This is a genomic window from Arthrobacter antibioticus, from assembly GCF_030063205.1.
Classification (GTDB): Bacteria; Actinomycetota; Actinomycetes; order Actinomycetales; family Micrococcaceae; genus Specibacter.
Genome location: NZ_JASISQ010000001.1, coordinates 173,015 through 230,685, shown reverse-complemented (window position 1 = coordinate 230,685; position 57,671 = coordinate 173,015). Strand labels below are relative to the sequence as shown.

51 protein-coding genes, 1 tRNA gene and 1 pseudogene (2 of these 53 running past the window's edge) are annotated in these 57,671 nt (G+C 55.8%); 21 read left to right on the top strand and 32 right to left on the bottom strand.

The features are described from left to right. Nucleotides 1-1,069 carry the 5' portion of an NAD(P)/FAD-dependent oxidoreductase gene (locus QMG40_RS01020; protein WP_349361579.1) on the bottom strand. Its footprint begins 74 nt before the window's first position, so the window shows 1,069 of its 1,143 coding nt (coding positions 1-1,069); it begins with the start codon at nucleotides 1,067-1,069; the stop codon falls past the left edge of the window. 270 nt (nucleotides 1,070-1,339) lie between these two features. Continuing rightward, a complete protein-coding gene (locus QMG40_RS01015) occupies nucleotides 1,340-1,903 on the bottom strand; it encodes a helicase associated domain-containing protein (protein WP_283527017.1) in 564 nt (187 codons plus the stop codon). Between the two features lie 273 nt (nucleotides 1,904-2,176). Here QMG40_RS01015 and QMG40_RS01010 point away from each other — a divergent pair, with 273 nt between their 5' ends. The 8 genes and pseudogenes from QMG40_RS01010 (at nucleotide 2,177) to QMG40_RS00975 (ending at nucleotide 8,219) form a co-directional block, all read left to right on the top strand. Continuing rightward, nucleotides 2,177-2,611 carry a LexA family protein gene (locus QMG40_RS01010; RefSeq protein WP_283527015.1) on the top strand — a complete coding sequence of 145 codons (435 nt, stop codon included), beginning with the start codon at nucleotides 2,177-2,179 and terminating at the stop codon, nucleotides 2,609-2,611. Between the two features lie 18 nt (nucleotides 2,612-2,629). Further along, nucleotides 2,630-3,901, top strand: a complete 1,272-nt coding sequence (locus QMG40_RS01005) for a Y-family DNA polymerase (protein ID WP_283528556.1) — start codon at nucleotides 2,630-2,632, stop codon at nucleotides 3,899-3,901. 1,430 nt (nucleotides 3,902-5,331) lie between these two features. After that, the gene (locus tag QMG40_RS01000; RefSeq protein WP_283527013.1) at nucleotides 5,332-5,568 is read left to right on the top strand and encodes a hypothetical protein; all 237 of its coding nucleotides are present in this window, start codon (nucleotides 5,332-5,334) and stop codon (nucleotides 5,566-5,568) included. A gap of 367 nt (nucleotides 5,569-5,935) precedes the next feature. Beyond that, entirely contained in the window at nucleotides 5,936-6,154 is a 219-nt protein-coding gene (locus QMG40_RS00995; RefSeq protein WP_283527011.1) for a hypothetical protein, read from the top strand. Between the two features lie 244 nt (nucleotides 6,155-6,398). After that, nucleotides 6,399-6,657: pseudogene (locus QMG40_RS00990) on the top strand (glutaredoxin domain-containing protein). A gap of 288 nt (nucleotides 6,658-6,945) precedes the next feature. Beyond that, complete coding sequence (locus tag QMG40_RS00985; protein WP_283527008.1) at nucleotides 6,946-7,326, top strand: hypothetical protein; 381 nt, start codon at nucleotides 6,946-6,948, stop codon at nucleotides 7,324-7,326. Nucleotides 7,327-7,701: 375 nt separating this feature from the next. Continuing rightward, on the top strand, nucleotides 7,702-7,842 hold the full coding sequence (locus QMG40_RS00980) for an antitoxin VbhA family protein (RefSeq protein WP_283527006.1): 141 nt from the start codon (nucleotides 7,702-7,704) through the stop codon (nucleotides 7,840-7,842). Next, nucleotides 7,839-8,219 (top strand): Fic family protein, encoded by a 381-nt coding sequence (locus QMG40_RS00975; RefSeq protein WP_283527004.1) that lies wholly within the window; start codon nucleotides 7,839-7,841, stop codon nucleotides 8,217-8,219. Before QMG40_RS00980 ends, QMG40_RS00975 begins: the two co-directional genes overlap by 4 nt. 183 nt (nucleotides 8,220-8,402) lie before the next feature. On the opposite strand, the gene QMG40_RS00970 is transcribed toward QMG40_RS00975, so the two are convergent. The 3 genes from QMG40_RS00970 to acnA form a co-directional block, all read right to left on the bottom strand. Beyond that, nucleotides 8,403-10,787 (bottom strand): excinuclease ABC subunit UvrA, encoded by a 2,385-nt coding sequence (locus QMG40_RS00970; RefSeq protein WP_283527002.1) that lies wholly within the window; start codon nucleotides 10,785-10,787, stop codon nucleotides 8,403-8,405. An 89-nt stretch (nucleotides 10,788-10,876) separates the two neighbouring features. Beyond that, on the bottom strand, nucleotides 10,877-11,422 hold the full coding sequence (locus tag QMG40_RS00965) for a GNAT family N-acetyltransferase (RefSeq protein ID WP_283526999.1): 546 nt from the start codon (nucleotides 11,420-11,422) through the stop codon (nucleotides 10,877-10,879). 169 nt (nucleotides 11,423-11,591) lie between these two features. Continuing rightward, complete coding sequence (acnA, locus tag QMG40_RS00960; protein WP_283526997.1) at nucleotides 11,592-14,393, bottom strand: aconitate hydratase; 2,802 nt, start codon at nucleotides 14,391-14,393, stop codon at nucleotides 11,592-11,594. A gap of 174 nt (nucleotides 14,394-14,567) precedes the next feature. Here acnA and QMG40_RS00955 point away from each other — a divergent pair, with 174 nt between their 5' ends. Beyond that, a complete protein-coding gene (locus QMG40_RS00955) occupies nucleotides 14,568-15,230 on the top strand; it encodes a peptide deformylase (protein ID WP_283526995.1) in 663 nt (220 codons plus the stop codon). Nucleotides 15,231-15,280: 50 nt separating this feature from the next. Next, nucleotides 15,281-16,240 carry a putative RNA methyltransferase gene (locus QMG40_RS00950; RefSeq protein WP_283526971.1) on the top strand — a complete coding sequence of 320 codons (960 nt, stop codon included), beginning with the start codon at nucleotides 15,281-15,283 and terminating at the stop codon, nucleotides 16,238-16,240. Between the two features lie 34 nt (nucleotides 16,241-16,274). Here QMG40_RS00950 and yczE read toward each other — a convergent pair whose 3' ends face one another. Beyond that, entirely contained in the window at nucleotides 16,275-16,946 is a 672-nt protein-coding gene (gene yczE / locus QMG40_RS00945; RefSeq protein ID WP_283526969.1) for a membrane protein YczE, read from the bottom strand. Nucleotides 16,947-17,005: 59 nt separating this feature from the next. Here yczE and yczR point away from each other — a divergent pair, with 59 nt between their 5' ends. The 4 genes from yczR (at nucleotide 17,006) to QMG40_RS00925 (ending at nucleotide 20,594) form a co-directional block, all read left to right on the top strand. Further along, the gene (gene yczR, locus QMG40_RS00940) at nucleotides 17,006-18,415 is read left to right on the top strand and encodes a MocR-like transcription factor YczR (RefSeq protein WP_283526967.1); all 1,410 of its coding nucleotides are present in this window, start codon (nucleotides 17,006-17,008) and stop codon (nucleotides 18,413-18,415) included. 65 nt (nucleotides 18,416-18,480) lie between these two features. After that, on the top strand, nucleotides 18,481-18,966 hold the full coding sequence (locus QMG40_RS00935) for an NfeD family protein (protein ID WP_283526965.1): 486 nt from the start codon (nucleotides 18,481-18,483) through the stop codon (nucleotides 18,964-18,966). Nucleotides 18,967-19,050: 84 nt separating this feature from the next. After that, a complete protein-coding gene (locus QMG40_RS00930) occupies nucleotides 19,051-19,986 on the top strand; it encodes an SPFH domain-containing protein (protein WP_283526963.1) in 936 nt (311 codons plus the stop codon). A 266-nt stretch (nucleotides 19,987-20,252) separates the two neighbouring features. Continuing rightward, nucleotides 20,253-20,594 carry an RNA polymerase-binding protein RbpA gene (locus tag QMG40_RS00925; RefSeq protein ID WP_283526961.1) on the top strand — a complete coding sequence of 114 codons (342 nt, stop codon included), beginning with the start codon at nucleotides 20,253-20,255 and terminating at the stop codon, nucleotides 20,592-20,594. Between the two features lie 143 nt (nucleotides 20,595-20,737). Here QMG40_RS00925 and QMG40_RS00920 read toward each other — a convergent pair whose 3' ends face one another. From QMG40_RS00920 to QMG40_RS00835, 18 genes are all read right to left on the bottom strand, one after another. Then, the gene (locus tag QMG40_RS00920; RefSeq protein ID WP_283526959.1) at nucleotides 20,738-21,469 is read right to left on the bottom strand and encodes a polyprenol monophosphomannose synthase; all 732 of its coding nucleotides are present in this window, start codon (nucleotides 21,467-21,469) and stop codon (nucleotides 20,738-20,740) included. A gap of 507 nt (nucleotides 21,470-21,976) precedes the next feature. Continuing rightward, complete coding sequence (locus QMG40_RS00915; protein ID WP_283526957.1) at nucleotides 21,977-23,698, bottom strand: amidohydrolase; 1,722 nt, start codon at nucleotides 23,696-23,698, stop codon at nucleotides 21,977-21,979. Nucleotides 23,699-23,760: 62 nt separating this feature from the next. After that, nucleotides 23,761-26,607 (bottom strand): DEAD/DEAH box helicase, encoded by a 2,847-nt coding sequence (locus QMG40_RS00910; protein ID WP_283526955.1) that lies wholly within the window; start codon nucleotides 26,605-26,607, stop codon nucleotides 23,761-23,763. A gap of 19 nt (nucleotides 26,608-26,626) precedes the next feature. Then, nucleotides 26,627-27,427, bottom strand: coding sequence for a twin-arginine translocase subunit TatC (gene tatC, locus QMG40_RS00905; protein WP_283526953.1), 801 nt, complete (start codon nucleotides 27,425-27,427; stop codon nucleotides 26,627-26,629). Between the two features lie 59 nt (nucleotides 27,428-27,486). Next, the gene (gene tatA / locus QMG40_RS00900; protein ID WP_283526952.1) at nucleotides 27,487-27,813 is read right to left on the bottom strand and encodes a Sec-independent protein translocase subunit TatA; all 327 of its coding nucleotides are present in this window, start codon (nucleotides 27,811-27,813) and stop codon (nucleotides 27,487-27,489) included. A 21-nt stretch (nucleotides 27,814-27,834) separates the two neighbouring features. Next, nucleotides 27,835-28,206, bottom strand: coding sequence for a hypothetical protein (locus QMG40_RS00895; RefSeq protein WP_283526950.1), 372 nt, complete (start codon nucleotides 28,204-28,206; stop codon nucleotides 27,835-27,837). Nucleotides 28,207-28,215: 9 nt separating this feature from the next. Beyond that, nucleotides 28,216-30,306, bottom strand: coding sequence for a helix-turn-helix transcriptional regulator (locus tag QMG40_RS00890; protein ID WP_283526947.1), 2,091 nt, complete (start codon nucleotides 30,304-30,306; stop codon nucleotides 28,216-28,218). A 203-nt stretch (nucleotides 30,307-30,509) separates the two neighbouring features. Continuing rightward, nucleotides 30,510-30,905 carry an FKBP-type peptidyl-prolyl cis-trans isomerase gene (locus tag QMG40_RS00885; RefSeq protein WP_283526945.1) on the bottom strand — a complete coding sequence of 132 codons (396 nt, stop codon included), beginning with the start codon at nucleotides 30,903-30,905 and terminating at the stop codon, nucleotides 30,510-30,512. A 30-nt stretch (nucleotides 30,906-30,935) separates the two neighbouring features. Next, the gene (locus QMG40_RS00880) at nucleotides 30,936-31,892 is read right to left on the bottom strand and encodes an FKBP-type peptidyl-prolyl cis-trans isomerase (protein WP_283526943.1); all 957 of its coding nucleotides are present in this window, start codon (nucleotides 31,890-31,892) and stop codon (nucleotides 30,936-30,938) included. Nucleotides 31,893-32,086: 194 nt separating this feature from the next. Then, complete coding sequence (pafA, locus tag QMG40_RS00875) at nucleotides 32,087-33,460, bottom strand: Pup--protein ligase (RefSeq protein ID WP_283526941.1); 1,374 nt, start codon at nucleotides 33,458-33,460, stop codon at nucleotides 32,087-32,089. 87 nt (nucleotides 33,461-33,547) lie between these two features. Continuing rightward, on the bottom strand, nucleotides 33,548-34,288 hold the full coding sequence (gene prcA / locus QMG40_RS00870; protein WP_283526939.1) for a proteasome subunit alpha: 741 nt from the start codon (nucleotides 34,286-34,288) through the stop codon (nucleotides 33,548-33,550). Between the two features lies 1 nt (nucleotide 34,289). Then, nucleotides 34,290-35,111 (bottom strand): proteasome subunit beta, encoded by an 822-nt coding sequence (gene prcB / locus QMG40_RS00865; protein ID WP_283526936.1) that lies wholly within the window; start codon nucleotides 35,109-35,111, stop codon nucleotides 34,290-34,292. A 6-nt stretch (nucleotides 35,112-35,117) separates the two neighbouring features. After that, complete coding sequence (locus tag QMG40_RS00860; RefSeq protein WP_283526934.1) at nucleotides 35,118-35,324, bottom strand: ubiquitin-like protein Pup; 207 nt, start codon at nucleotides 35,322-35,324, stop codon at nucleotides 35,118-35,120. Nucleotides 35,325-35,465: 141 nt separating this feature from the next. Then, entirely contained in the window at nucleotides 35,466-37,043 is a 1,578-nt protein-coding gene (gene dop, locus QMG40_RS00855; RefSeq protein ID WP_283528554.1) for a depupylase/deamidase Dop, read from the bottom strand. 14 nt (nucleotides 37,044-37,057) lie between these two features. After that, entirely contained in the window at nucleotides 37,058-38,854 is a 1,797-nt protein-coding gene (arc, locus tag QMG40_RS00850; RefSeq protein WP_283526931.1) for a proteasome ATPase, read from the bottom strand. A 54-nt stretch (nucleotides 38,855-38,908) separates the two neighbouring features. Then, nucleotides 38,909-39,991: a tRNA (adenine-N1)-methyltransferase gene (locus tag QMG40_RS00845; RefSeq protein WP_283526929.1), complete on the bottom strand. Its 1,083-nt coding sequence runs from the start codon at nucleotides 39,989-39,991 to the stop codon at nucleotides 38,909-38,911. 80 nt (nucleotides 39,992-40,071) lie between these two features. Continuing rightward, nucleotides 40,072-41,247: a site-2 protease family protein gene (locus QMG40_RS00840; protein ID WP_283526927.1), complete on the bottom strand. Its 1,176-nt coding sequence runs from the start codon at nucleotides 41,245-41,247 to the stop codon at nucleotides 40,072-40,074. Next, nucleotides 41,244-41,981, bottom strand: a complete 738-nt coding sequence (locus QMG40_RS00835) for an HAD family hydrolase (RefSeq protein WP_283526925.1) — start codon at nucleotides 41,979-41,981, stop codon at nucleotides 41,244-41,246. The genes QMG40_RS00840 and QMG40_RS00835 overlap by 4 nt, the downstream gene beginning before the upstream one ends. A gap of 106 nt (nucleotides 41,982-42,087) precedes the next feature. On the opposite strand from QMG40_RS00835, the gene QMG40_RS00830 reads away from it, so the two are divergent. Next, complete coding sequence (locus tag QMG40_RS00830) at nucleotides 42,088-42,969, top strand: PAC2 family protein (protein WP_283528552.1); 882 nt, start codon at nucleotides 42,088-42,090, stop codon at nucleotides 42,967-42,969. A 130-nt stretch (nucleotides 42,970-43,099) separates the two neighbouring features. Here the strand turns inward: QMG40_RS00830 and mshC are convergent, their stop codons facing one another. Both mshC and QMG40_RS00820 read right to left on the bottom strand, forming a co-directional pair. Beyond that, entirely contained in the window at nucleotides 43,100-44,392 is a 1,293-nt protein-coding gene (mshC, locus tag QMG40_RS00825) for a cysteine--1-D-myo-inosityl 2-amino-2-deoxy-alpha-D-glucopyranoside ligase (RefSeq protein WP_283526923.1), read from the bottom strand. Between the two features lie 177 nt (nucleotides 44,393-44,569). Then, entirely contained in the window at nucleotides 44,570-45,406 is an 837-nt protein-coding gene (locus tag QMG40_RS00820; RefSeq protein ID WP_283526920.1) for an undecaprenyl-diphosphate phosphatase, read from the bottom strand. A gap of 92 nt (nucleotides 45,407-45,498) precedes the next feature. Here QMG40_RS00820 and QMG40_RS00815 point away from each other — a divergent pair, with 92 nt between their 5' ends. Next, nucleotides 45,499-46,437, top strand: a complete 939-nt coding sequence (locus tag QMG40_RS00815) for an aldo/keto reductase (protein WP_283526918.1) — start codon at nucleotides 45,499-45,501, stop codon at nucleotides 46,435-46,437. Nucleotides 46,438-46,588: 151 nt separating this feature from the next. Here QMG40_RS00815 and QMG40_RS00810 read toward each other — a convergent pair whose 3' ends face one another. Beyond that, the gene (locus tag QMG40_RS00810) at nucleotides 46,589-46,888 is read right to left on the bottom strand and encodes a hypothetical protein (RefSeq protein WP_283526916.1); all 300 of its coding nucleotides are present in this window, start codon (nucleotides 46,886-46,888) and stop codon (nucleotides 46,589-46,591) included. 130 nt (nucleotides 46,889-47,018) lie between these two features. Between QMG40_RS00810 and QMG40_RS00805 the strand changes: the two genes are divergently transcribed. After that, on the top strand, nucleotides 47,019-47,258 hold the full coding sequence (locus QMG40_RS00805; RefSeq protein ID WP_283526913.1) for a DUF5703 family protein: 240 nt from the start codon (nucleotides 47,019-47,021) through the stop codon (nucleotides 47,256-47,258). A 94-nt stretch (nucleotides 47,259-47,352) separates the two neighbouring features. Here the strand turns inward: QMG40_RS00805 and QMG40_RS00800 are convergent, their stop codons facing one another. Continuing rightward, complete coding sequence (locus QMG40_RS00800) at nucleotides 47,353-48,474, bottom strand: acyl-CoA dehydrogenase family protein (protein ID WP_349361593.1); 1,122 nt, start codon at nucleotides 48,472-48,474, stop codon at nucleotides 47,353-47,355. Between the two features lie 89 nt (nucleotides 48,475-48,563). Continuing rightward, a complete protein-coding gene (locus tag QMG40_RS00795; RefSeq protein WP_283526908.1) occupies nucleotides 48,564-49,868 on the bottom strand; it encodes a M20/M25/M40 family metallo-hydrolase in 1,305 nt (434 codons plus the stop codon). Between the two features lie 202 nt (nucleotides 49,869-50,070). On the opposite strand from QMG40_RS00795, the gene QMG40_RS00790 reads away from it, so the two are divergent. Both QMG40_RS00790 and QMG40_RS00785 read left to right on the top strand, forming a co-directional pair. Further along, a tRNA-Leu gene (locus QMG40_RS00790) sits at nucleotides 50,071-50,153 on the top strand. A 150-nt stretch (nucleotides 50,154-50,303) separates the two neighbouring features. After that, a complete protein-coding gene (locus QMG40_RS00785) occupies nucleotides 50,304-51,080 on the top strand; it encodes a DUF2786 domain-containing protein (RefSeq protein WP_283526906.1) in 777 nt (258 codons plus the stop codon). A gap of 111 nt (nucleotides 51,081-51,191) precedes the next feature. Here the strand turns inward: QMG40_RS00785 and QMG40_RS00780 are convergent, their stop codons facing one another. The 3 genes from QMG40_RS00780 to QMG40_RS00770 are packed head-to-tail and all read right to left on the bottom strand — an operon-like array spanning nucleotide 51,192 to nucleotide 54,863. Next, complete coding sequence (locus QMG40_RS00780; RefSeq protein ID WP_283526904.1) at nucleotides 51,192-52,103, bottom strand: MaoC/PaaZ C-terminal domain-containing protein; 912 nt, start codon at nucleotides 52,101-52,103, stop codon at nucleotides 51,192-51,194. Beyond that, entirely contained in the window at nucleotides 52,100-53,476 is a 1,377-nt protein-coding gene (locus QMG40_RS00775) for a 3-oxoacyl-ACP reductase (RefSeq protein ID WP_283526902.1), read from the bottom strand. The genes QMG40_RS00780 and QMG40_RS00775 overlap by 4 nt, the downstream gene beginning before the upstream one ends. Nucleotides 53,477-53,480: 4 nt before the next feature. Next, nucleotides 53,481-54,863: an acetyl-CoA C-acetyltransferase gene (locus QMG40_RS00770; protein ID WP_283526900.1), complete on the bottom strand. Its 1,383-nt coding sequence runs from the start codon at nucleotides 54,861-54,863 to the stop codon at nucleotides 53,481-53,483. Between the two features lie 71 nt (nucleotides 54,864-54,934). On the opposite strand from QMG40_RS00770, the gene QMG40_RS00765 reads away from it, so the two are divergent. Continuing rightward, entirely contained in the window at nucleotides 54,935-55,786 is an 852-nt protein-coding gene (locus QMG40_RS00765) for a TetR/AcrR family transcriptional regulator (protein ID WP_283528550.1), read from the top strand. Beyond that, nucleotides 55,783-57,671, top strand: the 5' portion of a protein-coding gene (locus QMG40_RS00760; protein ID WP_283526898.1) for an acyl-CoA dehydrogenase family protein. It continues 187 nt past the right edge of the window; only the first 1,889 of its 2,076 coding nucleotides appear in the window; it begins with the start codon at nucleotides 55,783-55,785; its stop codon lies beyond the right edge, outside the window. The genes QMG40_RS00765 and QMG40_RS00760 overlap by 4 nt, the downstream gene beginning before the upstream one ends.

Sequence of the window (57,671 nt, the reverse complement as noted above, 5' to 3'; positions counted from 1 at the left end):
TGAGGTTTTTGGCGAGCACCAGACATTGCTTCCGCAGTGAGGCTCCAGATTTGTAGTTTTTCGTACCGGCGACATCCCCGAGTGACCAGATGTTGGTGTACCAGGAGTGCTGTAGCGTTTCAGGATTCACATCGATAAACCCTCCCGGGTCGCCAAGACGTGTTAATCCGCTGGGGAGCAACCAGTCTGGCGCGACTTGTGGCGGTACCGCGTGCAGCAGATCGTAATGAAGTACTTGGTCCTGAGTGGTTCCGGCCCCAGCCGGATCGGATGGATTTTTTACTGGGGAGATGGTTACCGTTTGAGCGTCACCCTCTACGCTGGTAACTTCGCTGTTGCAGTAGAGCTGTACCCCGTATTCGTTGATTTTACGGTTCAGTTCTTGATCCACGACGTCTACTCCGTAGACGGTAGGTGAGTGAACCACCATGACGACTCTAATGTCGTCGAGAACTCCCTGTTCTCGCCAGTAGTCACAAGCGAGATACATGATTTTCTGGCTCGCACCATCGCATTTAACCGCCCCAGACGGCATGGTGAACACTGCGGTTCCACTCCGTAGTTCGCGGATGAGTTCCCACGTTTTCGAGGCCAGTTTATACACGTAATTGCTGGAGACAGACGGTGTGTTCATTGCATCTTTAAGTCCTGGTACAGCATCCCAGTTCAATCGCATACCGGGGCAGATGACTAGGTGGCGGTAAGTAACAACCGTCCCTGTTACCAGTTGGACCGTTTGGTTATCCGGGTTGATGGTGACTGCTGCGTCGTGAATCCACCGTACTCCGGTAGGCATTACCTCAGCTTGCGGTTTCATGGCCTCCGCAGGCTGCGCTGTGCCCCCTCCGATGTGCGAGAACAACGGCTGGTAAAGGTGTTTATTGTTGGGTTCCACGATCGCGAGGTTATGAAAGCCACAACGTTTCAGACGCGATGCTAGTGAGATGCCCGCATTTCCCCCTCCGATGACGAGAACATCAAAGTGGTCCCTTGCGGCATCACTTCGGGCGCCTATGGGGGCAATCGTGGGATCTACATCAAGTGTGCTCGACCAAAGACCCGAAACCATTCCTATTTCCTTTTGCAGTTAGATACTGAATTTATGTAGAGCCTACGCGAGCATCCACTGGAGCAAAAGCATGGCTAGGTCCGCCTTTAGATGACATGTAACGAGGGATTGACTAGGTCCTCATTTCTTGTCGTGGAAGATGCCCGCAGTTATTCCAGTCATGGTCGGATCTAGTAATGTATGGGGGCTAAACGCTGAGAACTATTTTCACTGATGAGGCTATTTCTCCCGTTCAAAGTCGAAATTTTTGCGATTATCAATTTTATGGCTTTATGTGTGGCTGCGCCAATGGGGAATGGCCGTATTTAGGGTGTTGAGGCGAGATTTCTCAAGTGTTTTCTCAGTCCTTTTTTGGCGCTGGATGTGGAGCCAGACACCCAGTGTGTGTTCTTCTTCTGTTGCGTAGGCCCGATATCTGGGTAGCTGCCCAGTGGCACTGATGTGCTCCTTGATCTGGTTGAACCGGGATTGCCAGTGCTGCTCAAGTTCCAGTGGTCGAATGGGAACGTCCCAGTTCGGTAGGCTCCCCATGAGTACTATTTTTGGGGCTGATAGCTCGCCGCGGTGGTAGGCGCGTTGTTGTTCACTGACCCAGGTGTGGAGGGATTTTTCGGTCTGGTTTCCGTCGTAGTGGGGGAGCCAGTCAGAGCCTCGCAGAGCGAGCGCTGTCTCATGTTGGGCGCGCAGTCCAAGCTGGTGTTTCTCGCGGGTCTGGAGGTGAAGGTGGACGGTGTTGCGTTTCTTCTGGCATCGATCGGATATTTCACGCACCGTCAGCCCGGCGGCGTACATCATGTCCCATTCAGGGTGTCTGGACACTTCCCAACCTGCCATGAGCGAAACACTAGCCCACCATCGCTGCTAAGAGCCAGACTTTCGTTTCCTTGTGGATAACTTCAGCGAGTTGTGGCCCTACATCGTTGCCCTGAGCATGATGCACACAGTGGTGCAGTTGTCCGGCTTTCTGGTACTTGCCGCTTCGGGAGCGTCTGGATGCCGCTGCAATTGTCGGGGTTGTTACGGTCCCCTTCGCTGGTGATCGGGGTTGTTGTCAGTGGTGGGTTCTACACTCGGTTGTAGAATATTATTCCTAGTAGTTGGTGTGTTATGGCTTATGTATCGAATGTTTGTCTTGTGGATTTGGCGGTACCTATCGTCCATCCACTGGTTTCTTCTGTGTTGGTCGCGGCGGGTTATCCTTCCCCGGCCCAGGACTATTTTGATGGCCGCATTAATTTGAATGACCACCTAATCAAGGACGTCACGAGTACCTACATCATTCGGGTCTCTGGTCATTCCATGGAAGGCGCCGGGATTAGCGACGGTGACGAGCTCATCGTCAACCGGGCGCTGCGCCCTAAAGACGGTTCTATCGTCGTAGCGGTCCTTGATGGAGAGTTAACCGTTAAACGCCTGCGCATCACAGCAGCCGGTGTTCTTTTGCAAGCAGAGAACCCGGACTATCCGGACATTGTGGTCGCTGAGCTGAGTTCCTTAGAAATTTGGGGCGTCGCTTCCGTAGCTCTTCATCATTTGTTGTAGGTGCTTGTTGTGGAACGGATGCAGGCTATCGCTCATGTAGACGTCAATAGCTTCTATGCCAGTGCTGAACGGGCGTTTGATCCTTCTTTGGAGGGCAAACCGGTGATCGTGTTATCCAATAATGATGGGTGCGCGGTCACTCGTAGCGCTGAGGCCAAGGCGTTAGGGATCGCCATGGGAGAGCCGTGGTTCAAACTCGCTCCCCGAGCGAAAGAATGGGGTTTGATCGCTAAATCAAGTAACTATGAACTCTACGGAGACGTCAGTGCCCGGGTCATGGAGCTGTTAGGACGATTCAGCCATGAAATTGAGATCTACAGCATTGACGAAGCGTTCTGCACCGTGAAAGGAACTCCAGAAGAACTCAGAGCACTGGGGAAGGCAATGAAAGATGCTGTGCGTCGAAACTGCGGTGTACCGGTCTGTGTTGGTATTGCTTCCTCAAAAACGTTAGCCAAATTGAGTAATAAATACGCCAAGAACAATCCAGACTTCCACGGGGTGTGCCACTGGGACTCCGTACCCCTGGCACAGCGCGAACACCTCATGGCAGGGCTTTCAGTGATTGAAATCTGGGGAGTTGCCACCCGGCTCACTCAACGCCTGAACGCTCTAGGTATCCGCTCAATCCTTGATTTGAGAAACGCGAACCCGGTGATGATCCGGGATCGGTTCTCTATCGTGATGATGCGCACCGTCCTAGAGTTACAAGGCACCCCTTGCATCCCTATGGAAGAGGAACGATTGGGCCGTGACCAACTGATCTTCTCTCGATCCTTTTCGACCCCAATCACCACCCAAGCCGGAATGCGTCAAGTATTGAGTTTGTACGCGCAACGGGCCAGCGCCCGCCTAGCCAAACACCACCTCCAGGCCAAAGTCATGACAGCATTCGCGGCGACGTCCTATTACAACCCAGGAGATACTTCCTACCCTTCGGTGTGCGTTCCCTTACCGATGCCGACCGCGGATCCTGTCCTATTGGGACGGGCAGCATTCGCCCTGATCCCCAGAATCGTAGACGGCGTCAAATATGTGCGCGCCGGGATCCTCCTCACTGATCTACGGCCCACCGGGAATCAGCCACCCTTAGAACTCTTTGAGAACCCGCACGAAGAACACCACATCGGGGAACTCCTGGAAAACGTCACCAAAAAATATGGCCGTGGCAGTATCGGCCTGGGCGCCGGCGGGGTCAAGGGTGGCCCGGACTGGTCCATGAAACGCGACATGCTCTCACCGAGATACACCACTCACTGGGATGAACTACCCATAGCGAAAGCGTCATAACGGGCAACTTTTTACGTGGCACGGGCCTGATCGGCCAGGCCATCGGGCCATATCATCGTGTGCATACCAAAACCAAGGATCATATCTAAGCAGTGAGGGCTACTTTTGGTATAGCTTTTGGCACAGGCAGGTTACGCAGAGTCCCGGCAGATGACTTTTAGCGGAGTATCAAACGGGGGAGTGTCCCAGTTCTAAGGAAGTGGAACGGTCTCTGTGGACCGGAGTTTTCTTAGATGGCGAGGATCGGGTCATGGGGTGGCCTATTGTGCAATTGCGTTCTATGACTTCCAAGACCTCCAGCCCGTCCGCGAGGGGAAGGAAGTTGGACACTCTTTTCAGAGCGCATTTTCATCTGTGAGAACCGAGGCATGGAGCGGTCTATCGTGTAATTCCGTACCGGTTCCATTGGGACTGGTGGAGGAGCAGTTGAGGGGCGACTACTAGGTAGGGATTGCAACTCCCGCATTGTTTCGTTGCTCTCACCTATGATACCTAGAGCGCTCGGCACAACTATGGGGGATTCCATGACTGCTTCACTCGACCCTACGACGGCTGCAGTCCAGGCCGCCCAGCAGCAGCGACGGATGGCAGCTGAGGCTTCCCAAGGACGCTATCGGGATCTTTTGTAATCAGAAAGCTCTTATATGGAGGCGCATGAACAATATCTACGGGAAAGAAAAAGCTATTGATGCTGCCGTCGAGCAGCAGGTAGAGCCATGGAGGCACCATTTTTTGCTTCAAATCCCGGGCTACCCCTTCGGCCGTTTCTGATGCCTGGATTCCAATCGTTCTCTGTGCAGCAGCAACAGGCCACTCAACAGATCAACGAAAATTCGAATCGTGCTGCCCAACCCACCATTCCAGCAGCGAGTCGTGTTCTAAGTAATACTCAGTGGGCTTGGATAGTAGGAGGCGCTCCCATCCTCCTCGTAATCTCTGTGATCTTTGTAGCAAACGTGTTTGGAGGTGCTAACAGAAGCAGCAAAACACCTGTAGCGAAAACTGCCATCTCTCTCACCATTTGTGAAAAGACTATGCTCACGGCATCGCGAGAACCTGACTCCACATTGGCGGAACCATTGATTATGAAAACAACGCAATTGTGCGGTTCCAAGGAGGAGGGGATAGCAGCCGTGCAGAAATTTCCTGGGGCTATGGGAATGAGGGATTACACCAACGCTCAGGCAGTTCAGTCTTGGGAGATTGTTTCCTATAACGCTCCAGCAGCTCCAGCATGTTAGGAAAGAAATAAATTTTCAGGCCTGTCAGGAAACTCAAACATACAGCGTAGCTCCACTGCCTACTTGGGAGAGAGCTTAGAGCCGAGTATAGATAACTAGCGGCGTAGGTGGGCACCCCTGCCCATTCCTGCCTGACGCTGCGTCCGGTAGCTTCAGTTATACCCAGCAAGCCAAACAACGGAGCAGACAATGAAACATAAAATCATCGCAGCACTCGTGGGACTAAGCATCGCTGGATCAGCGCTCGTTGGAGGAGCAGTGCCGGCCCAAGCAGCCACTTTGCGCGTTTACCACTACAACGTCTTGTCACAGTGTCAGCAAGCAGCTAGCTACTATGCCCAGCGCGGAACAATCGTTCAATGGTGCACCGCCCATTCATATAGCAACGGTGTCCCAAAGCAGTGGCGCCTGATGTTTAACATGTGAACCTATGTCGCTAAGAAACCCGAATCGGCTTTGCGCTGGGTCGGGTTTCTTAGTCGTGGGTTCAGGCTCGGCTGCTAGTCATCGTCGCTTCCGCTGGAACTGATAACTTTCTCATGGGTCGGTCCTGAGCGCTGCCGGGGTACCTCTGGTGATGAGGGCAGCTAATGTGCCGGGGTGAGTGTTCAAGCGCAGAGGGATTTACGCCGGGGCACTGAGCGCCCCGCCCCATATCTACCAACCGCAGCGCACGCCAGAATAATCCGGAAAACTTATTCCATATATTGCCTAGATTCCCTATATATACATGTCTAGATAATAAAGACTAAAGACATGAGGAAGCAGGGAATCTACCGGAAGGAAGCGCGATATGGGAACGATTATTAAGACCGCTGACACCCAGGAAACCATCTCAGAGAAGAACCTCCCCAGCTCTGATGGATGGAGCGGTTATGACTATATGGAACGCGCCAATGCGCAGGGCTGGACCGCCTTAGCTTTATGGGGCAAGGACGGTTATGACTTTGGACAGTGGCCCTATGTGATCGGCTTTGTTCGCGTCGTACGCGATGGAGCCCGCCGCCTCTAGGGCTTCGGTATCTATGTTGAGGGAGATCTCACCGCGAATTAAGACCGCAGCTGGGCTGCTTGCAATGAGGCCATTGGCCGTGTTGCTTTTTGGTACTGGAACGCCGGACAGTCTGACGGTTCAAAGGATCTAGCGCCAAGCTTGGAGAGCATAAAAGCCGAATACAAAGTCCCCTGCGACTGCTAACCACCTGGTGGTCCCGCCGCACGGCGGGACCACCAGCTCCAGGGCAAGGAGAAGCGAAATGAGCGCCACCGTTACCATGTATAGCAAGCCCACTTGCGTTCAGTGCAACGCCACCTACAGGGCCCTGGACAGTACAGGGATTAGCTACGTCATCGTAAACCTCACGCAAAGTCCCCGAAGCACTGGAATGCATCACAGAAGACCGTGGGCACTCACAAGCGCCAGTAGTAATAGTCAATGATGACGATCCAGACCATTGGTCAGGATTCTGGCCAGATAAGATAGAAAAACTCGCAAATAGTTCTAATTATGTTTGAACTGTATATTCAAATCCTGTTAGAATCGTCGTGTGAAAGCGCAGAAAAAGTGGGACGTGTTGAAAATACTCAAAGCCAACGGCTGGTACCTTGTGCGCTATACCGAGGGCACGAAATATGGGAGGGGCCCAACGGTCAAAGAGAGCTAATTCCTCGACATAACGAAATCAGTGCATGCGTTCTTACCAAGCTGGCAAAGAAACTAGATACCTTCCCGAGTAACTGTAAGTAAACAACGAAGCGGGAGGCCTCTAAGGGGGGCGTCCCGCGAACGAAAGGAACACTGAGATGACTACGGTCAGGACATTGGAAGTCACCGCCTACAAAGAAGGTAAATGGTGGATGGTCAGCATCCCGGAAATCGATGGCTTGACGCAGTGTAAGACCATCGAGAAAATCCAGGAGCAGGCCGCAGATCTGGCCGCCGTCATTCTGGACATGCCCGCCGATCAGGTAGCCGTCAACGTCGCCTACACGTTGCCCGAGGACGCGAAAGCAGCCAGCGAGTCCTGGCACCAGGCACAGGGCCAACTCACGGCGGCTAAAGCCGATGTTGATGCCCGCTTGGCTGATCTTGCCCGAACCTTGAAGGGGCAGGGCTACACGCTCAAGGACATTGGCGCGTTGACCGGCTACACGTTCCAGCGCATCGCGCAGATCCTCAAGTAGGGGAGCGGCGGCACATGACAGAACGCGACCGTATCCTGGTTGAGCGTGACGAGCTGCGCAAAACGAACCGTCTGCCGAAGGGATGATTGCGTTGGGGATGGAGAAGTAAATCCTCTTTGCCGGTTCGATGAGAATTGCGAAAGCATAGTGAACAGGGAGCTACAGGCGGACGCTTCTGACGATGCACCAGGGGCGCAGGAAAAGCCCGGAAATCCGGAGGTAAAGCTTCACCGAAAGCCCTGCTCAATTGCCAAAATGATCTGTAACGATTTCTTTAAAGTTGATAGAAGTGAACTAGGAACACCCACACGGAGAGGCTCCATCATGATGAAGTAGAAACTAACGCCTGCCCAGGTTGTTGAACGACAGTCCGCGTTGGCTGATATTCGCCATTCAACGGAGATGGAAGGAGGACGTTCTTCTGATCAGGCCCGCGCGGTACAGGACCGCTGGGCCCGTGGCGAAATCGACGCTGACGAGATGGTGGAGTTGACGAAGGAACTCCGTCAGCTGTGAGCAGCTCACAATCCTGGGAGGTGGGGGACGAGCAAGAACCCTGGAACGGTTACCTGGATCCGAATACCGGGATTCTTCGCAACCTGGTTGACGCGAGCACGTGGGAGGAACTTCGGGTCATTGAAGCTGACATGGTGGAAGCCCAGGCGGTCCAACTGAGTGAAAGGACGATTGAGGGAACTTACGATCTTGTCCATGTCCAGTCAATTCATCAGCACCTGTTCCAGGATGTTTATCCGTGGGCAGGAGACATTCGCACAGTGAACATCATCAAAGGACAGCCGTTCGCCCAGACGGAGAACATCGAGCCATTCACCCAACACTTGGCCGCAGAGATAAGCCGCGCCAATCGTCTGCATGGAACTTCCAGCTATTAGTTCGCCGGCTACGATAGCCAGCTCAACGACATTCATCACGGGATTCACGGCTGATTAAAAATGTGACAGTAAAGGGTCTGTGGGATGGGCCAGATTTAGAAAGTAAGGCTCTTCGCAAAGTTAGCTTTACATAATGTAGATTATCGGCACAATATCTGATGTACCAAAATGGGGGATCGCGGCCTATGAGCTAACGTAGGCCGCTAGATATTCGCCCGTCACAGTAGCTTGTGATTGCACCAACTCAGCCGGCGTACCTTCAAATACGATCTCGCCGCCTGCGTGTCCTGCGCCTGGCCCAATATCGATGAGCCAGTCAGCATGCGCCATGACGGCTTGGTGATGTTCAATCACTATGATTGATTTGCCAGACTCAACCAGCCTGTCAAGGAGTCCCAGCAATTTCTCTACGTCAGCTAAATGCAAACCAGATGTAGGTTCATCCAGGACGTAGGTCCCGCCCTTCTCCCCCAGATGGGTGGCCAGCTTAATGCGTTGCCGCTCGCCACCGGAGAGAGTTGTCAAAGGCTGGCCCAGCGTCAGGTAGCCAAGTCCGACGTCGGATAGGCGGCTAAGGATCTTATGCCCAGCCGGAAGCTTGGCCTCCCCTGCACCGAAGAATTGCTCAGCCTGGTTTACCGACATGCTCAGGACCTCGCTGATGTTCTTTCCGCCCAACCGATATGTCAAAACCGCCTTCTGGAAGCGACGGCCCTCGCATTCCTGGCAGGTAGTGGAGATGCCGGCCATCATACCTAGATCGGTGAAAATTACCCCAGCCCCACTGCAGCTGGGGCAGGCGCCTTCGGAGTTTGCGCTGAACAAGGCGGCCTTGACTCCGTTGACTTTGGCGAACGCTTTTCGGATCGGCTCAAGCAGTCCCGTGTAAGTGGCAGGGTTACTTCTGCGAGACCCGCGGATTGCCCCTTGACCAATAGTGACAACCCCGTCCAGCCCCGACACCGAGCCGTGGATAAGGGAACTCTTGCCTGAACCGGCTACCCCCGTGATCACGGTGAGAACACCCAGAGGAATGTCCACGTCCATGTCTTTAAGGTTATTCTCGTTAGCTCCACGAACTGAAATCGCACTGGATCCCTTCCGGACCTCAGCTTTCAAACGGACCCTGTCATCTAAATGGTGGCCTGTGATTGTGCCGCTATCCCGGAGGGCGGCAACATTGCCTTCAAAAACCACTTCCCCACCCAAAACGCCAGCACGTGGTCCAAGGTCAACTACGTGATCAGCTATGGCTATGGTTTCCGGTTTGTGCTCAACCACCAGAACTGTATTGCCTTTGTCCCGCAATTGCAGAAGAAGCCTGTTCATCCGGGCAATATCGTGGGGATGCAGCCCAATGGTGGGCTCATCGAAAACGTACGTGATATCCGTCAGTGAGGAACCTAGATGGCGGATCATTTTGGTGCGCTGGGCTTCGCCACCAGAAAGCGTGCCAGATGGCCGGTCAAGGGAAAGGTAACCAAGACCTATCTCAACAAAAGAATGAAGGCTATCGCTCAAAGCATCAAGCAAGGGGCCTACCGAGGGCTCATTAAGGCCTTTGACCCAATCGGCGAGGTCACTGATTTGCATGGCGCAAGCATCGGCAATACTGACACCATGGATTGTTGAAGACCGTGCATGCTCTGCCAACCGGGTGCCTTTGCATTCCGGGCAGATGGTGAAGACAACGGCGCGGTCCACGAAAGAGCGGATATGGGGCTGCAATGAGTCCACGTCCTTGGCGAGTATCGACTTTTGCATCTTGACGATAACCCCTTCATAGGTGAGGTTAATGCCGTCAACCTTGATTTTCAGTGGTTCCTTGTACAGCAGGTCGTGCAGTTCCTGCTTGCTGAACTTTCCTATCTTCTTGTCCATGTTGAAGAGGCCCGAGCCAGCGAAGATGCGTCCATACCAGCCGTCCATACTGTATCCGGGGACCCTGAGCGCACCCTCGGACAGGGACTTATCGGCATCAAATAATGCGTTGAGGTTGAAGTCGTTAACTTTCCCCATTCCGTCACAGCGAGGGCACATGCCTCCAGTAATAGAAAAGCTGCGCCGTTCCTTGATCTCTTCCCCTGCACGCCGGGTAGTGACGGCCCCGGCGCCTGAAATGGAAGCGACGTTGAAAGAGTAGGCCTGGGGTGAGCCAACATGCGGCTGGGCCAACCGGCTAAATACGATACGAAGCATGGCGTTGGCATCGGTAACTGTGCCAACTGTAGAACGCGGATTGGCACCCATTCGCTCTTGATCCACCAGGATCGCAGTGGTCAGACCCTCCAGAACGTCGACGTCGGGACGGGCCAGAGCCGGCATGAAACCTTGTACGAATGCGCTGTACGTTTCATTGATCATCCGCTGAGATTCCGCGGCTATGGTGCCAAATACCAGCGAGCTTTTCCCGGAACCAGAAACACCCGTAAACACTGTCAGGCGGCGCTTAGGGATTTCAACGCTTATGTTCTTAAGGTTGTTCACCCTGGCGCCCTGCACACGGATCAAATCATGGGTGTCGGCTTGGTGCGCTGCCGAAATCGGCGCGTGAGCTCCTGTATCCATGGTCAGCGTGTCTCAATTCTGTTGTGCTGCGTTGCATCGAATATTCCGACTCTAGTGGCCTCTCCCCCGCAGTTGGGAAAAGTACTGGACTAGGAATCAACTCCCGGATTTAGCACCGAAAAGAGTTCACAGTCGGAATCGTAGTACTTCTTGGATAGGCCAAGGTGTTCCATTCCAATGCGGCGGCACACGCTTTGGGATGCCTCATTGGCGGGGTTGGTTACGGCCAGTACTTGAGGCAAGCCTGCGGCAAAGGCATGCTCAAGGACAGCAGCTGCGGCTTCGGAGGCGAAGCCGTTGCCCCAATGATCAGGATGAAAATGCCACCCAATTTCAATATCATCGGAAGCTTGAGGCGCCTCTGACTCCGAAACCGGAATCGGTTTCAGCAGCAGTGTCCCCACCGGCAGCCCGTCTTCTTTGCGTGTCACGGCCCACACCCCATGAACGGGATGGTCCATGGCTTTGAACCGGGCCAGCCGTTCCACCGCTTCCGAACGGCTGGCCATAACCGTTGGCTCTGTGCCGATGAAGCGCTGAACCACCCAGCGAGAATACAGGTCATAAATGAAATCGACGTCGGAATCTTCCCAAGGACGCAGCGCAAGACGCTCTGTGTTAATTACTTCAGTCATTGAATCATTATGCACGTTCCCCGCGACTCTGAATATGTGCCGCCGCTTTCCTGGACATGCCCTCCGTAACAATGTCTACCTCCCAATGATCTCCAACGAGTGAGCTGACATAAGGAACTTATGGGGGAATTGCGGTCAAAGTGCGGGAAGACGTGGCCCAGAATCCCTGTTAAGAATCTAGGAGCTGACGCAGGACATATTGCAATATCCCGCCATGGACGTAGTACGCCTCCTCGGCTGGGGTATCGATCCGCAGAGTTGTCACAATCTCGCGTGAACCGCCGTCGGACTCCACCCGGACTGTGACTTCCCTGGGTAGTGGATTTGCGCCAGCCAGACCAACGATGCAGTAGGTCTCCAGTCCGGTCAGGCCCAAGGATTGCGCACTATCTCCATCCTTGAACTGCAGTGGCAGGACTCCCATTCCAATCAAGTTGGAACGGTGGATGCGCTCAAACGACGCCGCAATGACTGCTTTTACTCCTAATAACATGGTGCCCTTGGCAGCCCAGTCACGCGAAGAACCGGATCCGTAGTCCGTGCCAGCTATAACAACCAGGGGCGTACCCTCTTCTAGGTACGCACTGGAAGCCTGGAAGATAGTTTCCACCGGGCCATCCGCAGAGCGCCTGGTGAAGCCACCCTCCACCCCCGGTACCAGGAGGTTACGCAGACGAATGTTCGCGAAAGTGCCACGGATCATGACGTTGTGGTTTCCGCGTCGAGAGCCATAGGAGTTGAAATCAACCTGATTAACGCCGTGCTCAAGTAGGTACTGTCCCGCCGGTGTTGATTTTTTGATGTTTCCTGCCGGAGAAATGTGATCTGTGGTGACGGAGTCCCCCAGCAATGCCAACACCCGCGCGCCAACAATGTCAGTGATGGGAGACGGCTCACGCTGCATACCGTCAAAGTATGGGGGCTTACACACATACGTGGAGTCATCGGACCAAGCGAACATATCGCCCTCCGGAACATCCATGCCGCGCCAGTTCTCATCCCCGTGGTAGACATCGGCGTATCCGTCGGTGAACATTTGCGCCTCGAGACTGGCATCTACCACTTCTTTGATCTCCGCCATGGTGGGCCAAATATCTTTAAGGAATACAGGGTTGCCATCTGTGGAGGTCCCCAGCGGGTCCTTAAGGAGATCAACATGCATTGACCCGGCAAGTGCATAAGCAATGACAAGCGGTGGAGAAGCTAAGAAGTTCATCTTCACTTCGGGGTGAATGCGGCCCTCAAAGTTTCTATTGCCCGAAAGGACAGCAGCCACTGTGAGGTCATTGCTGTTGACTCCGGCGCTGACTTCAGGAATAAGTGGGCCCGAGTTGCCGATGCAGGTGGTGCAGCCGTAGCCCACAAGACTGAAGCCGAGCTTCTCAAGGTACGGTGTGAGCCCTGCACGGTTGAAGTAATCCGTCACCACGCGTGAACCGGGAGCAAGCGTAGTCTTCACCCATGGTTTGCGGTCCAGCCCCAGCTCAACGGCTTTCTTGGCCAGCAGGCCGGCGCCAATCATGACAGAGGGGTTGGAGGTGTTGGTGCAGGAAGTGATGGCGGCTATGACGATGTCGCCGTGATCGATGGTGTGCTTTTGCCCGTCTAGGACAATGTCCGCTGGGTCGCTGGGCCACTGGAGTGAATCATCACCGTCACTATCCGCGTACACCCGTGGTGGCTCATCACGGGGAATACGCGAACTAATGGCCACGGGGTCGCTGGCCGGGAAGGACTCGTCGCCGGCATCATCTAGACCACCGGCAAATACGGCAACGTCCTGGGACTCGCCAGCAAGCAAGCCACGTACTGCACGGGCCGCGCTACGCAGCGGGATTCTATCCTGTGGGCGCTTGGGCCCGGCGATGGAGCTTTCAACGCTGGAGAGATCAAGTTCAACGATCTGACTGTAATCAGGCGTGTGTAATGGATCGTGCCATAGACCCTGCTCCTTGGCATAGGCTTCTACGAGTTTGATCTGGTGTTCATCGCGTCCCGTCAGGCGCATATAGTTCAGCGTTTCATCATCAATGGGGAAGATGGCGCAGGTGGAACCGTACTCCGGGCTCATATTGCCCAATGTTGCCCTATTTGCCAGGGGCACATTCGCCACACCGGGACCAAAGAAATCAACAAATTTCCCTACAACCCGGGTCTTGCGCAGCAATTGCGCCACCGTGAGGACCAGGTCAGTAGCCGTGGTTCCTTCAGGCAACTCGCCAGTGAGTTTGAAGCCAACAACCGCAGGTACCAGCATGCTCATGGGCTGGCCCAGCATGGCTGCTTCTGCCTCAATGCCACCAACGCCCCAGCCAAGCACGCCCAAGCCATTCACCATGGGGGTGTGCGAGTCAGTGCCAACAAGAGTGTCGGGATAGGCCGCAGTCACGCCGTCGCGCTTCCTGGTGAACACCACCCGGGAAAGATATTCAAGGTTCACTTGATGGCAGATACCCGTATCTGGCGGCACAACAAGGAAATCGGCGAAGGACTGTTGTGCCCAACGCAGGAGTTGGTAGCGTTCCTGATTGCGCGTAAATTCCATCTCAGAGTTGACGGTGATGGCGTCAGGCCGGTCGAAAACATCGGCAATAACCGAGTGGTCAATGACAAGCTCCCCCGGAATCAGTGGATTGATTTTGGTGGGATCTCCACCCAGATCTGACATGGCATCACGCATGGCTACTAAGTCAACAACGCAAGGGACGCCGGTGAAGTCCTGCATCAAAACCCGTGCAGGCGTGTACTGAATCTCTTTGCTGGCCTCCGCGTTCGGGTCCCAGTCCCCCACCGCACGCACCTGTTCAGCTGTAACAAGATGGCCGTCCTCGTTACGGAGCAGGTTCTCCAACAGAACCTTCAAGCTATAAGGAAGCCGGCCTGAGCCCGGCACTTTATCCAAACGGTAAATCTCATACGACTCGCCATCGACGAGGAGTTCACTGCGTGCATCGAAGCTGTTAGAAGACATGTCTATCCCTTTTCTCAGACGACCCTTAAGGCCACCTTAGCCCCCGACCGCAAGAGGTAACAGAGGCCGCTGCAGGAAGGTGGCTCAGAGGAACGCCTGCAGCCGCACGCATTGCTTGGCACAATGGTGGCCAGCACTACTGAATTCTTACCCTGCTACCGATAGAGGCAACACATGATTGATCCTTGCTACATTGATCCTGGCTACGCACTGTTCAACAACGCCTACCTCAAGGCTTCTGTTGCAGCCGTACTCGAGGCCGGTGAGCTTCCCCAGATTGTGCAGGCTGGGCACCCGGTGTTGCGGGCCCCGTCGCTGCCCTTCACGGGGCAGCTAACCGCAAAGGAACTCGCGCAGCTGATTGAGATCATGACCGAGTCAATGCGTGCCGCCCCGGGGGTGGGTCTTGCCGCGCCGCAGATCGGCATCCCGCTGCAGCTGGCAGTCCTTGAGGACCAATACGATGTGTCGGCTGAGAACGCCGAAGCTCGCAACCGAGAGCCGCTGGAACTCTTCACCATCCTGAACCCCCAATACACTGCCATCGGGACTGGGCTGATATCCCACTACGAAGGGTGCCTATCGATGTCCGGCTGGCAAGCGGTGGTTGATCGGGCTGAGTCTGTTGAATTGACGTACGACGACGAACACGGCAGCGCGCACACGCGCCAGTTCACTGGGTGGCAGGCACGGATCGTGGCACACGAGAGCGACCATCTTGCCGGCACCTTGTATATAGACAAGGCCCACACGCGTTCGCTGGCCAGTAACGCCGAATACAACAAACACTGGGCTAACCCAGACATAGCGGCCGCTAGGGACGGGCTAAGGTTCTAGGCTGACGCCGAGGTGTTGGCCGGGTGCGGGGGCAACCTAAGATTGGAAGCATGGAAATCGTTGCCGTCAATGCCTTGTTGTGCCCCCATTGCGGAAGGTCATTCATTTATCCCCTACCCGGAGCCAATGCTCTTGTTTGCGCGGATGGCCACAGTTTCGACATTGCCCGCCAAGGGTACGTGAACTTACTGACCGGTCATGGGACCAAGTTCATTTCCGATACAGCAGACATGGTGGCTGCCCGCGATGCCTTCCTTGATGCCGGGCACTACAGTGCGCTGGCTAATGAGGTGGCAAGGCAAGTGAGCAAGCAGCTTTCCAGGGCACAACTATCCAAGGCACAGCTTTCGGCAGGTGAGAGCGAGCCGGCAGTGATTGTGGATGCTGGCACCGGCACAGGCTGGTACTTGCATCAGGTCCTAGCATCGGTAAACACCGAGACTGAAGAACAGTTCGGTGAAATGCCCAACGTGGCGGCAGTGGGCCTTGATATCTCCAAGTTTGCGCTACGCAGAGCCGCTCGGCGCAATCCGCAGGTAGCCAACATTGTCTGGGACTTGTGGCGTGAGCTACCCTTGGGAACTGACACGGCCGACGTCGTACTTGTCATCTTTGCGCCCCGCAACGTGCGTGAATTCGCCCGTATCCTCAAGCCGGGAGGAACCGTCATAGTTATCACTCCCCTCCCGGGGCACTTGGCCGAAATTGCACAGGATGCAGGGATGTTGGCCATCCAGAATGATAAGGAAGTGGCTTTGGTCCAGGCCATGGCGGAACATTTTGTACTGGTTGATAGTCAGGAATTGCGCGTGCCGCTATTGCTGGATCCGCCCGACGTTGTTAACGTGGCGCTCATGGGGCCGGCCGGGCATCATCTTGACGCGGATGAATTGCGCAAGCGTCTTTCGAATCTATCCGTACAGACTCAGGGACACGCAGAAAAAAACGCACAACCGCAGACATCTGCCACAGCAGCATTCCGCATCTCAACTTTTGCACAGGTTCCGTAATCCCCTGATGCATCGCGAGTCCCTATCTTGATTCTTAGTTCTGAGTTAGAGGCCGGATGGGCTCCACGCTGCTCACATCCAGCATTGCACCAGGACGCTTCGCGTGCAGATCCACATGCAGCCAACGCAATGTTAGTTGGGTCAGCGGCCCCACTCCTAGGGCGAACGCTGCGGTTCCTGCCCCAACAACTCCGCCAAGGAAGAACCCAACCACCACCACGGAGAGTTCAATGGCTGTCCGGATCAGCCAAACGGGCCTGCCGGTGACACGGACAAGCCCTGTCATTAGTCCATCGCGGGGACCAGGACCCAAGCCCGCACCAATGTACAGTGCTGTGGCGAAGGCCAGCGTGAACAGGCCCCCGCTAAAGGACAGTATCTGCAGACCCAGGTGGTGCGCTTGTGGAATCCAGGCCAGACCCACATCAGCGAAGACGCCAACAAGGACGGCGTTGGCAATGGTGCCAAAGCCTGGCCATTGTTTTAGCGGGATCCAGAGCAGCAGGACAACCCCGCTAATGATGATGGTGCATAACCCAAAGGATATCGCCGTGGTTCGGGACAGGCCTTGGGCAAATACATCCCAGGGTGAGGCCCCAATATTCCCTCTGATCATCAAGGAGATGGCAACTCCGTAGAGTGCAAGGCCAAGAAAGAGCCGGAACACTCTGAGCGAAAGGTTTTGGGAGGTAAAGAACAGGGCCATGAACCCAGTTTAGTCAAATTGGACTTACGCAACAGTGCCAATTCATCTAATCTGGCATCATGAACTCTTTTGTCTCTGGACGGCGCCTCGTCAGGGAGCTTGGCGAATGGCGCAGCAATGCCCCAGCCTACAAGGCTTTGGCCGCTCGAATTCGGGTGCTTTTGATGGATGGCCGGCTCTCTAGCGGCGCAAAATTACCTGCCGAGCGAGAACTCAGTCAAGCACTGGAATTGAGCCGAACCACAGTTGCTGCCGCCTACTCCAAGCTTCGTGAGGACGGGTTTCTTGACAGTGTCAGGGGGTCAGGGAGCACTCTTCAGCTCCCTGGACGAGAACGCGGAGAGCATGCTGTTCATGCAGGATTGCCTCTTGACTTCACCAGGGCCACAGCACCGGCCTACCCCGGGATCCCGGCTGCTTATGCCGCCGCGCTTGAGCAACTGCCTGCGTGGTTAGGCCATGACGGTTTTGACCTGATCGGGCTGCCACAGCTCCGCGAAACTATCGCCCAGAGTTACACCGACCGGTCATTGCCCACTTCCGCCGATCAAATCCTTGTCACAATCGGAGCCCAGCACGCGCTGAACCTTGTCACGCGTACGCTCTACTCCCCCGGTGAGCGCATCCTGGTAGAACAGCCAACCTACCCGCATGCCCTCGACACCTTTGCTTCTGTGGGTGCCCGCGTTCTAGCCTTTCCCGTCCGCCAGCAGGGCGGCTGGGATTTGCAAGAGGCACTTTTACAGATTCGCCGTGCAGCACCCAGCTTGGCTTACCTTATGCCCGACTTTCATAACCCCACAGGTATGAGCATGTCCATTCAAGAACGTGAGTATCTGGGCGCAGCAGCAGCAAGGGAGGGCACTACCTTAGTCATTGATGAGACCACCGCGATGCTTGATATTGACCGCGGAACCATGCCGCCCATGGCTGTCTTCTCCCCCACTGCCCTCACCTTGGGTTCTCTAGGAAAACTGGCATGGGGTGGACTTCGGGTGGGTTGGATCCGTGGACCGCGCGAGATGATGGCTCAATTTTTGCGCAACCGTCCCGCAACAGACTTGGGTACGCCTCTAGTTGAGCAGCTGGTGGCCACCTCACTCATTGCGGACCTCCCCTCAATGACAGCCAGCCGCAGCGTGGATCTAAGACGTGGACGGGACATGGCTATCGCGTTGCTTCGCGAACACCTACCCCAGTGGCAGGTGCAGATCCCGGATGGTGGATTGAACCTGTGGATCAACACCGAGACCGTCTCTAGCTCGGCTCTTGCGCTGGCCGCACGGGCTGAAGGGCTCGGTCTGGTTCCGGGGCCTCGATTTGGGATCGATGGGGCCTTTGAGCGGTACTTGCGTTTGCCGTTTTGTTACAACGACGGACAGCTCAGTGACGGTGTACAAATTTTGGCGCGCATTGCCGACCGTGTTGGATCTGACCCGCTGCGAATGCCACTTCAAGCGGTCATTTAGCCGTCTTTTCCCAGCCTCACGTAGTAGGCTCGGAAATACGGAAATAAGTCTCTAAGGGGGACTCAATGCTTGAATGGATTAATGACTTTGGCTGGATAATCTGGCTGACAGTTTTCCTGCTGTTGGCCGTCGCTGAGATGTTGACGCTGAATCTGTACTTCATCTTGATGTCAGTGGGAGCATTAGCCGCCTTACTGGCCTTCCTGTTCCACGCTGAACTGTGGTTGCAGATAGTGGTTTTCTGCGTAGTTGCCCTTGCAACAACAGTTCTGATCAGACCCTTGGCGCTAGCCCACCTTCACCGCGGGCCCGCTGACCAGCTTTCCAACGTTGACCGCTTAATTGGCCAGAAGGCAGTGGTCCTGGAAACGGTTGGTTTGACCGGGGGGTTGGTGAAGATTGGTGGAGACATTTGGAGCGCCCGGATCACCGAAGGCAGTGTATTTGCTGTTGGTTCAGCAGTTGAAGTAGCCGCCATTGACGGAGCAACTGCAATTGTGAACCAGCCAATGGCGCACAAGTTCCCCGACACAGCCACAACAACAACTTAGGCATAGCTGCCGGACCGCGAGTTCACGCCCGCGGGCCATGTTGGCACAGATGCAAAGATCTTTACATAGAGAAGAGGGGATTTCATGGGAGACGGAGCAGGCACCATTGTGTGGCTATTTGTTGTTTTAGTCCTACTGATATTCGTAGTTATTGTCCTTGTTCGTTCCGTGCGCATCGTTCCGCAGGCACGTGCGGGTGTTGTCGAACGGCTGGGTAAATACCAGCGCACACTCAACCCAGGTCTGACAGTGCTGATTCCGTTTGTGGATCGCCTGCTGCCCCTGCTGGATTTGCGCGAGCAGGTTGTCTCGTTCCCGCCGCAACCAGTGATCACCGAAGATAACCTTGTGGTCTCCATTGACACCGTTGTTTATTTTCAGGTCACAGATCCTAGGGCAGCGACCTATGAGATCGCGAACTACATTCAGGCAGTTGAACAGCTGACAACTACCACCTTGCGTAACGTTGTGGGTGGACTGAACCTGGAGGAGGCTCTGACCTCCCGTGATCAGATCAATGGCCAGCTGCGTGGTGTCCTCGATGAGGCCACAGGCCGCTGGGGCATCCGAGTCAGTCGGGTAGAGCTCAAGGCCATTGACCCGCCCTTGTCCATTCAGGACTCCATGGAAAAGCAGATGCGTGCTGAGCGTGATCGCCGTGCGGCTATTTTGACAGCTGAAGGAACTAAGCAGTCAGCTATTTTAACCGCAGAAGGTGAACGCCAGTCCTCCATCTTGAAGGCTGAGGGTGATGCCAAGGCGGCGATTTTGCGTGCAGATGGTGAATCGCAGGCTATTCAGAAGGTCTTCAGTGCCATCCACAAGGGCAATCCCACGCAGAAGCTATTGGCCTACCAGTACCTGCAGACGCTGCCCAAGATTGCCTCCGGTACCTCAAACAAACTGTGGATCATCCCCAGCGAAGTAGGCGAGGCATTGAAGGGGATCGGGAATGTTCTGGGGACAACAACCCCTGACAGTGACGATGCCGGTGAGCCCGCCATGAGCTCGGAAGCGTAGCCCACACCACTCCTGGAACAGCAACGGCATGATGAGGGTGGCCAAGCACGTATAATGGGTGCTTGGCCGCGTGGCGTTTTGCCCGGCCGCATTTTTCACATCCAAGCCATGCAGGAACAATTGCATGCGGTGATGCGTTGATATTAATGTCGTCAAAGTCTTGAAGAACAACGGAAGCCCAGAAAATCGGGAGCCGGGAAAAATCAGGGCCTTACACTCGTGCTCCATGAACGTCTTGGAGCATGGCACAACTTGAGGGAGAAGTCATGAGCGATCGCAGCCTGCGTGGCATGCGCTTGGGCGCACAGAGCATGGAGACGGAATCCGGTGTGGAGCCGGCCCCCCGCCAGCGCGTAGAATACCGTTGCCCCGACGGTGAGCAGGTGTTTGTCACTTTCTCATCCGAAGCCGATATCCCAGCGACATGGATGTCCAAGACCGGCAAGGAAGCTCTCCTTGTGAATGGGGAGGCCCCGGATACTTCCAATGACAAACCGATCCGCACCCACTGGGACATGCTTTTGGAACGCCGTAGCCTACCGGAGCTGGAAACCATTCTGGCTGATCGTTTGACCTTTCTGCGGGAAAAGCGCGGCGAAAAGGTTTAGTTGGATGCGTTGGCTCCGTTGTTTCGAAGGCAGCCATTAACGTGAGTATGAAGAAAAGGTGGGCCACCCGATCGGGTGGCCCACCTTTTCTTCATACTCACGTATTTGTAGTCAAGCCTGGCTTTTCATTGCGGCAGTTATGGCTATTTTGACTTGCCGGTTAGCTTGCGCCACCGTGCGCTTAGGCCCCACTTGGTGACGTTGAGCATGGCTTCTTGAACAATATTCCCGCTCATCTTGGATGCGCCAAACTCGCGCTCCACGAAGGTGATGGGCACCTCAACAACTTTGAGTCCCTGCTGGCAGACGCGCCACAGCATGTCCACCTGGAAGCCGTAGCCCACTGATTCCACAGAGTCCAAATCAAGGGCTTCCAAGGTGCTGCGGCGAAAGGCCCGGTAGCCACCTGTCACATCGCGGATGGGGATGCCAAGCAAAACGCGTGAATAGAGGCTGCCACAGGTGGAAATGAGTTTGCGGTGCAGCGGCCAGTTGACCACTTTGCCCCCTGGAACCCAACGAGAACCCAATACCAGGTCCGCACCCTGGTCAATCGCGTCAAGAAGCAATGGCAGTTGTTCTGGCTGGTGTGAGCCATCTGCGTCCATCTCAACTAGGACGTCATATCCCGCATCCAGACCCCATGCGAAACCGGCAAGGTACGCCGCCCCCAAACCTTCTTTACCGGCGCGGTGTAGAACGTGGACTTGGTCATCGGTGGCGGCAAATTCTTGGGCCCAGTTACCGGTACCGTCAGGGCTATTGTCATCGGCGATGAGTACGTCAGAGTGAGGCACGGCCGCACGGAGACGAGTGAGAGTTTTGGGCAGTGATTCGATCTCGTTGTACGTGGGGATAATCGTCAGGACACGCAACAATTGGTGCCTTTCAGTGGAGAAAAATTGGTGGGAGGCCGTGCACTGTTTCCGCCGAAGCCAGAAGGAGGATCCTACTCACAGCGGATGGGACAGGCAATGCCGAATCACCAGTATATGTGAGGACCCAACCGTTAGTGGTTCACAATGCTTGCAGACCGGGCGTATACGCCGGTGACAAGACGAGAAGATAAGTCTGCACGCCTTCGGACCAAAGAGGACTCAGCCCAAAGTAAAATGTTGACAAAAATGTACAAACAAAATGCTTAACAGGCTAAGGCCGAATTGTTTTCTAGTGGCGCGCAGACCTATCTCCCTAGTGTCGGTAGGACGGTTTCCCGCTCCGACCGGGTCCCTCCTCATAGGAGGTTCTCCGCTCCCCTAAAACTAATTGCCTGTGCGCTTGGTGTCAACACGGTGCTGACCTGCACCGATGTGCATCGATGCAGGTCAGGCGCGGGATTGGTCAAGGAAGATAGACCCCTCCAGGTCGTTTTTTGCGTGGAATTAAGCCAGCTCAGCCCCGGAGTCCAAGTCTTCGTTGACGTAGAGTTCACGGCCCATGTGCACCGTTTGCAGGCAGCGAGGATCAGTTTTGCTATCAAGGGCGGGAAGCAGCGGGGTTCGGGCGCGTGGATCGGTGGACCACGATTGAACTCTTTCATCGGCAACCTGCACCATCAGCTCCTCCACATCCCACACGGCGAAGCTCGCGGGAGCACCTGGCACTAATTGTCCCTGCAAGGGGTTCGTGGACTTGGCGGCGCGCCAACCGGCACGAGTATGACCTATGAATGCGGCCCGTGCAGAGATTCGAGAACTGGGTTCGTGGTGGTTAAGCGCCGCACGGACGCTAGCCCAAGGGCTCAATGCAGTCACTGGTGAATCGGAGCCGAAGAACACGGGCACACCTGCACTGTAGAAACGGGCCAATGGGTTGAGCTCTCTCGCTCGAGCTGTGCCCAAACGCCGTGCGTACATGCCATCGATACCACCCCAGAGAGCGTCAAAAGCCGGCTGTACCGATACCCCAACAGCATGTCTGGCCAAGGCTGCCATGGCAGCCTCATCAACCATTTCGGCGTGTTCGAGCCGGTGCCCGGCCGCCCGAATCTTATCGAGGCCTACTTCTTGGCTCGCTTGTTTTAGACCGGCCACCACAATGTCCATGGCGCCCTCTCCAATGACATGGAATCCGGCGCTGAGACCAAGCTCTGAGGCGGCTGCGAAATGGCTTCCAACCTGATCAACTGTGAGGTGTGCTACGCCAGTGGTTCCGGGCGCGTCGGTGTATGGGTTTCGCAGAAGTGCTGATCTGGATCCGAGGGAGCCATCGACGTTGATGTCCCCTGCCAGTCCAAGAACATCCACGCCCAGCCCGGATAACTCAGCCAGAACAGCACGAGCCTGATCCACACTTGAAACCAGCTGGCCCCAGTAGGGCAACACCTGCGGGAAGTACTGGCCACTAGTGCTCGAAGAGACACTACCTCCGGAGTAAACGCTCGGTGCCGCTGTGGCACCGGAGTTCTGAGATGTGGAAGGTTGTGTCAACGCCATCAGAGATGCCAAATCCTGGATCGACCCCACGTGGGGGGCGCTCATCTCAGCCAACGCTACATAGCCATTCCGGGCCGCGTGTTGGAGGGCACGTTGTTGGACGTGCACGAGCTGTTCGGGAGTAAGCGCGCGTGCAGCATCCCTAGCCGTGGCATGGGCACGTCCACTAACAAGTCCTTCCCCGTCCCAGCCAGGCATGCTTGCAAGATCACAACGTCGTGCCAACGCCGCAGAAACCAGGCCTGAGTGAACGTCGACTCGTGCCAGGTAAAGTTCACGCCCACCGGCGGCCCGTTCCAGCTGAGCTGCTGTGGGAAGCTCAGGCACTGCCCACAAGGAGTTGTCCCAGCCATGACCAAGCAGCAATCCGGTACTCTGCGCAGCGGCGCCCGCAACCAGGTCTAGAAGCTCCTGCGCTGAACGTGCCCCCGTGAGTGACACAGAGCCAAGTGAAAGACCGGTCTCGGTAATGTGAACATGGGAGTCAACAAAGCCCGGAGCTACCAGTGCTCCACGAAGATTAACTTCCCGCATACGGGTATCAAGCAGTGACGTTGCCGCATGCTCGGAGCCAACCCAAGCCACCGTATCTCCGTCCACTAACATGGCCGTGGCGAAAGGGTCCGCAGCACTGTAAACAGAGCCGTTTCGATACAAAGTTAATGACATGAGAAAGCTGTCCTTTCAAAGAAACAAGAGAAAATATGATTGGTCGGCACCGACAAAAGCTGTTATTCCACCACAGTGGTGTACGCCACTACTCCTCGGCGCACAAGATCCATGGCGGAGCGGCATACGGATGCGAAGCCTGGAGGCATCGAGGTGACTTGTGAGAGTTGCCCCAGTAGGTCAATGACCTGTTTGCACCAGCGCACAAAGTCTCCGGCGGCGAGGTCGGTGCCTTGAAGTGCTTCGTGGAGGCTGCGGCCCTTCGCCCACTTGTACATGGGCCAGAGCAGTCCCAGTTCGGGTTCGCTTGTCAAGGGAAGCCTGTGCGATTCCTCGGCGTCCTGGAGCCCTGCCCACAGCACAATGACGTCTTCAACGGCTTGCTCCATACTGACGCTGGGCATCCTGGGCCGGGCTCCCTCGGCGTCGCGCTTGGATTGGTAAACCAAGGTGGTGACAAAGGCGGCCAACTCAGGCGCGTCCAGGTCCTCAAACGATCCCTGGCGTAGCGCCAGCGCAATCAAAAGATCCTTCTCTCCGTAGACCCGGCGTAGGCGTTGACCATCCCGGCTTGGTTGCAGATTCCCACCAGCATCGGCAACCACAAAGCCATAGCCGGAGAGCAGATCAATGACCCTGTCAAAAGTGCGGGCAATAGTGTTCGTTCGTGCCTGGATGGCCCGGATGATCCCATCCGTTTCTTTGCGCAGTTTCCACCATCGCTCAGACCATCGGGCATGGTCTTCCCTATCGCTACAGGCATGGCAAGGGTGAGCGCGCAACGCCCTTCGCAGTGTTGCAATGCCCTCATTCTCAACACCAACCAGGTCCTGATCTCGGTGCGCAAATTCTGCCGAGCGGTGTGGGCGTTGTCCGGACGTATCCGCCAAGCGGGCCTGAACAGCGGCCAGTAGATTCCTTTTGTCCTTGGGAACCCTGGCATTGAATCCCTTTGCGATCCGCACTTGGGCGAGCGCCTCAAGCGGGGCGTTGAGCTCATGCAGGCTCAGCCGACGGTACTCCTTGTCCACACCAAGTATGCCGGGCCGTGGAGCACGAGAGTTGGCATCAGCATCAAGTACGACCGCGTAACCTGCGTTGCGCCCAACGGGAATCATAATCACGTCTCCGGCGCGCAGATTGGCCACAGATTCCACGATGGCCTCACGGCGCTGCTTGGCTTTCGATTTCGAGGCCCCAGATTCGTGATCGGAGAGTTCACGGCGCAATTTGGCATACTCGGTAAAGTCACCCAGATGGCAGCTCATGGACTTTTCGTAGCCAGCCAGAGACTCTTCACGCGAGCGGACTTGACGGGCCAAATCAACCACGGAACGATCGGCTTGAAACTGAGCAAATGAGGACTCTAAGATCTGGCGTGTTCGAGCGCGACCAAACTGCGCAACGAGGTTAATGCTCATGTTGTACGTGGGACGGAAGCTTGAGTTCAATGGGTAGGTGCGTTTTGAGGCTAAACCGCCCACAGCTGCCGGGTCAGTGCCGGGTTGCCACAGCACAACAGCGTGACCTTCAATATCGATGCCTCGACGTCCGGCCCGGCCCGTTAGCTGGGTGTACTCCCCCGCAGTGATGGCCACATGGGCTTCGCCATTGTATTTTTCCAGCTTTTCCAGAACAACCGTCCGGGCTGGCATATTAATGCCCAGTGCCAAGGTTTCCGTGGCGAAGACAGCTCGCACAAGACCATCTGCAAACAGGTCCTCAACAACTTCTTTGAAACTGGGCAGCATGCCCGCGTGGTGCGCAGCGAGACCGCGCAGTAGGCCGTCGCGCCAACCCCAAAAGCCTAAAACATCTTTGTCTGCATCCGGAAGTTCGGCGCAGGCCGAGTCCACGCGCCGGGCAATTTCGTTTCGCTCTGTCTCAGTTGTCAGCCACAATCCAGCTGCTGCGCATTGTTGCACGGCGGCGTCGCAAGCGGCCCGAGAAAAAATAAAAGTAATGGCCGGGAGTAGATCTTGGCTCTCCAGGGCACGTATCACTTGTGGACGCGATGCCGGTTTGGCCCAACTTTGCCCGTCATTGTGTTGTCCGCGCCCGCGAGAGCCCCCCGAGCCTCGACGGCCGTGGCTGTTGCCCTTACCTGTGCTGACAGATTCCGAGCGTGCAAGTTTTAGCAGCTCAGAGTTGATCTTGGGAGTTTTGGCACCGCTGGTGCTGGTGGTTTCCACCGCGATCTGATCAAAGGGTATGTTCTCCGCGAACAAGTCAACCAAGTCGCGTCGGACCATCACGTGTTGCCAGAGAGGCACAGGGCGGTGTTCTGAGACGACCACTGCCGTGTCTCCACGCACGGTGCCAAGCCAGGCACCAAACTCTTCTGCGTTGGAAACAGTGGCGCTCAGGGAGATGACGGACACTTCACTTGGCAGGTGGATGATTACTTCCTCCCATACAGCCCCCCTGAAGCGGTCTGCTAGGTAGTGAACTTCATCCATCACTACATAGGAAAGCCCCGTCAAAGTGTGGGAATCGGCGTACAACATGTTGCGCAGTACCTCGGTGGTCATAACCACCACCGGAGCTTCGGAGTTCACGCTGGTGTCCCCCGTTAGCAGGCCCACGTTGTCAGCACCGTACTTGGCTGCCAGCTCCTGGAATTTTTGGTTGCTCAGTGCCTTGATGGGGGTTGTATAAAATGCCTTGTTTCCCCGGGTGAGTGCCAGATGAACTGCAAACTCACCCACGATCGTCTTGCCGGCACCTGTGGGTGCGGCAACCAAAACACCGCGGCCAGCCTGGACGGCCCGGCACGCGGTGTCTTGAAAAACGTCTAAGTCAAAGTCCAGCCCTGCCTTAAAGTCTCCGAAATCTGTTCCTTGGTCCTGAACTCGCAGCTTGGCTGCCAGAAAGCGTTCGGAAGGACTGGGCATTTCTGAGCTTGGCATAGTACTAGCCTACGTCAGCTTAAAGGATCTCCAAGTCCTTCGAGGGTGTGGGCAGATCCGCGTTGCCTTCGGACTCCTTGGCCTTTTTAGCGTCGCGTCTATCACGTCGCTTGTCGTTGAGTATGCACAAACCAATGGCACCGAAATATAGTATCAACAGCGGGGCACCCAGGAAAAACATGCTCATGACGTCCGACCCCGGGGCTGCCATCGCCGAGACGATGGTTACGCCCAGAATGGTGAAGCGCCAAGCCTTCAAGTAGGTCCGGCCGCGGACCAAGCCAATAGCGTTGAGCGCAAAAAGTAGAACAGGTACCAGGAAGGCCACGCCCATAAACAGCATGAGTTGCATAGCGAAATGCAGGTACTCAAGCGCCGTAATGATATTTGCGCTTTCACTGCCTGCTGGTGTGAAAGACGTGAGGGCCTTCACAATATTTGGCCAAATAAGCCAACCAGCATAAATCCCAGCAAGGAAAAGTGGCACCGAGGCCAACATATAAGAAAGGGTGTAGCGGCGTTCTTTCTTAGTAAGCCCGGGGGTAATGAAAGCCCACAGCTGGTATATCCATACGGGTGAGGCGATGATCAGCCCAAGAATAAGGGAAATCTGGATCTTCAAGTCAAAGGACGTCGTAACACCCTGAAAGTTCAGGGTTGCAACGATGTTCCGTTCATGGCTGATATCACGCAAAGGCTGCGTCAGAGCAAACAGGAGCGGATCATAGATAATCCAGCCAAGAACAACTCCTGGCAGCATAGCCAAGGCGCTCTTAAAGAGCCTATTTCTGGCTTCAATTAGGTGCGCTTTGAGCGGCATCCGTCCTTCGGGATTCGCTTTACGACCTTTTTTGGCACCCACCGGTTCCGCAATCGTTTCTATGACTGAGCGCCGGTACCGGTTCCGGTGCCCTCGCCCTGTGTATTTCCCTGCGTGGGGTTATTGACAATCTTGCCCTCGAAGGGTGCCTCGGGTGCTGAGGGAGCACTCGATGCATGGGGGGCTGTAGATGCGGCGGGTGGAGCTGACGGGGTGGAGGCATCTTCCTTGCCGTCGTTCTTCATCTCCTTGACCTCAGATTTGATGATCCGCATGGACTGGCCCAGACTACGGGCCATGCCCGGCAGTTTTGGGGCTGCGAAGAGCAAGAGGACAACAATGATGATGATGGTGATAGCCCAGGGGCTCTCAAAAAGTCTTCCCACGGTAAAGCCTTTCCTTTTGGTTCATCCTACGTCTTGTATTGCTTCGATGTCGCGCAAGGATTGGAGCTGTCCGCGTTCTTTCCTGCGGGCGACGCGCCTTTGAAGTCGGAGAAAACGCCGTTCTTCTTTGGTAGCTAGGTAATCATCCTTCATTTTTTCAGGTGAGGCAAAAACAGCACTACCTGGCACAACGCTTCGTGGCTCGATGACCTGAGCAATCGTGGCTTTTTCTATACTTGAATCCCAATAGGCAGCCCGCTCGGCCGAGACTTCGCTAAAAGTGCGGACCGTGGAGGTGGCTCCACGCCACAGTTTAAAGCCCAAAAAGGCGATAAAGAGCAGTGAGAGCGCTACAAGCGCCAACCAAATAAGAATCCAAGACCACCAGAGCATCCTGTGAGTCTATCTGCCCTGGCTGGGAGGTGCCGGAGTGTTTTCGCCCACAGCGTCATAGTTTGCAGCTGCGCCAGCCAACCATGCCGCCGCAGCAAGCCGAACAGTCTCCGGAGCCGCAACTCTGGCGTGTCCCCCGAGCCGAGCCATGAGCGGGGCAAGCATGGCAGTGTCACCCACTAACAGCCGCAGACCGACCAGATCGGAGACCTCATCCGTGTCCTCGCCGGGTCCGCCAGCCGTGCTTACTGCATAGATTGTGGCGTTGTACGCTGGGCTCAGACGTTGGGCGGTGGCAACATCGGTGAGTAAATCTATTGCGATGTCGTTGCTGTTTGGATGATAAATACCGTTACTGGAGTCCCAGCTCACGGTATCGCCGACGGCATGTTCCTGTGCATCGCCCTCTACCAGCTCCTTGATGTGATCAACCCGGAAGCTGCGTAGTTCCTGTGCTTGTCGGCACCAGGCGCGCACATACCAGAGAGAGTCCATAGAGAATAGCCGGCGAGGTTCAATAACGCGTTTACTCACCTCATCTCGGGTGCGCACCAAGTAAGAGATGGTGCAGGCGCGGGAGTTATCGATCGCTCTTTGCAATGTTGCGATGGTTTCGATTTCCGTGCCGGAGACCAGGTGAAGGCCTACAACATTAGCCAGCCAGGCATCCGGGCCAGCAACAGCACTCACTGAATCTATGGCCCGTTTCAGTGCTTGTTCTTCTCCCGTGTTAGCGATGGCAGTGAGGGCTTGCAGACCAACAAGCACAGAGCAGGCTTCCTCTTGAGTTAGCCGCAGGGGGGCTGAGAGTGTTTCAGCATCTCTGATGAATACTTGCCCGGTCTCAGTGCTTACATCCATCAGATCGCCGTGGAAGTAACCTGGTAATCCAGTGACGTTTAGTGTGTCTTGATCCTTAGACCAGTCGCGGGCGCTGATGCCAAATTCGGTGAGCACCTCGGCTTCGGTCACGCCCGGATTGGCTACCAGGTAAGGAACCATGGACAAAAGCCGTATTAGCCTGTCCCGGGAGTCCTTCTTCTTGGCAGGAGACGAGGCCAGGACTGCTTTTGCATCCAGACGCATGGGGGTCACAGCCGCTGCTTTGGCGGCTCCTTGCAACCTGCGAGCAACTGCCTCGCGAAACTCAGGAGGGGCCAAAACCAGACCCTGCGCACCCATGGCCGCGACGTCGTCGGCCATTAGCTCAGGTTCACGGAAGCTGATGTGTAGAACATCCCAGCCGTCCTTCGCCCATGGCGAATCTGAGATAATTTCAGTACCAGCCCGGCTACGTAACCAGTTGGCTGACCCAACCGGGACGGCTACCTCTGCCGTGTGGGTGGTGCCTGTGCCCAGCCGTGCAAGCACATTGGAAATAGAAAAATTGTGGGGACTCTCGAAGTTTTCTTGGATATGAACTTCAACGTCGGAGGTGATCCGTGACAGCCGAAAATTACGCTCTTGGGACTTCTGAACATCGAACGCAGCCAGATACCACTGCCCATACTTATTGCCCAAACCCAACGGTTGGACTGTGCGGTTGGCGCTCTCCGTGGCCCCCGTGCGGCGATAGCTAAAGGTCACAGGATGGTGATTGCGCAACGCGGCCCACAGGGGTTCAAAGGACGGCTCTGCAGTTCGAATACGCGACTGAGAGGTTCTCTGATCCTCATACCAGCTTGTCCCAGCGCGCGTAGCGATTTTGCGCAGTGCAGATTGCGCTGCGGCCCCAAGGGAGGCTTCAGCCCACAGGTTCGCGGCAATCGAGAGCAGTGTCATGGCCGATTCATCCAGACGTACTGCCGGGACACGGTACTCATCTGGATTGATCCGGTACAGCACTTGATCGTAGGTGTCATTGCCTTGGACTTCTGATTGCCTGATCGGGATGCCCAAGTCCAATAAAATCTTCTTGTCTCGCTCAAACATTCGTTCAAAAGAGGCATTAGCTCTGGCCCGCTCTTCGGCGCTGGAGGAAGAATCCACGTACCCGTTAATATTTTCACGCAGGTAGCTCTTGCTGTAGCCGCGGCGGGTCCCCAGCAGGGCAATCACCAAGTTTAATAGCCGTTCAGTGGCATCAATTTTTATGGACACATGGCCCACAGTACTAGCCGGTTCGCCAACTTATCGCCAACGAGCGGGCCCGGCCAGGAAATGGCAGATTATTTGAAGGAATAGATCGCGGAGGTTAAAGGGAAACAATCTGGTCGCCAAGAAATACCTTGGCGACCAGATTGTTTGATATTTTTGTGGATCTCACCGGCGATGCCGGAGTGGGCCGCTTGTGAGAGTGGGCCTTACCGCACGCCCATCAGGTCAACGACAAAGATCAACGCTTCGTTAGGAGCGATCGCTCCGGCCGCGCCACGTGATCCGTAGGCTAATTCGGAGGGAATTTCCAGTCGACGGCGTCCGCCAACTTTCATGCCGAGCAGACCCTGGTCCCAGCCCTGAATAACCTGACCGATGCCGGCCTTGAACTCAAGAGGGGTGCCCCGGTTCCAGGAAGAATCAAATTCCTCACCAGTGGAGAAAGCAACTCCAACATAATGGGCCGAAATTGTATTTCCTGCAACGACTGCTGGGCCTTCGCCCTCGATTAGCTCTTCAATGACCAGTTCGGTGGGGGCACCGTGTTCCGGGAAATCGATTTCGGGCTTGCTGCGGTCAAAGTTAAGGGTTCCAAAAGACATGATGCTCCTCGTTGTGGAAGATATTTCTAGTTACTGGACACCAAGGATATCAACAACAAAGACAAGATCGCCCTTGGCCTTACCCTGGCCGCCGTCGCCGTAAGCCATGTCCTTGGGGATTACGAGCAGTACTCGTGAGCCTACAGTTTTACCCGTTAAGCCCTGAGTCCAACCCTTGATGACTTGGTTCAATCCAAAGGTGGCAGGTTCGCCCTTGCCAAAGCTGGAGTCGAAGACTTCCCCACCCACGAAGTTCACACCTACATAGTTGGCGACAAGCGTGTCGGTGGCCTTTAACGCGGGACCCTTACCAATGATCAGATCCTGTGCAACAAGTTCCGTGGGAGCCTTGGCGTCTCCGATGCTGATCTCCGGAACACCTTTGTCATTGTCCTTCACCGTTGGTAGGCCGGCGGGCGGGGTGACGCTCTCACCTTCTGGCTTGCTCAGCGGCTTGGCAACGTCACTGGCAGCCTCAATCAGGAACACTGTCAGGACTGTGGGCTGTGCGGGCGCTTCCGTGCCGCTCTGTGCGGCTGTGGCCTGGGGGTTGGCGTATGCCACGTATGAGCCGACCTTGGCGCCAACGAAAGTGTCATATACCACGGCGTTTTGTGCTTTGAATGTGTCGTCAAAGACAAGGCGCTGACCCGCTGGTTCGCTGAAGCTGTCTGCGGTGGCTTTCCCATCTTTAGCATTGAGCTCGATAGCCTGAAGGGTCACAGCTTGACCAGCCTTGACAGGCTCGCCTTTGCCCTCGTTGACAACCCGGATTGATTCGGATTGAACGCTCAAGGGTGTGTCAAAAGTGACTTTGGGCGCTTTGCCTTTACCTTGATCCTGAACTTTCACCGATGCCAGGGCCTCGGCGTTGGCTGGTGGAATGGAGACGCTTGGGGCATTCGAGGAAGCAGGATCGGAGGATCCGGGTGAACATGCTGTCGTTAAGAGCAGCAGAGGAAGAAGCAGGGCAAGAAATCGGCGCACAGGCACACTTTCGAAGTTGGGAAAAGGATTATGGGAACAAACGGAGCGTAGTGAACACTTGGGGGCCATGAACAGCCATCAGCCTAGTGGCTAAAGCTGGACGGAACCTGCTTGTTGAGTTGAATGTAGATGTGAAAGAAGAACTCTGGTGTCTATTTTACGTGCTCAACCGGCGCCAAGGGTGGTGCTGCCTGTCAATGCCCGCCCCGCAGAGAAGCGATCATCGCATCCACTCTTTTATCCTGGCTCTTAAACGGATCCTTGCAGAGGATCGTTTGATGGGACCGATCATTGAGCTTCAAGTGCACCCAATCAACCGTGTAGTCGCGGCCGGCATCGCGTGCTGCTGTGACAAATTTTCCGCGCAAATGGGCGCGAGTGGTTGTTGGTGGCGTCTGTGTAGCTATGGCAATCTGGGCAGCCGTACTCACAGTTGCCGCTGCGCCACGCCTCTGAAGCTTGTTGAACAGTCCACGCTCGGGCGAAATATCGTGATAGCGCAAATCCAGCTGGCCAACTTCTGGTGACCCCCATTTTACCTGGTGCCGCTCAGCGTAAGCCCCCAGCAGTTTGGCCTTGATGGCCCAATCAATTTCCGTGTCGATACTTGAATAGTTTTCGGCTTCAACGGCATCCAGCGTACGTTCCCACAAATCCAGAATGCGTGGCACCAGCTCGTGATGAGCCCCGTTCGAGCGGACAAAGCTACTGACCTTCTCAAGATAATGCCGCTGAATTTCTATGGCTGTCAGAGTACGACCGTCAGCCATCTTCACAGGGTGCTTGCCTGTGATGTCGTGGGAGATTTCACGGATGCTGCGGATGGGGTTTTCCAAACGCATGTCACTCATGATCGTTCCGGCCTCAATCATGCGCAGAATTAAGTCCACGCTGCCCACTTTGAGCATCGTGGTGGTTTCAGACATGTTTGAGTCCCCCACAATGACGTGCAAACGGCGGTACAGCTCAGCATCGGCGTGGGGCTCGTCGCGGGTATTAATGATGGGGCGAGAACGGGTCGTGGCGGATGAAAGGCCCTCCCAGATATGGTCTGCTCGTTGGGAGAAAGCGTACTTTCCGCCCTGCTGCGCGGGAAGGACCTTCCCGGCCCCGGACAGTAGCTGACGGGTAACAAGGAAGGGTATGAGGATGTCTGCCAGACGATTAAATTCGCCCCTGCGAGGGATCAAGTAGTTCTCGTGGCTGCCGTAGGAGTTGCCCGCTGAATCCACGTTGTTCTTGAAAAGGAAGATTTGTCCCGGGTAGCCTTCGGTTTCCAGCCGATCCTGCGCCTCTTGAACGAGTTCGTGCAGGATCGTCTCCCCTGCCCTGTCATGGGCAATGAGTGAACCGATACTGTCGCATTCGGCAGTGGCATATTCGGGGTGCGAACCTACATCTAAGTACAGGCGTGAGCCATTGGGTAAGAAAACGTTGGAGGAGCGTCCCCAGCTCACCACTTTACGGAAGAGATACCTGGCAACTTCCTCCGGGGACAATGGACGTGAGCCGGGCGCAGAATATGTCACACCAAACTCAGTTTCTATCCCAAATATCCGCCGGTCCACTAGTGAGGCCTCCTAAGTTGTAGTGCATTAGTTGTTGTGCATAATTGCTTGCTGGGACTCTAACTGATTCTTCTAGCCGGGGTCGGTTCAGGGGGAAGAGTCTTGGCTAAGTTCCCTGGCGATGTCATTGGGTGTGAGTCGTCTGAAGGACCTAAATGAGCCACTTGACTGTGCCGGTGTCCGATCCAGGATGGCTACTTCCAAAGTGTTGGCCAACAAGGGCTGGGCTGTCCCTGCGCCGGCGGCCGGCACTGCGGCCCGCGGCGCTTCCAAGGCGGTGACGGCCCAGCGTAGTGCTTTATCAAGTGTGGCCCCGGTGGACCAGAGATGCTCAAGTTCTGCTTGTACCAAATCGGCTTTTCCCCCCATAGCCAGAAAACCAGATTCGTCAGAGATGGAGCCATCAAAATTCAGGCGAAAAATATGGTCCTCACCCTGCCGCTGCCCCACCTCAGCTACCGCGAGTTCTACTTCGAAGGGTTTTTGCTCTGCCGTGAAAACTGAACCTAGACTTTGTGCGTAAACACTGGCAAGACCACGGGCTGTTACATCAACTCTGTCGTATGAATAACCACGCACATCCGCGTAACGCACACCTGCTTGTCTCAGACTCTCAAACTCGTTGTACTTCCCCACAGCGGCGAACGCAATGCGGTCATAAATTTCACCGATCTTATGCAACGTTGGAGATGGGTTTTCTGCCACCAAGGCCATGCCGTCTCGGTAAATCAGCACTACTACTGACTTACCCCGAGCAATTCCTTTGCGGGCAAAATCGGCCCTATCCTTCATGACCTGTTCGGGGGAAACATAAAATTGTTGTGCCATGTTATGCCTCCCTTCGTTCCAGGGTCCGTTGGGTAACGATGGTCCCCACCACTGAAGCCAACACCTCCTGGGCAACCCTTGTTACGCCGGCGTCCCGCACAACATAAACCACCGGCCACAGCTTGCGCACAAGGTCCGGCCCGCCCGTGGCCGAATCGTCGTCGGCTGCGTCTATGAGGGCTTCCACCCCTACGGCTATGGCTTCATCTTCGGACAGCTCCGGGCGCCAGAGCTTCTTCAGCGCACCGCGGGCAAACACTGAGCCGGAGCCGATGCTGTGGTGTTCAAGCTCCTCATACCGTCCGCCAGTGACATCGTAGGAAAAGAGCCGCCCAACCGCTTGGCCTGCGTCAATGCCGGCAAATAGCGGAACCACGGAGAGGCCCTGTAACGCCATGGGAAGGTTTGCCCGGATCATTGCGCCAAGTCGGTTTGCCTTACCTTCAAGACTGAGCAGTGTGCCTTCAATCTTCTCGTAGTGCTCAAGTTCAACCTGAAATAATCGCACAATATCAATAGCGATGCCGGCAGTTCCAGCGATCCCCAACACGGAGTATCTATCTGCCGGGAACACTTTCTCAATATGCCTATTGGCGATCATGGAGCCCATGGTGGCACGGCGATCCCCTGCCATGAGGACACCACCAGCGAAGGTCAGGGCAACGATGGTTGTGCCATGTGGGGTTAGTGGAACAGTACCCGCGGGGAGGTTTTGGCTGAACGGCAGCAGCCCCGGATTGGTGCGGCTGACATGGTCAAAGAACGACGACGAAGAACCTCCGGTTTCCAGCGCTGGAAAATTGCGGCTGCTGTGGACACTCATGAGTCCCTACTGTCCACCTTTTTGGACAAAGCCGCGGACAAACTCTTCAGCGTTGACTTCAAGGACGCCGTCAATTTCATCGAGTAGATCATCCACGCCGGAGGTAGCCGCCTGGGCGGATCCAGAATCCGGGTTGGGGACCGGCAAGGGCACATCCTCGAGATGTTCCTCTTCGGGGCGGGAGGAGGTGTTCTTTTGTTCCTGCGATGCCATGATGAGTCCTTTTTGCGTGTTTCCCAGATACCGACACCGGCATCTGATCCCATCCTGCCACGGACGTGCAACATTTGTGTGCCGGTATCAACTGCGTCTCTCATGCAGCGGACCTTAAAAGCGGACCCTAAAAGCTGCCTGCTAATGAGTGTCGGATAACAATTGGCCCAGGAAATCCGCCAGCCCGTTGTTCTGATCAAAAAGAGATGCTGTTAATTCTGCAGTCCCACGCAGCGGCTCCTTGGTGGAAACACGCTGAAGTCGTCGCATCTCGGGTAGTTCAAAGATCACTGAATCCCAGCTGGCACCCACCACATGTGAACCAAATTCCTGAATACACCGGCCACGGAAATAGGCCCTGGTATCTGTCGGTGGTTGCTGAACAGCTGCACGAATTGATTCGTCGGTGACCACCCGTTGCATGCGGCCAAGCTGCAGTAGTTTGTAATAAAGTCCCTTTTCGGGACGGATGTCAGACCACTGCAAATCAATGAGCCCCAGCCTGGGATCGTTCCACGCCATGTCATCGCGTGCTTTGTATTGCTGCATGAGGTTGAGTTTGGCCACCCATTCCAGCTGATTGGCAAGACTCATCGGATCACTGCCCAAGGCAGTGAGGACTTCTTCCCACTTGGCCAGTACAGCTGCTGTGTGGCCGTCACCTGTTGCGGGATGGCTTGAACCGTTGGCTTCCGCATGCTTCCTGGCGGCGTTGAGGTACATCCACTGCACATCCAAAGCGCTGACACGCCGCCCATCTGTGAGCTGATGCGTTTGCTTCAGTTCCCAGTCGTGGCTGATGTCCTGCAGCGTAGAGACTGAATCGGAGAATTCCAGTTCCGGGGCATTTCCGTGCTCAATCATGTCAAGCACAAGTGCGCTGGTACCGAATTTAAGGTAGTTGGCAATTTGGCTGAGGTTTGCGTCGCCAATAATCACATGGAGCCGGCGGTACTTCGTAGCCACCGCATGCGGTTCATCCCGGGTGTTGATTATGGGCCGGCGAATGGTTGTTTCCAAACCAACCTCAGCCTCAAAGAAATCGGCTCGTTGGCTAATCTGGAAGCCAACCCCGGAGCCATCCTGGCCTATCCCAACCCTGCCAGCACCACACATAATGGCCCGTGTGACGAAGAAAGGCGTCAATCCTTGGACAATGCTGCTGAAAGGGACAGAGCGCGGCATCAAGTAATTTTCGTGGCTGCCGTAAGAGACCGCTTTGTTATCAGTGTTGTTTTTGTAAAGGTTAATCTCGGGCAACCCCGGCGTGGCGGCAATCCTGCGCACGGCCGCTAGCGCCACAAGGTCCCCGGCGCCATCCCAGCGGACAGCATCCAGAGGATTCGTTACCTCGGGCGAAGAATATTCCGGATGTGCATGGTCCACGTATAGCCGTGCACCGTTACCCAACACCATATTCATCATTAAGGGAGCCGTGATGTCTGCGCACTCGCCACCTTCAAGGGCAATCTGAGCTGCTGTTAATTCCGGTTCCACATCGGTGAGCTGACTGGGATGCGCGGACGCCCTGGGCACGGACCACCCGCGTGCATCAGCTAACGGATCCTCATCCGTGTAGTCCCAGCGTGTTTCACCCCCGGCTGCGGCACGCTGCTTGGTTGACTGTGAATAGGCGTGCACCACCTGGGTTGAAAGCCATGTGGCATTGAAGGTGCCGCCGCTTGGAGCATGAATCCCATATTCGGTTTCGGCACCCATCACCCGCACTACGCTCACAGGTACTGCCCCGTGTTGTGCATTGTTTCAAGGGTCCGCCCCGGCACCTGGCCTTCCTTGCTCTGCACGATCGTGCGAATGTAGGTGATCCGTTCACCCTTCTTACCCGAGATTCTTGCCCAATCATCGGGGTTGGTGGTGTTGGGCATATCTTCATGCTCGCGGAACTCATCAACAACAGCCCTGAGCATGTGTTCGATCCGAATGCCCCGTTCACCACTTGTCAGAAGGTCCTTAATGGCATACTTTTTAGCTCTATCAACAACGTTTTGGATGACAGCACCAGAGTTGAAATCCTTGAAATACAGCATTTCGGTGTCACCATTTGCATAGGTCACTTCTAGGAATTCATTGGCCTTGTCCGTGGCGTACATGGCTTCAACAGTTCGCTGGATCATCGCGTCGACTGTGTCCTGGACGCTACCGTTGTTCGCCACCAAGTCATCCGCGTGGAAAGGCAGCGCCGTTGTGACGTATTTTGCGAAGATATCTGCAGCAGCTTCCGCGTCTGGACGCTGAATCTTCACTTTTACATCAAGCCGGCCCGGGCGCAGGATGGCCGGATCAATCATGTCTTCACGGTTGGAAGCGCCAATAACAATGACATTGTCAAGACGTTCGACGCCGTCAATTTCGCTGAGCAGTTGCGGCACAATAGTTGTTTCCACATCTGATGAGACGCCCGTTCCGCGGGTGCGGAACAACGAGTCCATCTCATCGAAAAATACAACAACCGCACTTCCATCAGAGGCCTTCTCGCGTGCCCGGCTGAAAATGAGTCGTATTTGACGCTCAGTTTCTCCCACATACTTATCCAGAAGTTCGGGGCCCTTGATGTTCAGGAAATAGCTTTTTTGGTCTTTCACGCCCGAGCGTTCCCTGGCACGTTTAGCCAGTGAGTTGGCAACGGCCTTAGCAATGAGAGTCTTTCCACAGCCTGGCGGGCCGTAAAGCAGAATACCCTTGGGAGCCTTCAGACCGTGTTCAATGTACAAATCCGGGTGCAGGAACGGCAGTTCCACTGCGTCGCGAATTTGTTCAATCTGGGATTTTAGTCCACCAATGTCCGAGTAGGAAATATCCGGTACCTCTTCAAGGATGAGGTTCTCCACTTCGGAACGGGGGATCTTTTCCAACGCGTAGCCTGTGCGGCCGTCAATAGTGAGTGCGTCGCCTACCTTGACAACACCACCTTGGAGAACCCCTGCCAAGCGCACAACACGTTCTTCATCGGCGCGGCCAAGAACCAGTACCCGGCTGGTGCCCAGCAGTTCCTTGACAGTGACTAACTCGCCAACCTTCTCGAAACCCAGAGCAGCGATGACTGTAAAAGCCTCATTGAGGAGCACTTCTTGGCCCACGGAAAGTTCGTTCATACGCAACAACGGGCTAAGACCAAGACGCATTTTCCGTCCAGAGGCGTAAACGTCCAAGCTTTCACGAGACTGTGCAGAGCTATTTCCTGAAACAGCCTCAGGCTTGTTAAGCGCCACGATGGTGCCAAAACTATAGGGTGGCTCGCCGTCGTTCTCCAGCGCCGATCGCAATTTCTGAATTTCCGCTTTGGCGGTCTCAAGAACTGCCACAAGTTTGGAGTTATTTGCCGTGGTCGAGGCCAGCTGCCGATCAAGGTTGCGCGCCTTGTCACGGAGCACGTTAAGTTGGCGTTCTAACACTGCTTGTTGGCCGGGCCCCGCTGTATAGCTGGTCCCTTGGGACCCCAGTGTGGGGACACTCGTAGGGGGAACGCCCTGGGCAGGGCTTTCCGGGGTGGAGTGAGTTGATTCGCTCATAACCATCGATCCTTCCGCAGCCGTGGCCGGCCGGTACAGCTGATTTTAGTGCGTTTATGCGTCGGAGACGGTTTCCTGACCGTTTCCTTCGTCTGTGGACTTACTCTTTGTCCGTTTCGTCTGGATCGTTGATGAGGCGTCCCTGGCAGCACGGCGCAGTTTCTTATCAGAAACTGCGCGCTCCCCTACCGCTGCTGGAGTCCATGCATCCAGGTCTTCTTGGGCGAAGTCGGTCTTGGAGGCGCGACGTTTTAGTGTCATGCCGGTTACCCCGTCCGCGAGGCGGCGTGTGACCATCAGGAAACCGGTGTGTGCCACCATTCGATGGTCAGGACGGACAGCAAGCCCCTCCAGATGCCAGCCGCGTACCATCGACTCCCACGCGTCCGGCTCCGTGAAGCGGCCATCGGCCCGTATAGCCTCCGCAGTCCGGGAAAGCTGGGTCACCGTGGCCACATAGTTAATCCACACCCCGCCTGGTGCCAGCACTGTTGCCACAGCATCGAGACATTCCCACGGGGCAAGCATGTCCAGGACCACGCGGTCAATGCTACCTGGGGCTTCCTGTTCTACCACTTGATCTTGGAAATCACCCAGAGAGATCTTCCAGGCCGGGTGGGGACCACCAAAGATTGTCTCGACGTTGCCGCGGGCAATGTCAGCAAATTCTTCTCTGCGTTCAAAGGAATGCAGGTAACCGTTGTCCCCCACGGCGCGCAGTAGCGAGATTGAGAGCGCACCGGAGCCCACACCGGCTTCAACAACACGAGCACCCGGGTAGATATCTCCCATGGTGATGATCTGGCCGGCATCCTTGGGATAGACAACAGCAGCACCACGGGGCATTGACAGGACAAAATCTGAGAGCAGCGGACGGAGGGCTTGGTACTGCTGCCCAACGTTGCTCTCAACCATGGAACCTTCGGGAGCACCGATCAGCAGATCATGATTCAGGAAGCCCTTATGCGTGTGATAAGCGGTCCCCGGTGTCAATGTCACAGTATTCATGCGCCCACGTTCGTCGGTTAGCTGCACACGTTCGCCCGCGCGGAACAAGCCGCGGCGGGCGCCGGCACCATGGGGGGCGCCGGCACCATGCGGGGCTGTGGGTGCTTCGCTGGAGTTAATATGGTTCATAGGAAAGTCCTGTCTTGTGGGTACACGCAAAAATCAACTGTGCCGCTAGATACTGGCTGGTGGCTTCGATGGTGGGGAGGTCAAGAAAGTGGTTTGCCCGTAATGGCTGCAACAACCTTCGCCTGACTCAGTAATCCAGTGACTCTGCCTTCAACGTCGATCACCGCATATTCCATATCGGGAAGTTGGGAAAGGTAGGCCACTAGTTCAGCGCCTGCCGCCAGTTCGGGGACATAGGCGCCGGCGGACAGGCTCCGTGAAACAGCTGTTGCCGGCGTTGTGGCTGCCGCTTGTGGAGGTACATGCGCCAATGCATATTCATCAACCACAGAGGCGGGCCGACCATCTGTGCCAAAAAGAACTATGGGCTCACTAGGGTACTGACCCCGAAGAGTCCACAGTTGTGCCACCGAGCACTGGTTTGAAGCGCTAACAGCCCTTGCAGCCAAGGAACCTGCTGTGATGGCGGGCAAGCGTAAACGCATGGCCGCGCCCTTGATGGAGGCCGATGCCCCCATCCACAAAAATCCGGCCAAGAGGATAACGATAAAGGTGGTTGTTAGCTCGGGCTGAATACCGCGAAGGTATGGCAGCGCCAAAACTACTGCAACAATCACAATCACAATGACGCGCCCGGCCCAACCGGCAGCTATGGTTCCCTTTTCCTGACTGCCAGTCGCTTTCCACACGATCGATTCAACGAGTCGTCCACCGTCGAGAGGCAACCCGGGAAGCACATTGAACAACCCGATGAGTAAATTGGCCCAGATAAAGATGTTCGCCAGCAAGATAGCTATGGCCGTGCCCAAAGAGACACCTTGACTTGAAGCAACCTCGGGCAGGCCCAATTTAACCAGCCAGCCCAGCCCAGCCAGGACAAAGTTAGCAATGGGACCGGCGAAGGCCACTACAAGTGCCTTTCCGGGGGTTGCCTTGGAGAAATCAAACTCTGTATGGCCTCCCCACAGATTCAACACAATCTTGTGCGTGGTCCAGCCATATAGTTTGGCGGTTACAGCGTGGGCCAGTTCGTGGATGAGCACGGAAAACAGCAAGAGCAAAGCGTAGGCAAAGGCAACAAGGTAAGCTCCCGCGCCCAGCGAAGGGTAGATCTGCTGTAATTGGGGGCCAAAAATGATCACGGTGACAGCGGCGATTAGAAACCAGGAGTTCGCCAAAATAATGGGTGTTCCCCGAACCGAGCCAAGGACAAGACCCTCACGCCGGGTCTTAGCTCCATCGATATCACCGCTCACAGAGCAGCTCCAGTAGGTGCTGCATGGGAGAGCAAAACTGCCGTGACGTCGTCGTACGTCCTGTGCGCCAGTGTGGGCCACGTTGTATGGCGGGAATCTTCAGGCAAGGGGACGGCATGCGGGATAGCAATCGTGGCCACACCGGAGGCTACAGCTGATGCCACACCAGGAATGGAGTCTTCCAGGGCCACACAATGGTGTGCCGTCAGCAACGGATCGCTTTGGCGCAGACGCTCAACGGCCATCAGGTATGGCTCAGGGTGGGGTTTGCCGTTGGACACTTCATCCCCGGTGATCAGAAACTCAAAGTATTCCGAGTCGAGGGCACTGACAACCTCGCTGGCCAGATTCCGTTCGCTCATTGTCACCAGGGCACAACGCACGCCACGGCTCGCCAGCTCCGCTAGCAGCTGGCGGGCGCCTGGACGCCACGGAACTTGCCGGCGAATGCCGGCAATCACACGATGGGAGAGGTGATCGATGATCTCGCGAACTGACAGTTGTACACCAGCTTCTTGGAGTATCTTCGCCGAAGTAGCAAGCGCATTGCCCACCAGCGCCATAGCTTTTTCTTCGTCCCAGTGCCCGCCGTGAGCTCTCACAAGCTCAATTTCGGCCGCAATCCAGTAGGGCTCGGTGTCCACAAGGGTTCCATCCATGTCCCAAAGGACGGCCTTGAGGGTGGGTGCAGTGGTAGTCGCCTCGGGTGTGCCGGCGGCAGTCGATAAAAGCATGCTTCCAGTCTACGTGGCGTAGAGGCTGGAACCGTTTTCGTCCGTAGTGTGCGTGGTGTGTGGTGCCATGAACGGGTTGTCGCCGTAGGCTGGAACTGTGAGCAAAATCAATGATGGTGAATCCCCGCAAGTCGGACGGTTGCTGCGACCGGCGCCGGGCGAGGACCGTGTGACGGTGCTATTGGCTGCTTTTGAGGGTTGGAATGACGCCGGTGAGGCCGCTAGCGACGCTTTGAAGTACTTGCACAAATTGTGGGATGCGAAGAAAGTGGCAGTGATCGAGCCGGATGAGTACTACGACTTTCAGTTCACTCGTCCGGAGGTCAGGCTTGCTTCTACTGGTGGGCGCAAAATCAAGTGGCCGGTGACCAAAATTGCTCAGGCCAGCATCCCGGGTACCAACATTGATGTTGTTCTGGTTCACGGCATTGAACCCTCATACCGGTGGCGCGCCTATACAGCGGAACTGCTGGCCAAGGCAGCCCTGCTGAATGTGAATTATGTGGTGCTTGTTGGTGCGTTGCTTGCTGATGTTCCCCATTCTCGGCCTATTCCCGTCACAGCAACCTGTGACGATGAGCAGTTGAGTGAAAGGCTTAACCTTGAGGCGTCCCAATACGAAGGTCCGATCGGCATAGTGGGTGTTTTGAACGAGCTGGCGTTGTTGGCCGGTCTGCCCACCATTTCCCTGTGGGCTGCGGTGCCGCATTATGTTGCCCAAGCACCCTCCCCCAAAGCTGAGTTGGCACTGCTGAACCGCATTGAGGATTTCTTGCACGTTCCGCTTTCCACCGATGAACTGGCCGACGATGCTCAGGCTTGGGAACGAGGTGTGAACGACCTTGCCGCCGACGACGTTGAAATAGCCGCCTACGTTAAGCAGTTGGAAGAGGCCAAGGACACCGCAGAGCTACCCGAGGCTACGGGTGAATCGATCGCCAAAGAGTTTGAACGCTACCTTCGTCGCCGCGGTACAGACCAGCCCTAGAGGCACAGGGCTCGAGACTCAGATACCTATAAAGAGACAGATACAAAAGACAGACACAGAGACAGCACCGTTTGATTCTGCTGCCTCTGTGTCTGTTTGTATCTGTCTGCGAAATCTGTCTGCGAAATTGCTAGAGCTGAATTCCCAGAAGTGCCTCGAGTGTGTCAGAAACCAGGTCGGCGTCCCGTTCGGAAACCACTGGGTTTGCTCCTGCTGCGCCAGCTGTTGCCGCCCAAGCGTCAACGGCTGCCAGTGCACGTGGTGCATCCAGGTCTTGAGAAAGTGCCGCACGCAGCTCTGCCAGTAGAGGCTTGGCGGATCCTTCAGGAGCCAGCTGGACCGCTTTGCGCCAACGCTCTAGACGGTATTGCGCATTTTCCAGCAACTCCTGTGTCCAGAACCAGTCGACGCGGTAGTGGTGGGCAAGGATGGCCAGGCGAATGGCGGCAGGTTCAACGCCTTCCCGACGCAAAACAGAGACAAGAACCAAGTTTCCCAAGGACTTGCTCATTTTTTCGCCATCAAGTCCTACCATGCCTGTGTGGCTGTAGTGCAGCGCCATGGGAGTGCTTTCCAGCGCGTAGGCGTGTCCTGCTCCCATCTCGTGATGGGGGAAGATCAGGTCGCTGCCGCCACCTTGGACAATGAATGGTTTGGGCAGGAAGCGCTGAGCAATAATGGTGCATTCAATATGCCAGCCTGGGCGCCCCTCCCCCAGCGATGCGCCATCCCATAACGGCTCGCCTTCACGGGCTATGCGCCAGAGCAGAGGGTCAAGTGCATGGCGTTTACCTGCACGTTCCGGATCGCCGCCCCGTTCGGCAAAGAAGGTAAGCATCTCATCTGGACTGAGCCCGGAGATCTGTCCCAGCCACCAAGGGGAATCTAGTCCACCAGTTTGTTCCGATGCCGAGGCGGCCTCAACAGAGAAGTAAATATCTCCGTCCGGCTCCCCATTACTTCCCGGTACTGAATAGGCGATTCCAGCAGCGATGAGCTTTTCTACTTCCGGGACAATCCAGCTGATTGCTTCGACTGCGCCGATGTAATGATCAGGGGCCAATACGTTTAACGCTTCCATATCTGCTTGGAAGAGTTCTGTTTGGGAGAGAGCCAGTTCGCGCCAGTCTTGGCCGTCACGGGTGGCCCGTTCAAGCAGAGGGTCGTCAATGTCTGTGACATTCTGCACATAATTCACTGTGCGGTCCTGGTCACGCCATGCGCGGTTGAGCAGATCAAAAGCTACGTAGGTTGCTGCGTGGCCAATATGCGTGGCGTCATAGGGGGTGATGCCGCAGACGTACATACTGGCGGGTTCTGTGTCCGGTAAGGGAACCACCCGCTGAGTGGTGGTTTCATGCAGATGGATGCCGGGCATGAGGCCAGGCAGCTGAGGGAGGGCAAGAGACTTCCAAGTTTTCACAGCCTAAGCCTACCGGCCGAGGGGCCCGGGGCGCGCGAAGCGGGTCTGGGGAGGGTGGAAGGCGCTACCGGCCGAGGGGCCCGGGGCGCGCGAAGCGGGTCTGGGGAGGGTGGAAGGCGCTACCGGCCGAGGGGCCCGGGGCGCGCGAAGCGGGTCTGGGGAGGGTGGAAGTCGCTACTAAGGCGTGATGACGCCAGTGCCGAGCAAGACATAAAGCAGCAAGCCCAACCCGATCCTGTACCAGACGAAAGGCCGGAAGCTCTTGGTGGAGATGAACTTGAGGAACCAGCCAATGATGAAGTAGCCCACGACAAAAGCAATAACAGTGGCTAGTGCTGTTTCGCCAATTCCGAAGGGCCCGTCAGCGCTTTGGTGTCCTGACATGATTTTATAGAGCTCGTAAAAACCGCTGCCAAAAACTGCCGGAATAGCCAGCAGGAACGAGTACCGGGCGGCGGATTCGCGGGTATAGCCCATCAAGAGACCAGCTGTAATGGTGCCTCCTGAACGTGAAACACCCGGTATTAGAGCTAGGGCTTGGGCGAAGCCGTAAATGATGCCGTGCTTGTAGCTGAGGTCTTTGAGTTCCCTGTTTTGGCGGGCCACGGTGTCCGCAACCGCCAGAATCAACCCAAAGACAATTAGTGTCGTGGCAACGAGCCACAGGTTACGCAGAGTTGATTCGATATGACTTTGAAACAGCACACCGAGGATCACGATCGGCAGACTACCCAAGATGACCAACCAGCCCATGCGCACATCCGGGTCAGTTCCAGGGACCCTGCCGCGCAAAGATCCCCACCAGGCTTTGATGATGCGAACAATGTCGCGCCAAAAATAAACCAGCACTGCTGTCTCGGTGCCAAGTTGGCTGACGGCAGTAAAGGCGGCACCGGGGTCAGCGCCCGATGGCAGGAATTTGCCGACAACAAAAAGATGGGCGCTTGAGGAAATCGGGAGGAATTCTGTCAGGCCCTGGATTAGGCCTAAGAAGGCTGCTTCAAACCAGTTCACGGGTTTCAGCCTAAAGCATGTGCGGACATGTAGTGTCCAACCGGGGTATCGACGCGCGTTGTGCGCTCAAAGTTCACCGTAAGCTAGCACGTATGGAACAACGATTCATGGGCACCAGTGGGTTGCGCGTCTCCGCGCTGACCTTGGGCACAATGACCTGGGGCAATGAAACCGACGCAGAGACTGCCCGCACGCAGCTACGTGACTTTGTGGATGGCGGCGGAACAACTTTGGACACCGCGGTGAGCCACGTTGAGGGCCGTAGCGAGGCAATCCTTGGCGAGCTACTGGGGGATGTGGTCCCACGCAGCGATGTTGTTTTGATTTCCAAAGCGGGAATCAGTCATCGCAATGGAAAACGAATGGTTGATACTTCCAAACGGGCCATGTTGGCCGGTCTCGATGCCTCTCTTGCCCGGCTCGGCACCGATCATCTAGACCTGTGGCTGGCAAATATTTGGGATGAAAACGTGCCCTTGGAAGAAACCCTTGGGGCCCTTGAATATGCTGTCAGTAGCGGACGTGTCCGCTACACCGGCGTGTCCAACTACAACGGCTGGCAGCTGGCGCGTGCCGCTACTTTGTCAGATACACCCATTGTGGCCAACCAGGTTGAGTACTCACTGTTGGCACGAGCCGCTGAGCAAGAAGTGATTCCTGCCGCCGAGCACGTAGGTGCCGGACTGTTGTGCTGGGCACCGCTGGGTCGGGGTGTGCTGACAGGCAAGTACCGTGGTCAGATCCCTGCCGATTCAAGGGCTGCCAGCGCCACCATGGGAAGCTACGTGGAGAAATACTTGGAAGGTCGCCCCAGCCGGATTACCGAGGCTCTCATTACCGCCGCAGACGGGCTGGGACGCAAACCGTTGGATGTAGCTCTGAGCTGGCTCCTAGAGAATCACGGTGTGTCTGCTGCGATTGTTGGCCCTCGCACTGGAGAACAATTAAAGGAAATTATGAAGTCGTCGCTGGCTCCGTTGCCGGACCAGATTGTCAAAGTACTCAGCGAGGTTTCACGTCCCCAGCGGTAGTTCTTTGTAAGAAAGTACTCACTTGTGAAGAAATACGGCGGGCCCTCCTTGGAGAGCCCGCCGTATTTTTTATAGTTCATATTCTGGCAGTTCAGTTCTCACAGCTCACCAGGTATCACCCACGGAGCTGTTGGATCACCCCGGCTGATTCTTAGCCGTGTGCATCCCCGCCGTCTGAATCCGCATCGTCTTGGTCATCATCATCGTCATCTTCATCATCGTCCTCGAAGTCAATATCGTCATCGTCGTTCTCACCGTAAATGACAAGTGGCGTCACTTCGTCAAAGGCATCAAAGAGGGCTTCTTCGTAGGCTTCAAAGGCGTCGATGATACCCAGGAAAGTTGCCTCGACAATCGGATCTTCTTCCCCTCGGCGCGCTGATGCGGCCACCAAGTGTTCTTCTAATGCTGTGGTCAAGGCGCTCAGTGCTGCGCGGGGTTCGATGCTCATGCGATTGACGGTACCAGTGTGCTAACAAACTTGAAAGTCCTTTTGCCTATGAGGCATCTAGCATGGACCGCAACAGGTAGCTTTAGTATTGAACGCAAAGAAAATCCACAGGGGGCGGGAAGGACAGTCCATGAGGGAATCGCTGAAACCGGTACGCACAGGCCAAGGTGCGCCAGTGCGTCAATTCGAGTATCTCGTCATTACTGTGGGGTCAAGGGAGTCCGTTCCGGGTGCGTACCAGCGGTTGCGCGAGCATGCCGAATATGGCAAGTGGGAGCTCGAGCGCAGCACCCTGTACTTGGGTGGAGAACGGAAATATCTCATGCGCAGAAAAGTACTCCGAGTCGAGCGGACACTAACCATCTACTAGCGAACTCTTTGCTAGCCCACTTCTTTTCACCCGATTTCTAACGCGACTTCTAACGAGATGAACTGTTCACTGCGCCCGCCACCGAACGTGCAGGTTAGGGCTCAATTGGCCCCAACCACGCGTTGGCAATGGTTGAATGAGCCGACTCGTCATCTGAGGGGTGAAACATGCCCGCCAACACGTCTCGGTAGAGTCGGCCAAGCTCGTTCCCGGTGAAATAGGTCCCACCACCACTGACTCGAATGATGAGATCAACAACGGTTCTGGCCGTCTCGGTTGCCCGCACTTTTAGCCCTACCATTCTTGGGAACCATTGGCTGCCATGGTTCACAAGATTATCCACATCCCTGGCTAGCGACTCCACCTGTGGGTACAGCCCATCCATGGCTAAAGCGGCATCCGCTATGCGCCACCGGATATCCGGATCTTGGGCGTAACTCTTCCCTGTTTTCTTGGATTTGCGTCGGTGAACAGTGGCTACTCCGAGTTCCAGCGCCCGCTCCCCCAAACCCGTATAGACAGCGGCAAGTAGCGTCTCAAAGCACGCAAAAATGGAGAAAATGAGCGGATCCGCTGTGGGGCCCACGGGAAGTTTTCGAAAAACGCGATCCGCCGGTGCAACTGCACCGTTGAGCACGGTTGTATTAGATTGGCTGGCACGCATACCCAGCGTGTTCCAGTCGTCCTTGATGGTGTACCCAGGTGTTTCCCGAGTGATGAATGCGTGCACAAGGCAGGGTTCGTCTCCCGATTCATCCTTGCCGAAAATACCCAGTCGTGTCCACGCTGGGGATAAGGATGTAAAAATCTTGGTGCCGGTAAATGAATAGCTGCCGTCCTCCAATGCAGTGGCCACTGTGTTGGAGTCGAAAAGCACTGAGTCATTACCAGCCTCCGAGTTCCCAAAAGCAAATACTTCCCCGGCTACAGCTTCCTTGAGCACATAGTGCAGGGAGTCATCCCCGCGGCATGCGAGCAAATGTGCGACGCCGGTCCACACCAGATGCATATTGATCGCCAATGCTGTGGCTGGTGCCGCTGTTGCTAACCTGCGTTGCGCGGCGGCGACCTGTTCCAGACCAAAGCCAAGTCCGCCGTCGTCCATTGAGGCAAACATGCCCAAGTATCCTTGCGCCTTCAGCTCGGCTAAGTCTTCATGAAAGAACTCATTGCGCTCGTCATAGCCTTTAGCCCGGTCCCGAAACCGCTCCAACAGCTCATCAGGTCCCGAAACCGCTCCAACAGCTCATCAGGTAGTAATTCTTTCAGTGGAATGCTCATAGGGCGTCGTTTCCTAGTAGTTGGTTAGTAGTTGCTCAGCAGGCGGTCAAGGACACGGACACCGAATTTGAGCGAATCAACCGGGACTCGCTCATCCACGCCGTGGAACATGCCGGTGAAATCCAGTTCAGGAGGTAGCTGAAGCGGCGCGAAACCGTAACCTGTGATGCCCAGACGGCTCAGTGACTTGTTGTCTGTGCCGCCTGAGAGTGTGTAGGGAAGCACCGTGGAGCCGAGGTCCTCGGCATGCAAGGAGTCAATCATGGCGTCAACGAGGTTTCCGGCAAACGGCGTCTCCAAGGACACATCGTTGTGGATGGTTGAGATTTCAACCCCCTCACCCGCCAGTTCACGGATGAGTTCTAGCACCTGTTCGTGCTGGCCGGGCAGTGTCCGGACGTCGATCATGGCTTCAGCGGTGCCTGGGATCACGTTGGCCTTGTAGCCGCCGCTGAGAAAACTCGGGTTGGATGTGTTTTGCAGCGTTGCACCAACAAAACGGGAGACCGTGCCCAGCTGGCTCAGGAGTGTTTCCGGGTTAGACTCATCGAATTCAATACCCGTGAGTTCTGAAACACCTTCCAAAAATGCGCGTGTAGTATCCGTGTACTCAATGGGCCACTGGTAATCGCCGATGCGGGTAACCGCCCGGGCGAGCCGGGTCACGGCGTTGTCTGTATTGATATGGGAACCGTGGCCGGCCCGGCCATGGGCAGTCAGACGCAGCCAAGCAAGCCCTTTCTCCGCCGTCTGCAAAAGGTAGGCGCGTTTTCCATTGATGTCTGTGGAGAATCCACCTACTTCAGAGATTGCCTCGGTTGCCCCTTCAAAGAGCTCGGGACGGTTGTCCACCGCCCAACGCGCCCCATAAGTTCCCCCGGCTTCTTCATCCGCGAAGAATGCAAAAACAATGTCACGCTTAGGTTTCCGGCCCTCCCTGCTCATGGAGCGCATGACGGAGAGGATCATGGCGTCCATATCCTTCATGTCCACCGCGCCTCGACCCCAAATCAAACCGTCGCGTTCTTCTCCGGAGAATGGATCCACGCTCCAGTCGTGAGCTTGGGCGGGAACAACGTCAAGGTGGCCGTGCACCACTAACGCAGGAAGTGAGGGGTCAGTGCCTTCCATCCGAGTGATGACATTCGCGCGTCCCGGGGATGACTCGAACAGTTCCGCGGACAGTCCCACCTCTGAGATGAGGGCCGCCGTGTGCTCCGCAATGGCCCGCTCACCAGGACCTTCATTGTCGGCAAAGTTGCTTGTGTCGAATCGAATAAGATCGGCGCAGATACCTGCTACTTCGTCCTCGGCCCTGACAGTGTTCACGAGAAGACTCCTTTGTGTGGTGATGTCGTGTCCAGCCTACCTTCGGCCGAATTTGGCGGAGAATTTAATAGTGTTTCAAGGACCAAAAACCGGTACCAGTCAACGATTTTTCTTTCCCCTAAAAGCTGTGCTATTGTTTTCATCGCTGCTGCGGGAGACAACGATTCATCTGAAGAGAAGAATCGATCTCCGGCAATCACCTGCGCGGGTGGCGGAATGGCAGACGCGCTAGCTTGAGGTGCTAGTCCTGGAAACGGGGTGAGGGTTCAAGTCCCTTTCCGCGCACTGACAGACTCCTTGGGAACTTAGGTTCCCAAGGAGTCTTTTTTGTTTCTATACCTGGCGTATGAGTGTCTCGCAGCAGTATCAATGTCCCACAATGGCGGGCCCGAATCCTCGCCTAAGCCCGGGTTGCCAGTGTTGAGGAGTCAGAAGATGATGGAGTCCCACAGCGAAGCCAGCGGAAAGTCAAAAAAGACCCTCACGCTGATCTCCAAACTGTTGGCCAAGGCGGAGAGTACGCCGTTTCCAGCCGAAGCCCAGACCTTCCAAGAGCACGCTGAACGGCTCATGGTTCGCTATGGGATTGAACAGGCCACCATCGATGCAGAAGCGGGTAAGTCAGGCAAGCCACTAGAGCCCATGGTCGAGGAACGCTATGAGTTTCGCGGCCATTACCGGCTTGGCCAGGCCAGGGGTTTGACGGCAGTGGCACTGGCGTTCAATACAGTCCGGGTGTTGCAAGCAACCACCAGGAGCAAGAAGATTGTGTACCTCATTGGGGCTGAATCTGATGTTGGACAAATCCTGCGCCTTTTTGCCTCTCTGCAACAGCAGCTAGAAAGTGCCATGCAGTCTTGGTGGCTTGACTACCCCTACAAGCCATACTTGTCTGCCCATGAGAAGACCCTCGAGCGGCGGCAGTTTCAGTTGGGTTTCCTCGGTACAGTGGCACACCGAATTGCAGCCATCTATAGCGAAGAGGTTGCAGGTGGTGAACCGGGTAACGAGCTAGTTTTGGCCAGCCGATTAGACCGGGCAGATGACCATGTCCAGTTACTTCACCCAGAACTGCGAACAGCACGACGCCAAGCGATCTCCGTGGGATCGCCCGGCGCCCATGCGGCCGGTAGCTTTGCCGGCACTATGGCCATGGTCAATGATGAGGTCAACGCATCAAATCCTCATGTTCTTGCTGCCGGAACCAGCTAGGACGTTGAGTGCCACCCGCGTGCTGTTACGGCGCAGTGGGTGATCCCGGGGATGCACAAGCATAGCTCCGGTTTTCGCTCGTAGGATCTTCTTTCTTCTTATTCTTTTGCTTCAGGGGCAACCGGCAGTCACTGTGCCACTGAAGTACTTCCGGGCGGTGTGCCCGTTCCATGCCGTGAACTCGGAGTTCAGCCACACTCCGTCCTCAGTTCTGTGGTCAAGAACTTCCAGTGACACTGTTGCAGGCAGGAATACGGGCGAATCAAAGGAGATACTCCAGCTGAAAGCATCCGGTTTGGCCTGTGGAACAGTGGCCAAAACGCGGGCAGCCGCGTACATGCCGTGGGCAATTGAGCGATGCAAACCCAGAGCCTTAGCGCTAAGTACGCTCAAATGGATCGGGTTGAAGTCCCCCGAGACAGCCGCATAGGCCCGGCCAGTATCCACCCCAAGTTTCCACTGCGCAGTAGGTACCGGCGGATTGAATTCAATGCGGGCTGGGGCTGCGCTTGGTTTATCCAGCCCAGGCAGGAACACGCCCTTGGCCAAATAAGTTGAGACTCCACGCCACAGCAGCACCGTGCCGTCAGCGTTGTGAAGTTCGGCCACGATCTGGACACTTGTGCCGCTTCTATGCCCGGCCAGCTCCCGTGCCCATGCCCGAACAGAGAGTTCGTCGGTGAACAGAACAGGCGCAAAATGCTCCACTTCATTGCGCAAATGAATCATGCCCAACAGTGGAAGTGGAAAATCTTCCTGGACCATGACGCTCATGGCAACGGGAAAAACGAGAGCATGCAGGTAGCCGGATGGTAGCACATCCCTAGCGGGCTCCCCCATCAAGTGAGCGAATTCAGTCACTTTCGCCAGATCTGCCTGCACCCCACGCACCTCAACTGCTCTGGCTGGCAGTGCAACCACGGGTGCGGAGCGGATGAGCCGGCTTTTAGCTGACATGGCTGCGGCGTTGACGTAGAGCTTGGAAAGTGAGGGCATGTGCGTCAGCATGGTCTCGGATGTCATTGTCCCACCAGATTTTGTCCACAAACACGGAGGATATTGGCCGTAATACCCGCCGCACCGGGTTGGGCAAAGAAGGCGATCGCCTCTGCGACGTCGCTAGGCTTGCCACCTTGCTGAAGGCTATTCAAACGACGCGCAACTTCCCGAGTAGCAAAAGGAATCTTGGCCGTCATTTCGGTTTCAATGAAACCTGGTGCAACAGCGTTTACTGTGCCGCCGCCCTGCGCAAGCAAAGGAGCGGTGGCCCGGACCATACCTATGACTCCTGCTTTCGAGGCAGCATAGTTGGTTTGCCCACGGTTGCCGGCAATACCGCTAGTGGAAGATACAGAGATAATGCGTGAGTTTTGCGCAAAGTCACTGCTGCCCAAAAATACTTCATTCATACGCAGCTGAGAGGCGATGTTCACAGCTATCACCGAGTCCCAGCGGGCAGCATCCATATTCGCCAGCAATTTATCTCGCGTAATACCAGCATTGTGCACAACAACGTCGAGCCTGCCATAGCGAGCGATGGCATGTTCTAAGATGCGTTCTCCAGCATCGTGCGTGGTGACGTCCAGCTGGAGTGCTGTGCCGTGAATTTCATTGGCGACGGCGGCCAAATGATCTCCGGCGCCAGGAACATCCACCACGATTACTCTTGCTCCGTCACGTGCGAGCGTGCGGGCAATTGCGGCACCTATCCCCCGGGCTGCTCCGGTCACCACTGCAACGTTTCCGTTTAATGGCTTTTCCCAGTCAGTCTCGGCGTTCTCACCCCGCGTAGATGCGGTCAGGAACTGACCGTCAACGAAGGCTGAACGTCCGGAGAGGAAGAAGCGCAGGGCTGACATTGCGCTGGGTGAATCTGCCGAGATGTCATTGGCCAGCAAAATCCCATTGGCGCTAGCTCCGGCACGGAGTTCTTTGGCAAGTGAACGAATGATGCCGTCAATACCGTTACGGGCAGCGGCTACAGCAGGAGTGTCTCTAGCAGTAGCAGTTCGTGAGATGCTGACCACGCGAGCGTTCTTGTTCAAATCCCGCAGAGCCGAGCCCAGGGTGAGCATGGCATCCGAGAGCTGGTCTGGGTGCTCTAACTCATCCAAGACAACAACGATGGCACCAAGTTTTTGTTTTGGTGTCGCATGCCTGCGCACATCCTGCTGCCATTTCAGCAGCACCTTGGCAACGGCGTCGGGCCCTGCTCCCTCGCCTATAACCAAGATTGGGCCCTCAACAAGAGGTGCACCTGGATGATACCGGCGGAGGATGGCCGGCTGGGGTAGACCCAAGCGCTTGGCCAGGTCCTTGCCCAATCCGCGGCTGACGAATTCTGTATACTTATCAGCCTTGTCCCGCAGACCGGCTGTGTTCTTCTCTGCACTCATGTTCCTACCGTGCTTCCAAAATAGCCACGACGCCTTGACCGCCTGCAGCGCACACCGAGATCAGCCCACGTGCCGGGCGTCCATTGACTTGACCCCGTTCGTGGAGCATTTTAGCCAAACTTGCTACGAGGCGCCCACCTGTTGCTGCAAAAGGGTGTCCGGCGGCGAGCGAGGATCCATTGACATTGAGTTTGGCCCGGTCCACGGTGCCAAAGGCGCCGGTGAGGCCCAGTCGCTGGATACCGAAGTCTTCATCAGCCCAGGCTGCGAGGGTGCTCAGAACAGTTCCGGCAAAGGCTTCATGAATTTCAAAGTAATCGATGTCATCAAGTGTCAGCCCGTTGCGTGCCAGTAGTCGGGGTACGGCGAAGGCCGGGGCCATAAGAAGTCCATCCTTGCCATGAACAAAGTCAACTGCTGCCGCTTCCCCGTCAACGACGTCGGCCAAAATAGGCAGGTCTCGTGCCGTTGCCCACTCTTCGGAGGCCAGTAGAACTGTGGAGGCGCCGTCGGTCAGGGGGGTGGAGTTGCCTGCTGTCATGGTTGCCGCGTCACCGAGTGATTTACCGAACGCTGGCTTGAGTTTGGCCAACTTCTCCAAGGTGGAGTCGGCGCGGAGGTTCGAATCGCGTGTGAGTCCACGGAAGGGTGTGATTAGGTCATCGAAGAAGTGGTTCTCGTATGCTGCCGCAAGATTCTTGTGACTGGCAAGGGCAAGTTCGTCCTGAGCTTCACGGCTGATTTTCCATTGGGCCGTGGTGAGCGCTTGGTGGTCCCCCATTGACAGTCCAGTGCGTGGCTCACCCGTGGAGGGAGCGTCGGGAGAAAGGTCCTTGGGCCGGATTCGGCTGAGGATCTTCAGCTTCTGGCCCGTTGTTTTGGCTCGGTTGAGATCAAGCAGAATTCCTCGCAGGCCCTCGCTGACAGCAATGGGTGCATCGGATGCAGAGTCCACGCCGCCTGCAATAGCGGAGTCGATCTGGCCCAATTTGATCTTATTGGACAGGCCAATGACTGCTTCCATACCCGTGGCGCACGCCTGCTGCAGGTCGTATGCGGGAGTTGTGGCTGCCAATGCGGAGCCAAGAACTGCTTCGCGAGTGAGATTGAAGTCCCTGGAGTGTTTCAGCACCGCTCCTGCGGCAACTTCTCCGATTTCTTCATCTGCCAAACCGAAACGGGCAATGAGGCCATCGAGCGCGGCCGTCAACATGTCCTGGTTGGACGAATGCGCGTAGGCACCGCCTGACCGTGCGAAGGGGATGCGGTTGCCTCCGACAATGACAGCCTTGCGTGTCACAGGGACTGATGCAGTCTTCCTCGTGGTGGCTGGCTGGCTAGAATCTATCGTCTTGGATTCGTTGCCTGGTGTAGTTGGTGTAGTCATGAAGATCTCTCCTTCGGGAACGCCGTTTGTTACTGATACCCAGCGTACCTGATACGCTGGGTATCGTGAACATGTTGCAGCAAGATCCGGCTACGCCGTCATCTTCCCGAGGGCCCGAGCGGAGCAGCTCCGCACCTGTATCTGCCTCAAGTGAAACTGGAAATAAACGACGTGAGGGGCAAGCAGACACCGCCACGGCTATTGATGGACGCTCGGCGAGATGGGAATCGCACCGTGAGGAACGCCGTCGTGACTTGATCAAAGCGACCCGGCGGGCTATTCACCGTTTGGGACCGGACGCCTCCATGGAAGACATTGCCACTAACGCAGGAACGTCAAAATCGGTTTTTTATCGCTATTTTGGTGACAAGTCCAGACTTAGAAGAGCTGTCGGAACTGTGGTTATTAGGCAAATGCAGGACACCATCTCTGCAGCACGGCAGGGGGCAACTGCGCCAAGGGAAGGCGTGACAGCCATGATCGCCGCCTACTTGAATATGGCGGCAACCTCACCGAACGTTTATTTTTTCGCCACAATCCAAGCCGATGGTGATCCCAACCAGTCGGGTGAATTGAGCGGATTTTTCGACTCCGTAACAGCAATGATCACGGAGCCGCTGCGTCACCTCATGGATGACCCCGACTCGCCATTGCTGGGTTATTGGCCCACAGCCGCTATCGGTCTAATCCGCACTACTGGTGAATTGTGGCTTCAAACTGCAGTTGACCCGAGTAAACCAGATTCACACGCCATGGCTGAGCAGATATCAACGTGGCTTTTCGACGGCGTGGGGCAGTTGGTCTCCCCCACGTCAGCTCCTGCAATAGAAGCAGCTTCAGAGTCCGAACCAGAATCAGCAGCGTCAGTAACAGCAGCGTCAGTAACAACAGCGTCAGTAACAACAGCAGAAGGAAAATCATGAGCAATATAGTGACACCACTTTCTCCCGCCGCCAGCAACCTAGATGCGAGTGTTGACGTTGCCGCGCTTGGCGAAGTCCTCCTTGGCCGATGGGCAGAGGTCAGGTTGGCTGCCCGCGAGCTGGCCGGAAAGCCGGAACTGCATAAAGTTGAAGGAATGACCCACACCGAACACCGGAAACTGGTGTTTGAGCAGATGGGCATTCTGGTGCAGCAGAACGGGGTGCACCGTGCATTTCCCACTCGTTTGGGCGGCAGTGACGACCACGGCGGCAACGTAGCCGGCTTTGAAGAACTCGTCATTGCAGATCCATCCCTTCAGATCAAAGGCGGTGTGCAGTGGGGACTGTTCGGCTCGGCCGTGTTGCACTTGGGGAACGAAGAGCACCAAAATAAATGGCTCCCCGGGATTATGAATCTTCAAATCCCCGGGTGTTTTGCAATGACAGAGATTGGCCACGGCTCCGATGTGGCGTCAATTGCCACCACCGCTACCTACGATGAGGCCTCCGAAGAGTTCGTCATCAACACCCCGTTCCGAGCCGCCTGGAAAGAGTACATTGGCAACGCAGCCGTGGATGGGCTGGCAGCCGTGGTATTCGCTCAACTCATCACCAAGGGCGTGAACCATGGAGTGCATGCACTCTATGTTGAATTGCGAGATCCTGCATCCAAAGAATTCCTCCCCGGGGTACAGGGCCGTGATGACAACATCAAGGGTGGACTCAACGGCATTGATAACGGGCAGCTGGCGTTTAATCACGTTCGGGTCCCCCGCACAAATCTGCTGAACCGATACGGTGATGTAGCTGTCGATGGAACGTACAGTTCACCGATCTCCAGCCCCGGACGTCGATTCTTCACTATGCTTGGCACCCTCGTGCAGGGGCGCGTCTCCTTGAACGGGGCCGCAGTTGCGGCGTCGAAGGTGGCCTTGAAGATTGCTATCCAATACGCCACTGAGCGCCGCCAATTCAACGCCGCCTCAGATACCGAGGAAGTCGTTTTGCTGGACTACCAACGTCACCAGCGCAGGTTGCTTCCGTTGTTGGCTACCACTTATGCAGCCGCCTTCGCCCACGAAGAACTACTGGTGAAGTTCGACGACGTGTTCTCCGGCGCCCACGACACCGACGACGATCGTCAGGATCTGGAAACGCTCGCAGCAGCGTTCAAGTCCCTCACTACTTGGCATGCACTGGATACGTTGCAGGAATGCCGGGAGGCTTGTGGTGGTGCTGGCTTCATGGTGGAGAACCGTTTCACTTCGCTGCGTGCCGACCTTGATGTGTACGCAACTTTCGAAGGTGACAATACTGTCCTGCTCCAGCTAGTAGCCAAGCGTCTACTTGCCGACTATTCCAAGGATTTCCGCAACCTTGATTTTGGTGTCTTGGCACGGTTCGTGGCAGGACATGCCGCCGACCTCACACTGAACAAGACGGGGCTGCGGCAGGTAGGCCAGTTCGTTGCTGACAGTGGCTCAGCGCAGAAGTCTGCAAGAGCTCTGAAGGATGAAGACACTCAACGGCAGTTGCTTGCGGATCGCGTCCAGAGCATGGTTGCCGATATTGCTGGGGCTTTAAAAGAGGCCGCGAAGCTTCCTAAGGCGAAGGGTGCAGCGGTATTCAACGAGAATCAGAATGCCCTGATCGAGGCAGCACGTGCCCATGCCGAGCTTCTGCAGTGGGAGGCGTTCACTACTGCACTGGGCCGTGTTGACGACGCCGGAACCAAGCGGGTCCTGACACGTCTGCGTGATCTATTCGGATTGGGTCTGATCGAGAAACATCTCGACTGGTACCTGATGAACGGGCGTATTTCCATGCAACGTGCACGCACTTTGGCACCATACATCAACCGTATTTTGGCCAAGCTCCGACCTCA

Bases quoted from the DNA above. Each gene is read 5' to 3' on its own strand.
- QMG40_RS01015 (WP_283527017.1), bottom strand. From the start codon at position 1,903: ATGGCAGGTTGGGAAGTGTCCAGACACCCTGAATGGGACATGATGTAC.
- QMG40_RS01010 (WP_283527015.1), top strand. From the start codon at position 2,177: ATGGCTTATGTATCGAATGTTTGTCTTGTGGATTTGGCGGTACCTATC.
- QMG40_RS01005 (WP_283528556.1), top strand. From the start codon at position 2,630: ATGCAGGCTATCGCTCATGTAGACGTCAATAGCTTCTATGCCAGTGCT.
- QMG40_RS01000 (WP_283527013.1), top strand. From the start codon at position 5,332: ATGAAACATAAAATCATCGCAGCACTCGTGGGACTAAGCATCGCTGGA.
- QMG40_RS00995 (WP_283527011.1), top strand. From the start codon at position 5,936: ATGGGAACGATTATTAAGACCGCTGACACCCAGGAAACCATCTCAGAG.
- QMG40_RS00985 (WP_283527008.1), top strand. From the start codon at position 6,946: ATGACTACGGTCAGGACATTGGAAGTCACCGCCTACAAAGAAGGTAAA.
- QMG40_RS00970 (WP_283527002.1), bottom strand. From the start codon at position 10,787: ATGGATACAGGAGCTCACGCGCCGATTTCGGCAGCGCACCAAGCCGAC.
- QMG40_RS00965 (WP_283526999.1), bottom strand. From the start codon at position 11,422: ATGACTGAAGTAATTAACACAGAGCGTCTTGCGCTGCGTCCTTGGGAA.
- acnA (WP_283526997.1), bottom strand. From the start codon at position 14,393: ATGTCTTCTAACAGCTTCGATGCACGCAGTGAACTCCTCGTCGATGGC.
- QMG40_RS00955 (WP_283526995.1), top strand. From the start codon at position 14,568: ATGATTGATCCTTGCTACATTGATCCTGGCTACGCACTGTTCAACAAC.
- QMG40_RS00950 (WP_283526971.1), top strand. From the start codon at position 15,281: ATGGAAATCGTTGCCGTCAATGCCTTGTTGTGCCCCCATTGCGGAAGG.
- yczE (WP_283526969.1), bottom strand. From the start codon at position 16,946: ATGGCCCTGTTCTTTACCTCCCAAAACCTTTCGCTCAGAGTGTTCCGG.
- yczR (WP_283526967.1), top strand. From the start codon at position 17,006: ATGAACTCTTTTGTCTCTGGACGGCGCCTCGTCAGGGAGCTTGGCGAA.
- QMG40_RS00935 (WP_283526965.1), top strand. From the start codon at position 18,481: ATGCTTGAATGGATTAATGACTTTGGCTGGATAATCTGGCTGACAGTT.
- QMG40_RS00930 (WP_283526963.1), top strand. From the start codon at position 19,051: ATGGGAGACGGAGCAGGCACCATTGTGTGGCTATTTGTTGTTTTAGTC.
- QMG40_RS00925 (WP_283526961.1), top strand. From the start codon at position 20,253: ATGAGCGATCGCAGCCTGCGTGGCATGCGCTTGGGCGCACAGAGCATG.
- QMG40_RS00915 (WP_283526957.1), bottom strand. From the start codon at position 23,698: ATGTCATTAACTTTGTATCGAAACGGCTCTGTTTACAGTGCTGCGGAC.
- QMG40_RS00910 (WP_283526955.1), bottom strand. From the start codon at position 26,607: ATGCCAAGCTCAGAAATGCCCAGTCCTTCCGAACGCTTTCTGGCAGCC.
- tatC (WP_283526953.1), bottom strand. From the start codon at position 27,427: ATGCCGCTCAAAGCGCACCTAATTGAAGCCAGAAATAGGCTCTTTAAG.
- QMG40_RS00895 (WP_283526950.1), bottom strand. From the start codon at position 28,206: ATGCTCTGGTGGTCTTGGATTCTTATTTGGTTGGCGCTTGTAGCGCTC.
- QMG40_RS00885 (WP_283526945.1), bottom strand. From the start codon at position 30,905: ATGTCTTTTGGAACCCTTAACTTTGACCGCAGCAAGCCCGAAATCGAT.
- prcA (WP_283526939.1), bottom strand. From the start codon at position 34,288: ATGGCACAACAATTTTATGTTTCCCCCGAACAGGTCATGAAGGATAGG.
- prcB (WP_283526936.1), bottom strand. From the start codon at position 35,111: ATGAGTGTCCACAGCAGCCGCAATTTTCCAGCGCTGGAAACCGGAGGT.
- QMG40_RS00860 (WP_283526934.1), bottom strand. From the start codon at position 35,324: ATGGCATCGCAGGAACAAAAGAACACCTCCTCCCGCCCCGAAGAGGAA.
- dop (WP_283528554.1), bottom strand. From the start codon at position 37,043: ATGGGTGCCGAAACCGAATATGGGATTCATGCTCCAAGCGGCGGCACC.
- arc (WP_283526931.1), bottom strand. From the start codon at position 38,854: ATGAGCGAATCAACTCACTCCACCCCGGAAAGCCCTGCCCAGGGCGTT.
- QMG40_RS00845 (WP_283526929.1), bottom strand. From the start codon at position 39,991: ATGAACCATATTAACTCCAGCGAAGCACCCACAGCCCCGCATGGTGCC.
- QMG40_RS00835 (WP_283526925.1), bottom strand. From the start codon at position 41,981: ATGCTTTTATCGACTGCCGCCGGCACACCCGAGGCGACTACCACTGCA.
- QMG40_RS00815 (WP_283526918.1), top strand. From the start codon at position 45,499: ATGGAACAACGATTCATGGGCACCAGTGGGTTGCGCGTCTCCGCGCTG.
- QMG40_RS00810 (WP_283526916.1), bottom strand. From the start codon at position 46,888: ATGAGCATCGAACCCCGCGCAGCACTGAGCGCCTTGACCACAGCATTA.
- QMG40_RS00805 (WP_283526913.1), top strand. From the start codon at position 47,019: ATGAGGGAATCGCTGAAACCGGTACGCACAGGCCAAGGTGCGCCAGTG.
- QMG40_RS00785 (WP_283526906.1), top strand. From the start codon at position 50,304: ATGATGGAGTCCCACAGCGAAGCCAGCGGAAAGTCAAAAAAGACCCTC.
- QMG40_RS00780 (WP_283526904.1), bottom strand. From the start codon at position 52,103: ATGACATCCGAGACCATGCTGACGCACATGCCCTCACTTTCCAAGCTC.
- QMG40_RS00775 (WP_283526902.1), bottom strand. From the start codon at position 53,476: ATGAGTGCAGAGAAGAACACAGCCGGTCTGCGGGACAAGGCTGATAAG.
- QMG40_RS00770 (WP_283526900.1), bottom strand. From the start codon at position 54,863: ATGACTACACCAACTACACCAGGCAACGAATCCAAGACGATAGATTCT.
- QMG40_RS00765 (WP_283528550.1), top strand. From the start codon at position 54,935: ATGTTGCAGCAAGATCCGGCTACGCCGTCATCTTCCCGAGGGCCCGAG.